The sequence below is a fragment of the Algoriphagus aestuariicola genome (assembly GCF_017254835.1).
In the GTDB taxonomy this organism is placed as follows: domain Bacteria; phylum Bacteroidota; class Bacteroidia; order Cytophagales; family Cyclobacteriaceae; genus Algoriphagus; species Algoriphagus aestuariicola.
Window position 1 is genome coordinate 115,344 of sequence record NZ_JAFKCW010000004.1, and the last position, 57,671, is coordinate 173,014.

48 protein-coding genes (1 of these 48 only partly in view) are annotated in these 57,671 nt (G+C 47.5%); 29 read left to right on the forward strand and 19 right to left on the reverse strand.

Features of this window, described 5'->3' with window-relative positions:
* Positions 1-113: the final stretch of a hypothetical protein gene (locus J0A67_RS16760; protein WP_206570545.1), read on the forward strand. It extends 412 nt beyond the left edge of the window; 113 of the gene's 525 nt are visible here — the last part of the coding sequence; its start codon lies off the left edge, out of view; the stop codon is at positions 111-113.
* 39 nt (positions 114-152) lie between these two features.
* Here the strand turns inward: J0A67_RS16760 and J0A67_RS16765 are convergent, their stop codons facing one another.
* Positions 153-2,036: a DUF4139 domain-containing protein gene (locus J0A67_RS16765; RefSeq protein WP_206570546.1), complete on the reverse strand. Its 1,884-nt coding sequence runs from the start codon at positions 2,034-2,036 to the stop codon at positions 153-155.
* 138 nt (positions 2,037-2,174) lie between these two features.
* On the opposite strand from J0A67_RS16765, the gene J0A67_RS16770 reads away from it, so the two are divergent.
* Positions 2,175-2,957 carry an undecaprenyl-diphosphate phosphatase gene (locus J0A67_RS16770; RefSeq protein WP_206570547.1) on the forward strand — a complete coding sequence of 261 codons (783 nt, stop codon included), beginning with the start codon at positions 2,175-2,177 and terminating at the stop codon, positions 2,955-2,957.
* A 79-nt stretch (positions 2,958-3,036) separates the two neighbouring features.
* Here the strand turns inward: J0A67_RS16770 and J0A67_RS16775 are convergent, their stop codons facing one another.
* The 3 genes from J0A67_RS16775 to mfd form a co-directional block, all read right to left on the reverse strand.
* The gene (locus tag J0A67_RS16775) at positions 3,037-5,454 is read right to left on the reverse strand and encodes a prolyl oligopeptidase family serine peptidase (RefSeq protein WP_206570548.1); all 2,418 of its coding nucleotides are present in this window, start codon (positions 5,452-5,454) and stop codon (positions 3,037-3,039) included.
* A gap of 137 nt (positions 5,455-5,591) precedes the next feature.
* Positions 5,592-6,815, reverse strand: coding sequence for a gliding motility lipoprotein GldJ (gldJ, locus tag J0A67_RS16780; protein ID WP_206570549.1), 1,224 nt, complete (start codon positions 6,813-6,815; stop codon positions 5,592-5,594).
* Between the two features lie 177 nt (positions 6,816-6,992).
* A complete protein-coding gene (mfd, locus tag J0A67_RS16785; RefSeq protein ID WP_206570550.1) occupies positions 6,993-10,343 on the reverse strand; it encodes a transcription-repair coupling factor in 3,351 nt (1,116 codons plus the stop codon).
* 122 nt (positions 10,344-10,465) lie between these two features.
* Here mfd and J0A67_RS16790 point away from each other — a divergent pair, with 122 nt between their 5' ends.
* Both J0A67_RS16790 and J0A67_RS16795 read left to right on the forward strand, forming a co-directional pair.
* Entirely contained in the window at positions 10,466-11,080 is a 615-nt protein-coding gene (locus J0A67_RS16790; RefSeq protein ID WP_206570551.1) for a cytochrome c oxidase subunit 3, read from the forward strand.
* Positions 11,080-11,529 carry an SRPBCC family protein gene (locus J0A67_RS16795; RefSeq protein ID WP_206570552.1) on the forward strand — a complete coding sequence of 150 codons (450 nt, stop codon included), beginning with the start codon at positions 11,080-11,082 and terminating at the stop codon, positions 11,527-11,529. The genes J0A67_RS16790 and J0A67_RS16795 overlap by 1 nt, the downstream gene beginning before the upstream one ends.
* On the opposite strand, the gene J0A67_RS16800 is transcribed toward J0A67_RS16795, so the two are convergent.
* Positions 11,507-11,986, reverse strand: coding sequence for a Fur family transcriptional regulator (locus J0A67_RS16800; RefSeq protein WP_206570553.1), 480 nt, complete (start codon positions 11,984-11,986; stop codon positions 11,507-11,509). The two genes, J0A67_RS16795 and J0A67_RS16800, sit on opposite strands and share 23 nt — an antisense overlap.
* Before the next feature lie 210 nt (positions 11,987-12,196).
* Here J0A67_RS16800 and J0A67_RS16805 point away from each other — a divergent pair, with 210 nt between their 5' ends.
* The 4 genes from J0A67_RS16805 to J0A67_RS16820 all read left to right on the forward strand — a co-directional run bounded on the left by J0A67_RS16805 (position 12,197) and on the right by J0A67_RS16820 (position 15,468).
* Positions 12,197-13,453, forward strand: a complete 1,257-nt coding sequence (locus J0A67_RS16805) for a retropepsin-like aspartic protease (protein WP_206570554.1) — start codon at positions 12,197-12,199, stop codon at positions 13,451-13,453.
* A 191-nt stretch (positions 13,454-13,644) separates the two neighbouring features.
* Positions 13,645-14,235, forward strand: coding sequence for a LemA family protein (locus tag J0A67_RS16810; RefSeq protein WP_206570555.1), 591 nt, complete (start codon positions 13,645-13,647; stop codon positions 14,233-14,235).
* A 2-nt stretch (positions 14,236-14,237) separates the two neighbouring features.
* Positions 14,238-14,672 carry a TPM domain-containing protein gene (locus J0A67_RS16815; RefSeq protein WP_206570556.1) on the forward strand — a complete coding sequence of 145 codons (435 nt, stop codon included), beginning with the start codon at positions 14,238-14,240 and terminating at the stop codon, positions 14,670-14,672.
* Entirely contained in the window at positions 14,653-15,468 is an 816-nt protein-coding gene (locus J0A67_RS16820) for a TPM domain-containing protein (protein ID WP_206570557.1), read from the forward strand. Before J0A67_RS16815 ends, J0A67_RS16820 begins: the two co-directional genes overlap by 20 nt.
* A 171-nt stretch (positions 15,469-15,639) precedes the next feature.
* Here the strand turns inward: J0A67_RS16820 and J0A67_RS16825 are convergent, their stop codons facing one another.
* The gene (locus tag J0A67_RS16825) at positions 15,640-16,062 is read right to left on the reverse strand and encodes a nucleoside-diphosphate kinase (protein ID WP_206570558.1); all 423 of its coding nucleotides are present in this window, start codon (positions 16,060-16,062) and stop codon (positions 15,640-15,642) included.
* A 187-nt stretch (positions 16,063-16,249) separates the two neighbouring features.
* Here J0A67_RS16825 and J0A67_RS16830 point away from each other — a divergent pair, with 187 nt between their 5' ends.
* The 6 genes from J0A67_RS16830 (at position 16,250) to deoC (ending at position 21,458) form a co-directional block, all read left to right on the forward strand.
* Complete coding sequence (locus J0A67_RS16830; RefSeq protein WP_206570559.1) at positions 16,250-17,287, forward strand: DHH family phosphoesterase; 1,038 nt, start codon at positions 16,250-16,252, stop codon at positions 17,285-17,287.
* A 45-nt stretch (positions 17,288-17,332) separates the two neighbouring features.
* The gene (locus J0A67_RS16835) at positions 17,333-18,259 is read left to right on the forward strand and encodes an FKBP-type peptidyl-prolyl cis-trans isomerase (protein ID WP_206570560.1); all 927 of its coding nucleotides are present in this window, start codon (positions 17,333-17,335) and stop codon (positions 18,257-18,259) included.
* A 34-nt stretch (positions 18,260-18,293) separates the two neighbouring features.
* Complete coding sequence (locus J0A67_RS16840) at positions 18,294-18,845, forward strand: FKBP-type peptidyl-prolyl cis-trans isomerase (RefSeq protein WP_206570561.1); 552 nt, start codon at positions 18,294-18,296, stop codon at positions 18,843-18,845.
* 1 nt (position 18,846) lies between these two features.
* A complete protein-coding gene (locus J0A67_RS16845; RefSeq protein ID WP_241265238.1) occupies positions 18,847-19,401 on the forward strand; it encodes an FKBP-type peptidyl-prolyl cis-trans isomerase in 555 nt (184 codons plus the stop codon).
* A gap of 168 nt (positions 19,402-19,569) precedes the next feature.
* Positions 19,570-20,790: an NAD(P)-dependent oxidoreductase gene (locus J0A67_RS16850; protein WP_206570562.1), complete on the forward strand. Its 1,221-nt coding sequence runs from the start codon at positions 19,570-19,572 to the stop codon at positions 20,788-20,790.
* On the forward strand, positions 20,787-21,458 hold the full coding sequence (deoC, locus tag J0A67_RS16855) for a deoxyribose-phosphate aldolase (RefSeq protein WP_206570563.1): 672 nt from the start codon (positions 20,787-20,789) through the stop codon (positions 21,456-21,458). Before J0A67_RS16850 ends, deoC begins: the two co-directional genes overlap by 4 nt.
* Here the strand turns inward: deoC and J0A67_RS16860 are convergent.
* Positions 21,440-22,549, reverse strand: a complete 1,110-nt coding sequence (locus tag J0A67_RS16860; protein ID WP_206570564.1) for a Na/Pi symporter — start codon at positions 22,547-22,549, stop codon at positions 21,440-21,442. The genes deoC and J0A67_RS16860 overlap by 19 nt on opposite strands.
* A 248-nt stretch (positions 22,550-22,797) precedes the next feature.
* Here J0A67_RS16860 and J0A67_RS16865 point away from each other — a divergent pair, with 248 nt between their 5' ends.
* The 4 genes from J0A67_RS16865 (at position 22,798) to J0A67_RS16880 (ending at position 27,753) form a co-directional block, all read left to right on the forward strand.
* Positions 22,798-23,934 carry a hypothetical protein gene (locus J0A67_RS16865; RefSeq protein ID WP_206570565.1) on the forward strand — a complete coding sequence of 379 codons (1,137 nt, stop codon included), beginning with the start codon at positions 22,798-22,800 and terminating at the stop codon, positions 23,932-23,934.
* A gap of 12 nt (positions 23,935-23,946) precedes the next feature.
* Complete coding sequence (locus J0A67_RS16870) at positions 23,947-24,390, forward strand: nucleoside deaminase (protein ID WP_206570566.1); 444 nt, start codon at positions 23,947-23,949, stop codon at positions 24,388-24,390.
* A 103-nt stretch (positions 24,391-24,493) separates the two neighbouring features.
* Positions 24,494-25,096: a superoxide dismutase gene (locus J0A67_RS16875; RefSeq protein WP_206570567.1), complete on the forward strand. Its 603-nt coding sequence runs from the start codon at positions 24,494-24,496 to the stop codon at positions 25,094-25,096.
* 218 nt (positions 25,097-25,314) lie between these two features.
* Positions 25,315-27,753, forward strand: a complete 2,439-nt coding sequence (locus J0A67_RS16880) for an outer membrane beta-barrel protein (RefSeq protein WP_206570568.1) — start codon at positions 25,315-25,317, stop codon at positions 27,751-27,753.
* Positions 27,754-27,902: 149 nt separating this feature from the next.
* On the opposite strand, the gene J0A67_RS16885 is transcribed toward J0A67_RS16880, so the two are convergent.
* Positions 27,903-28,367: a MaoC family dehydratase gene (locus J0A67_RS16885; RefSeq protein ID WP_206570569.1), complete on the reverse strand. Its 465-nt coding sequence runs from the start codon at positions 28,365-28,367 to the stop codon at positions 27,903-27,905.
* 201 nt (positions 28,368-28,568) lie between these two features.
* Here J0A67_RS16885 and J0A67_RS16890 point away from each other — a divergent pair, with 201 nt between their 5' ends.
* Genes J0A67_RS16890 through mtgA form a run of 5 tightly spaced genes read left to right on the forward strand, consistent with a single transcriptional unit; the run spans position 28,569 to position 35,852 of the window.
* Positions 28,569-30,443, forward strand: a complete 1,875-nt coding sequence (locus J0A67_RS16890; RefSeq protein WP_206570570.1) for a DUF3857 domain-containing protein — start codon at positions 28,569-28,571, stop codon at positions 30,441-30,443.
* Positions 30,436-32,379, forward strand: coding sequence for a DUF3858 domain-containing protein (locus J0A67_RS16895; RefSeq protein WP_206570571.1), 1,944 nt, complete (start codon positions 30,436-30,438; stop codon positions 32,377-32,379). The genes J0A67_RS16890 and J0A67_RS16895 overlap by 8 nt, the downstream gene beginning before the upstream one ends.
* Positions 32,379-34,334: a DUF3858 domain-containing protein gene (locus J0A67_RS16900; protein ID WP_206570572.1), complete on the forward strand. Its 1,956-nt coding sequence runs from the start codon at positions 32,379-32,381 to the stop codon at positions 34,332-34,334. The genes J0A67_RS16895 and J0A67_RS16900 overlap by 1 nt, the downstream gene beginning before the upstream one ends.
* Before the next feature lie 21 nt (positions 34,335-34,355).
* Complete coding sequence (locus tag J0A67_RS16905) at positions 34,356-35,150, forward strand: class I SAM-dependent methyltransferase (RefSeq protein ID WP_206570573.1); 795 nt, start codon at positions 34,356-34,358, stop codon at positions 35,148-35,150.
* A 6-nt stretch (positions 35,151-35,156) separates the two neighbouring features.
* Positions 35,157-35,852, forward strand: coding sequence for a monofunctional biosynthetic peptidoglycan transglycosylase (mtgA, locus tag J0A67_RS16910; protein WP_206570574.1), 696 nt, complete (start codon positions 35,157-35,159; stop codon positions 35,850-35,852).
* 419 nt (positions 35,853-36,271) lie between these two features.
* Here mtgA and J0A67_RS16915 read toward each other — a convergent pair whose 3' ends face one another.
* Entirely contained in the window at positions 36,272-38,050 is a 1,779-nt protein-coding gene (locus tag J0A67_RS16915) for a chloride channel protein (protein WP_206570575.1), read from the reverse strand.
* A 39-nt stretch (positions 38,051-38,089) separates the two neighbouring features.
* Positions 38,090-39,022, reverse strand: a complete 933-nt coding sequence (locus J0A67_RS16920; protein ID WP_206570576.1) for a M28 family peptidase — start codon at positions 39,020-39,022, stop codon at positions 38,090-38,092.
* A gap of 69 nt (positions 39,023-39,091) precedes the next feature.
* Between J0A67_RS16920 and J0A67_RS16925 the strand changes: the two genes are divergently transcribed.
* Positions 39,092-40,102 carry an NTPase gene (locus J0A67_RS16925; protein ID WP_206570577.1) on the forward strand — a complete coding sequence of 337 codons (1,011 nt, stop codon included), beginning with the start codon at positions 39,092-39,094 and terminating at the stop codon, positions 40,100-40,102.
* Positions 40,103-40,267: 165 nt separating this feature from the next.
* Here the strand turns inward: J0A67_RS16925 and yjjX are convergent, their stop codons facing one another.
* Together yjjX and J0A67_RS16935 are read right to left on the reverse strand one after the other, a co-directional pair.
* Positions 40,268-40,834, reverse strand: a complete 567-nt coding sequence (gene yjjX / locus J0A67_RS16930) for an inosine/xanthosine triphosphatase (protein WP_206570578.1) — start codon at positions 40,832-40,834, stop codon at positions 40,268-40,270.
* A gap of 17 nt (positions 40,835-40,851) precedes the next feature.
* On the reverse strand, positions 40,852-41,559 hold the full coding sequence (locus J0A67_RS16935; RefSeq protein ID WP_206570579.1) for a YebC/PmpR family DNA-binding transcriptional regulator: 708 nt from the start codon (positions 41,557-41,559) through the stop codon (positions 40,852-40,854).
* A 147-nt stretch (positions 41,560-41,706) separates the two neighbouring features.
* Here J0A67_RS16935 and J0A67_RS16940 point away from each other — a divergent pair, with 147 nt between their 5' ends.
* Positions 41,707-43,044 carry an NAD(P)/FAD-dependent oxidoreductase gene (locus J0A67_RS16940; RefSeq protein WP_206570580.1) on the forward strand — a complete coding sequence of 446 codons (1,338 nt, stop codon included), beginning with the start codon at positions 41,707-41,709 and terminating at the stop codon, positions 43,042-43,044.
* A gap of 89 nt (positions 43,045-43,133) precedes the next feature.
* Positions 43,134-43,535 carry a DUF4890 domain-containing protein gene (locus J0A67_RS16945; RefSeq protein ID WP_206570581.1) on the forward strand — a complete coding sequence of 134 codons (402 nt, stop codon included), beginning with the start codon at positions 43,134-43,136 and terminating at the stop codon, positions 43,533-43,535.
* 108 nt (positions 43,536-43,643) lie between these two features.
* Here J0A67_RS16945 and J0A67_RS16950 read toward each other — a convergent pair whose 3' ends face one another.
* The 5 genes from J0A67_RS16950 to mutY all read right to left on the reverse strand — a co-directional run bounded on the left by J0A67_RS16950 (position 43,644) and on the right by mutY (position 52,985).
* Positions 43,644-45,116 carry a glutamate synthase subunit beta gene (locus J0A67_RS16950; protein ID WP_206570582.1) on the reverse strand — a complete coding sequence of 491 codons (1,473 nt, stop codon included), beginning with the start codon at positions 45,114-45,116 and terminating at the stop codon, positions 43,644-43,646.
* 1 nt (position 45,117) lies between these two features.
* Complete coding sequence (gene gltB / locus J0A67_RS16955) at positions 45,118-49,608, reverse strand: glutamate synthase large subunit (RefSeq protein WP_206570583.1); 4,491 nt, start codon at positions 49,606-49,608, stop codon at positions 45,118-45,120.
* Positions 49,609-50,001: 393 nt separating this feature from the next.
* Positions 50,002-51,351: a gliding motility-associated protein GldE gene (gene gldE / locus J0A67_RS16960; protein WP_206570584.1), complete on the reverse strand. Its 1,350-nt coding sequence runs from the start codon at positions 51,349-51,351 to the stop codon at positions 50,002-50,004.
* Positions 51,352-51,424: 73 nt separating this feature from the next.
* Entirely contained in the window at positions 51,425-51,889 is a 465-nt protein-coding gene (locus tag J0A67_RS16965; RefSeq protein WP_206570585.1) for a single-stranded DNA-binding protein, read from the reverse strand.
* 40 nt (positions 51,890-51,929) lie between these two features.
* Complete coding sequence (gene mutY / locus J0A67_RS16970) at positions 51,930-52,985, reverse strand: A/G-specific adenine glycosylase (RefSeq protein ID WP_206570586.1); 1,056 nt, start codon at positions 52,983-52,985, stop codon at positions 51,930-51,932.
* A 145-nt stretch (positions 52,986-53,130) separates the two neighbouring features.
* Here mutY and J0A67_RS16975 point away from each other — a divergent pair, with 145 nt between their 5' ends.
* From J0A67_RS16975 to J0A67_RS16985, 3 genes are all read left to right on the forward strand, one after another.
* Complete coding sequence (locus J0A67_RS16975) at positions 53,131-53,439, forward strand: HU family DNA-binding protein (RefSeq protein ID WP_206570587.1); 309 nt, start codon at positions 53,131-53,133, stop codon at positions 53,437-53,439.
* 17 nt (positions 53,440-53,456) lie between these two features.
* Positions 53,457-54,278: a tetratricopeptide repeat protein gene (locus J0A67_RS16980; protein WP_206570588.1), complete on the forward strand. Its 822-nt coding sequence runs from the start codon at positions 53,457-53,459 to the stop codon at positions 54,276-54,278.
* A gap of 186 nt (positions 54,279-54,464) precedes the next feature.
* Complete coding sequence (locus J0A67_RS16985; RefSeq protein WP_206570589.1) at positions 54,465-56,036, forward strand: Rne/Rng family ribonuclease; 1,572 nt, start codon at positions 54,465-54,467, stop codon at positions 56,034-56,036.
* Between the two features lie 12 nt (positions 56,037-56,048).
* Here J0A67_RS16985 and J0A67_RS16990 read toward each other — a convergent pair whose 3' ends face one another.
* Both J0A67_RS16990 and J0A67_RS16995 read right to left on the reverse strand, forming a co-directional pair.
* Positions 56,049-57,146 carry a DUF4221 family protein gene (locus tag J0A67_RS16990; protein WP_206570590.1) on the reverse strand — a complete coding sequence of 366 codons (1,098 nt, stop codon included), beginning with the start codon at positions 57,144-57,146 and terminating at the stop codon, positions 56,049-56,051.
* A 53-nt stretch (positions 57,147-57,199) separates the two neighbouring features.
* Complete coding sequence (locus J0A67_RS16995; RefSeq protein ID WP_206570591.1) at positions 57,200-57,655, reverse strand: hypothetical protein; 456 nt, start codon at positions 57,653-57,655, stop codon at positions 57,200-57,202.
* Positions 57,656-57,671 lie beyond the last annotated feature (16 nt).

A 57,671-nucleotide genomic window follows, 5' to 3' on the forward strand; every position in this document is an offset into this window, starting at 1 on the left:
TGCGCTATACGATCTGGATCAATGAGCAAGGCCAATGGCAGGAAATAGGTGAGTACAATGTCGGAAGTGCCTGGTACCAGTTTTTTGAGATGACTTTGGATAGAATTCCGTAAAAAGCGAACAGCGGCCGAATCGGGCCGCTGTTTCGCATCTTAGTCTAGAATAACCCGTTCGTTTTTTGGATACTTGACCTCGTATTGAAGTGACAGTTTTTTCTGTTCTCCCGGACCAAGGGTGATTTCCCAAGCTACTTTTCCGGTTTGCGAATCATATGATCCCGCTGAAAGATCGATGGGACTGACGGTAATCGCTGAATTCACTGAGACGGGAACCTGATCTTCCACTTTCAGCGTGACGGCTTGGGATTTGTTGTTTCGAAGCGTGATTTCGTAACCTCGCGTTTCAGTCACATTGGAACCAATGGTTCGCTTCTTAGAGTACTGGTCGATCTTTTCTCGCTGGACAACAATGGATTGATCACGACCCATAGAGACCAAAAGGGTGTCCTCCAAGGCCGAGCCATTCAAGATAGATCTACCAACAAAACCATCTTCAAAATACAAGTTGCTCTCGCCTTCCAGCAAACTGTACTGGCTCCAGTCGGCGATCTCTGCAATGAGGAAGGCATCGCTGTCCAGCTTGGGGATGACCGAATAGCGGTAATTCGCAGGAACTTCGTAAGCTTTCAAGTCCACCAAGGTCTTTTCCCCATTGGATTTTATGCTATAGGGCTCGGAGACTTCAATCTCGACGGTAGTTTGGTTTTCGATGACTTCGGTCAGTAAAGGCGCAGCCATCGTAGAATTGGAACCTCTGATTCTTACTCCAGCTACTGAACCACTTATTGACTTTTTTTCACTTGTCCCATAGCCCGTCACCACAACTTCTTCCATGGACTGCGTATCTGCTACCAAACCTACATTGATGGTGTTTTGGTTTTCGATTTTCACCTTTTCGGAAAGATAGCCGATATAGGAGATGGAAATCTCCTGAGCGTTGTTTGGCAAGGTAAGAGTGTAGTTACCATCTGTATCGGTAACTGTCCCAATAGTACTTCCTTTGACCAAGACGGTTGCTCCCGGCAGAGGTTCTCTGCTTTCTAAATCGAAGATTTTTCCACTAACACTTCCCACGGTTGGGCGATTTGAGTAAGGATTGAAAGAGGTCAATCGGGCATAGTTCAGCTCCCATTTTTCCAGATTTGGAGCCTGTCCGCTCTGGTTGGGATTGGCGTTGGAAAAGCGGAGTTTGACGTTGTTCCAGTCTATGCCGGTATTTTGGTAGACTTCGGCCTTGTAGTTGAGCGAAAGCGGGGAGCTGACGTTTTTCACCCGCACGTCGTATTTTGGATACCAGCCCGCATTGGCCACAAGGTAATTGATCTCGAAGCTGGCCGTACCGGCGGCCGGGGCCTTGACCCGAATCCGGATCTCAGCCGTTGATTTGTTTTCGCTTTCCAGCATGGCTCGGATCTGGTTTTGCAGGCGAGTGACCTCCTCGTTTTCCTTTTGCAGGCTGGAGTGGATCTCGACTCGTTCGTTGGAGATTTTGGTCAGTTCGGTTTCGTAAAAATCCATGGCCGCGCGCAGTTCGGCGACGTTGGTGCCTGCTTGCGTCCCGCCGAGATTTTTGTTGGCGTCGAGCAGGCTGGCTTTTTCCGCCAGGATCTCCAGGCGAGTGTTTTCCCGGCTTTGGTTCGCTTGTATTTCCTTGATCTTGTCCTCTAGCACCTTGACCTTTTCGTTGACTTGTTTCTCGCTCAGGTAGTCCAGTCGCTTGTTGACCGCCTGAATGGTGAAGTTTCCACTTCCCTTGGCTTGGATGCTTTTCTCGTCTAGGTAGGGAGATAGTCCCTTGATGAGGATAATCGACTCACCGGCGGTGATGTTTCCCTGGGCTTTTTCGAAAACTTGGGCATCAGAAAGGAAGAGCGTCACTTCCTGGATATTACTGGTGAAGGTGGTTTCCTTGAGCTCCTGGGCGAGGACGAGGCCTGAAAAAAACAGACAGACGAGGGCAATGATAGCGGTTTTCATTTCATAAGGATTTAGGTGAATAAAGGCAAAATGGGCAGAAAGTCAAAACGGCATGTTAAAATCTCTTTCTCATTGACGGACGGGGGCTTGCCTTCCGCTACGGAATGTTAGTTTTGCAGCGGTTAAAAAATATTATACATGAGCCTTTTTCAGAGTATCATTATTGCGATTATAGAAGGATTAACTGAGTTTTTGCCTATTTCGTCCACCGGCCACATGATTTTGGCTTCCGCTGCGATGGGAATCCATGAGGACGAGTTTGTCAAGACCTTCGAGGTTTTTATTCAATTGGGAGCTATTTTGGCGATTGCGTTGATGTATATCAAGCGATTTTTTCGCGGGCTCAACATCTATTTCAAGCTTTTTGCGGCATTTCTCCCGACTGCGGTGGTGGGTCTTTTGGCTTATGATTACATCAAGGCCTATCTCTTCAATCCAGTCGTAGTTTCCGTTTCGCTGATATTGGGTGGGATCATATTGATTTTCATCGACAAAAAAGTCATCAATCAGGAGACTACGCTCGCCGACGTGGAGGATATCTCCTACAGGAATGCCTTCTTCATCGGACTTTGCCAGTGTCTCTCCATGGTGCCAGGCACTTCCCGCGCCGCGGCCACGATCATCGGCGGCGTGTTCAATGGCTTGGACAAGAAGCAGGCCACAGAGTTTTCCTTTTTGTTGGCTGTTCCGACCATGATGGCTGCTGGAGGGTATGATCTGATCAAGTCGGATTTGGCTTTTGATCAGGCTCAATTAATCATGTTGGGAGTCGGATTTGTGGTGGCTTTTATTTCCGCGTGGATCGCGGTGAAGCTTTTCCTGAAGTATGTCTCCAACAATGGATTCACAGCTTTTGGCTGGTATAGAATCGTGCTGGGAATCCTGTTTTTGATCTTTATGTGGGGAGCCGATTTGGCTTGATGTCATTCAGGCTCTCAAAGCTTGAAAAAAAATGCCTTCCATGGTTGTGGAAGGCATTTTTTCATTTCAAACTCGCGATTTACTTTCGATTCTTCACATACTTTTCCAGCCAAGTATCCATTTCCCAAAGGGTGTGGAGTACGGATTCTTTTGCTGCATAGCCATGGCTTTCGCTAGGAAGGAAAACAAGTCGCGTCGTCGCACCATGGCCTTTCAGCGCATTGTAGTAGCGCTCGGATTGGATTGGAAATGTTCCGGAATTGTTGTCTGCCTCGCCATGGATCAGCAGGATAGGTGTTTTCACCTGGTCTGCAAAAGAAAAAGGAGACATATTGAAATAGACTTCGGGGGCTTCCCAGTAGGTTCTCTGTTCGTACTGGAACCCAAATGGAGTAAGCGTACGGTTATAAGCCCCGCTTCTCGCTATTCCCGCAGCAAAGAGATTGGTGTGGGAGAGGAGATTCGCCGTCATAAAAGCGCCGTAGGAGTGTCCTCCGACTCCTATCCGGTTGCGGTCACCAATTCCCATCTCCACGATGTGGTCAATGGCGGCTTCTGCATTGGCGACGAGCTGTTCGATAAAGAAGTCATTGGGCTCTTTGTCGCCTTCGCCTACGATAGGCATTTCGGTTTGGTCCATGATTGCATAGCCCCTCGTCACCCAATAAATCGGCGATCCCCAGCTGATGCGGGTAAAGGTATATTTTGAGCCTCTTACTTGCGCTGCATCCGCTGCCGACTTGTATTCTCTTGGATAGGCCCACATCAGAACAGGAAGCCTGCCGTCTTTTGCGGGATCGTAGCCCTCTGGGGTGTAGACCACGGCGGAGAGGTTGAGTCCGTCCTTTCTCTTATAGGTCACCAGCTGCTTATTGATTCCCTCGATGGATTCGTACGGGTGGGCAAAATTGGTCAGCTGCATGGGTGCTATCCGCTTTTTGGTATTGACCAGCCAGTAATTTGGCTGGATGTCAGTACTTTCCTTAAGCGTGACAAATTCCGTGGCATCTGAGTTGAGAACTTTGGCAACACGCTCATAAAAGGGAGCCTGTGACCTCCAAAGAATTTTCTGCTCTTTGGTTTTGGTATTGAAAGTAGAGAGAAAGGGCATGCTTCCTTCGGCACTTCCTCCTTCAGATCGCATGAAGATCAAATTCCCCTTGCGAAGCAGCACATTTCTTCCAAACTGATTTTCCGTCATGACCGGATCTCCCGGGTCATTGTATAGGTCATCAGAGGATCTTTCTATGATCGTTATTGGAGCTTGAGCAGGGCTTGAGGGATCGATTACCGAGCGCTTTTCGATACGACTTGCAAACCATCTTTCATTGAGAATCGCAAATAAATCATCTGACCAGTCTATTCCGGCGAAGCGCAAGGAAGTAGAAGCGAGCTTGGTCTTTTCTCCCGTAAAAGGCGCTGCCAGCGTAAAAACAACGTCGCGTTCTTCCACTTCGGTACGAGGGTTTCCTCCATCCATGGCTTCCACCCAATAGAGGGTAGCCGGCTGATCCGCTCTCCAATTGACGTTTCTTGGGCCTGTCACCGTAGCGTCAAATCCTGTAGGTCTCACTTCATCCAATGGGATTTCGGCGAGCGTTTTTATCTTTTCGCCAGCGGTAGTCCAGATTTCGACATGGTAGGGGAAGCGGATGCCTGGTACTAGATAGGAAAAAGGCTTCTGTATAGTCTCGATTAGTAGATAGCCGCCATCTGGGCTCAAGTCCATGGATTTGATCATTCCTGGCTTTCCCACGGGAGTCGTGCTCCCGTCCAGAGAAAATCTCATCAGTTGGGAATCCATAAAGAAAGCAAACAAGGCCTCGTCGTAAGGATTACTCAAAAGATCCTGATAAGTACGGCTTGGTGCGGCATTTCCGGAGGTCTCCTGAATGACTGGACCGGTCGGTGCGACTGGAGATTTGGGCATGGTGCCCCGATCTGGGTTGGCTGTTTTTACCAAAAGGCTATTGTCTGGCATCCACAGAACCGAGTTTCCAAACACTTGGTTTACGACTGCCTCACTCAGTTTCTTGGCTTCGAAAGTCGTCAGGTCGGCAACCCAAAGACTGATGCCCTTGTCTTCAGTGTGGGTGAAGGCTAGGTATTTTTCATCCGGAGAAAAAGAGAATCCGTTCAGCTTCGGCTGAGGGGGTAGACCTGTGATTTGGATTTCCTCCCCAGAGCGAGTCTTCTTGATTTTAACGTTGTGATAGCTTCCAGCCCGGCTTTGTCCAGAGATGGCTGGGTTGATTCTAATCCCGGCGATGCGTAATTCGGGTTGGGAAAGGTCTTCGATGGATGGTGCTCCTGCTCTTTCCAACACGAGCATAAGGCTACCATCCTTGCTGAAGGTGACGCTTGGTGTGGGCTCGGCATTAAAAAGATCTGCAATGGATTGAGGTGGGCTTTGGTAGCCGGTTTGTGCCAATGACACTTTTCCAACGCAAAGAAGCAGGCCTAGGAAGGCAATTCTAAACTTGGTTTTCAGGTTCATATTCTTGGAATTGATATGAGGCAATTTAGCCATTGGACACACAATTCCCCCCAAATTCTCAATGAGCGGTCTAAGCGATAGATCAACAAAAAAGCCCGGCAGTGTTGCCGGGCTTGATTATAGGGAGGCGTTTCGCCTTATTTTCCTTTTTCTCCTATCGAGATCATCGCGCATCTAAAGCCGATGTTGTTCGTAGCAGAGTCTTGGTGCATAAATCTTCTGGTACCTGGAGCAAGCCAATAGGCTACGTCTTTCCAAGATCCGCCTTTGTAGACGCGTATCTCGTCGGTAAACATAGAAGTTTCATAGTTTTCCTCTTCGTCATAAACACCGTCTTTTCTCAATGGGTTGAGATCGTCGGCATCCTGGAAGGTAAGCGGACGATAAATGTCATATACCCACTCGTTCATATTTCCAGCCATGTGATAAAGGCCGAAGTCATTTGGAGCCATGTCATAGACGTTGGTTGGCAGAATATCGCCATCATTTCTCTGATTGCCAGAGATACCGGCGTAGTCACCACGACCTCTTTTGAAGTTGGCCAAGAAATCTCCCTGCTTTCCTTTGCGCTTCACGTTGTAAGGATTTCTAACGCCGCGTCCATCCCATGGATAAATCCGTCCATACTCCTGGTTTTCATCCAAATATTGGGTACCGATCATAGCCTTCGCCGCGTATTCCCATTCTGCTTCGTTTGGCAGTCTGAAATCGGCCATTGCCACACCACGCTCAATCAGTTGATTTTTGGTAAACGAAGAGTCGATACCTCGCTCTTCTCTGACCAATTCCTGGACAAACTCAGTTCTCCACTTCGCGTAGACATTAGCTTGGGTCCATGATACCCCGGCTACAGGGTAGAAATTGAAGCCAGGAAATCTGAAATAGTAAGACTGGTAAAGGTCATTGAACGACATGGCGCCAGACCAGACATTTTCGGAAGGCTCAAGTTTCAAGAGTGAGTCAGCGCTCACCTTCTTCTTCATGTCAAAAAGGAATTCCCGGTAGTCATTGTTGGTGATCTCCGTTTCATCCATGTAGAAATTTGCAATAGAAACTGTTCTCTCCAAGTTGTCGCGGAAGGCCATTACGTCTTCCTCTTGAGATCCCAAAACCGTTCTGCCGCCTTGGATAAACTTGAGGTTTGGCCCAGGAATCTGCTCTGCTTTCTTGGAAACAAAGAACTTGGTCGAGTCATTCTCCTCAAAGGAAAACTCCGCACCGGTGGTGGCGCTTTTTTTCCCAGGATCGTTAGCTGTTCGGCGACCGTAGCCAGGCGTTTTGTTACAGGAGGACAAAACAGAGGCGGAGGCCAGCAAAATTGCCATCGCCCACATTCCCCAAGATTTGTTATTCAGACTCATATTGTAATGTTTTGGTCTATTTCAGAATGCTAATATAGAAGCATTGGAATCGACTTCCAATGAAATTCAATTTTCCGGAATTTACAAAACACCCCCAAATCGGGCGTATCGCGTAAATTCAGCAAAACCGCATATCGAAAACGCAATTTTAATGCCAGTTAAATTTCCTTGAATTTTCTACAAATTCATTTCCGACAGCACCTTTTGTGCCTTATATACGGTCGGTACACCCTCAATTGTAAGAATCAAACGATTCTTGTGTTCTTTTATTTTACATTCTTTGGGATGTACTTGTGCATATTTCATGATTTGCCCAAAGACCGCCGAGGAATAGAAGTCGTCGCGGGTGGAGGGCAAAAGATAGCACTTCATTTGTCTTCCCTTCAAGACAAGCTTCTCTATTCCAAGCTTTTCTGCAAGCCAACGTAAACGAACGGTCTCCATCAAGTCATTGACAGCCTTTGGCAATGGACCAAATCTATCCAAGAGCATCTTGGAAAATTTCTCCAATTCCTCCTCGTTTTTGATCCCGTCTAGCTTGGAATAAAGCCCTAGACGTTCACTGATATTGCTGACATATTCTTCCGGAATCAGCAGCTCCAAGTCGGTTTCGATCGTACAATCTTGCACCAGTACCTTTACCTTTTCGGCTAGGTCTGTCTCAAAGAGCGCCGCGAATTCGTTTTCCTTCAGTTCCTGCACCGCTTCGTCCAGGATCTTGTGGTACATCTCAAAACCCAGATCCGTGATAAATCCGCTCTGTTCGGCTCCGAGCAAATTGCCCGCACCGCGAATGTCCAAATCTTTCATGGCCACCTTAAAGCCATCCCCCAAGTCGGAAAATTCTTCGAGGGTTTGAAGCCGTTTTCTCGCTTCGGCCGTCAAGCCCGACATGGGGCTGGTCAGGAGATAGCAAAATGCCTTCTTATTGCTCCTGCCGACCCTTCCCCGCATCTGATGTAGGTCGCTCAAGCCGAACATGTGCGCTCGATTGATCAGGATGGTGTTGGCGTTTGGAATGTCCAGACCCGACTCGATGATGTTTGTTGAGACCAGCACGTCATATTCGTGGTTGATGAAATCCACCATGATTTTTTCGAGCTTTTTCCCATCCATCTGGCCATGAGCCCCGATGACTCGCGCATCAGGCACGAGTTTCATGATCAGATTGGCGATACTGTCGATTTCTCCCACTCTGTTGTGGACAAAAAATGCCTGTCCTCCACGACGAAGTTCGTAGGATATCGCGTCTCGAATCACTTCTTCCTGAAAAGTTTGGACCTCAGTGGTAACGGGCTGTCTGTTAGGTGGTGGGGTAGCGATGACGGAAAGGTCTCGTGCACCCATCAAGGAAAAATGGAGGGTTCTTGGAATCGGTGTGGCGGTGAGCGTCAACACATCTACGTTGACCCGGAGGTTCTTGAGCTGGTCTTTCACCTTGACACCAAACTTCTGTTCCTCGTCGATGATCAGAAGTCCCAAGTCCTTGAAAACAATATCCTTGTTGACGATTTTATGCGTCCCGACCAAAATGTCGATCTCCCCAGTTTTGACCTGGGCTACGATCTCCTTGATTTCTTTGGCCGAACGGAAACGGTTGATATACTCGACCTTTACCGGAAAGTTTTCAAGCCGCTCGCTGAAAGTCTGATAGTGCTGCATGGCCAAGATGGTAGTCGGAACCAACACAGCGACTTGTTTTCGGTCATTGACCGCCTTGAACGCAGCCCGGATCGCAACTTCAGTTTTCCCAAATCCCACATCTCCGCACACCAGCCGGTCCATAGGATAGGATTTTTCCATATCGCTTTTGACATCGCCGGTAGCCAAAGCCTGGTCTGGCGTATCTTCATAAATGAAGGAGGACTCCAACTCGACTTGAAGTACCGAGTCTCTCGTAAAGGCGAATCCGGGAGCAGTTCTCCGCTTTGCGTAAAGGTTGATCAGATCCTTCGCGATGTCCTTGACCTGCTTTTTGACTCGGGACTTTTTGTTATCCCATTCCGGAGAGCCGAGTTTGGACATGGAGGGAAGCTGCCCCTCCTGTCCGGAATATTTGGAGATTTTGTGCAGAGAGTGGATGTTGACATAGAGGAGGTCGTCGTCCCGGAATACCAGCCGGATGGCTTCCTGCATTTTGCCGTTGATGTCCACTTTTTCCAAGCCAGCAAAGCGCCCGACGCCGTAGTCCACATGTACGATATAGTCACCCGGGTGGAGAGCTTTGAGCTCCTTGATGGTCAGGGCTTTCGATTTACTGGCCTTTGTCCGGCTTTTGTATCGGTGATACCGCTCAAAAAGCTGATGGTCGGTATAGCAAACCAATTTTGCCTGCCTGTCTACAAAACCTTCCCGTAATCCCAAATGCATGCTCTGTACGTGCAAAGTAGGATCCAGTTCTTGGAAAATCCCCAAAAGCCGGTCGATCTGCTTTTCGTTTTCGGCGGTGATTAGGTTGGTGAACCCCTGCTTTTCGTTGTCGGAGAGATTGGTGACCAGGAGGTCAAAGTTCTTGTTGAACGAAGGCTGGGGTTGGCTCTCCCAAGCTATTTTGTTATCCGTCTTCAGGTAAAACTGCCTTCCAAACTCGATGGTGGAGAAACCCGCGACTACATCCGAAAAGTCCTTTCCACTGTCGAAGAGATCCGCCGGTTTTAGGAGGAGTTTTTCGGTGTGGCTTTGGGAGACGATTTGGAAAAATGCCTGCTCTGCCTTGTGGAAGGACTCAGTCATCACGTCCAGAGTCAGCTGGTAGTCTTTGAGCCAAATCATGGCCCCCTCGGGCAGAAAGCCCAAAAAAGACTGGCGCACCTCTTGGAGCAGCTTGGTTTGGACGTTTGGTATCAGAGAAATGAGCTCCACATTGGCGATTGAGAGCTGGGTCTCGGGGTCAAATGTTCGGATGCTTTCAATCTCTTTTCCGAAAAGCTCCAGTCGGTAGGGATGCTCATTGCTGAAGGAAAAAACGTCCAAGATACCGCCCCGGATCGCAAATTGCCCAGGCTCGTAGACAAAGTCGGTTCTCTCGAAATCGTAGCTCGTGAGCACTTCGGTGACAAACTCCATATCGACCGACTCACCGACTCGCGCGGTGAAGGTGTTGTCGACCAGGGAACGTTTGTTGATCACTTTTTCATAAAGTGCCTCGGGATAGGTGATGACTATCCTAGATGTTCCTTTCGTTTCCAAAATCTGGTTGAGGATTTCGGCCCGGGTCAAGACGTTGGCGTTGTCCACCTCGTCATATTGGTAAGCACGCTTGAAGCTGCCCGGAAAGACTAGGTAGTCTTCGATTCCAAGGAGATTTTGCAGGTCAGAGTTCAGGTAGGCTGCCTCTTCCTTGTCTTGGGCGATGATCAGATGAAACCCGCCTTTTTTTTCAAAATAGGAAGCGAAAAGCACCATGTCCAAACTCCCGGAAAGACCCCGGAGTTGTAGTCGGAATTTTTCCTTGGAAGCTAGCTTTAGGGCGAGCGTCTGAAAAATCGGGTCGGACTGATAAATGGTAAGAAGGGACTGACGATCCAAAAGCGGAATGGTTATTAGTAAAGAAGAAGCGCCAAATTTAGTTTTTTTTGACCTTTGTCAGGATCAATTTTGAGTAATTGGTGTTTTTCTGAACCATGCCTCGGCCAAAGTGTTTTTGAAATATGCATCAAACGAAGGAACCCAAAACTTGGCTTCAGCGCCTAGAGAGCCTGCATCCCTATGAAATGTTGCTTTTTTTGGGGATGCTGAGCAGCGGCCTGATTTTTCTGTTTTTGGTGGTGGCGTTTCTCTATACTGGCATTGGTCAGCTGGCTGGCATGGGTCAACGAATGCCAGTGGCATTTCTGATTTCCACGTTTATGCTGATCATTTCTGGCTATACTGCTTCCCAGATGCGGCTCCACTTTCGAAATGAAAATATTTCCAGACTAGAGGGAGCGCTTCGGAACACCTTTATGCTCGGGGTGATATTTGCGGTGTTGCAATTTGCGGGCTGGAAGGAGCTAAACGATATGGGAATCAGTCTTACAGGGCTTCCCAGTGGCAGCTTTCTGTTTGTTCTTTCGGGAATCCATTTGTTCCATTTGATGGGGGCGCTGGTTTTTGCGCTGATTATGTTGCTCCAGCTCCGCAAAGCACAGGACGACGGGGTGCAGAAGCTAATTCTGATCACCAATCCTTTTGAGAAAATGCGCATCCGCCTTTTTACCGTCTATTGGCACTTTATGGATGTAGTCTGGCTTGTGTTGTTTCTGCTTTTCGTCCTCAGCTTCTGATGAAACTAGTGATTGAGACTCCCGTTGAGTTGGGATACTTGGACGTGAAGGCAGGTTTTGACCAGACGCTTTTCAAGAAACTCAGCCCTCCCTTCCCTCCGGTGAAGGTGCTGCGCTTCGACGGGTCGGAAAAAGGCGATTTGGTTACATTGGAACTGGATTTTTTCTTTTTTAAGCAAAAGTGGACCAGCGAGATCGTCGAGTCTAGTACTACGGATCTTGAATTTCGCTTTGTTGATCTGGGGAAAGAGTTGCCTTTTTTTCTGAAAAAATGGAAACACAGGCATCGGGTGATTTCCACGGGAATCGGCTCTGTTATCCGCGACGAAATCGACTTTGAGGGCCCTTTTGGCTTGATGAGTTTTATGCTCTACCCGATCTTGTGGATGCAGTTTGCCTATAGAAAGCCTGTTTATCGTAGGATTTTCAAAAAATCTGCTGACCTATGAGGCTTTCGCAGTTTTCGATCTGACAATCTCCGTAGAGTACCAAGGAATGGCTGGTAATCGCTGACTGGAAATTTTTTCCCATGGCTTCCTTGATCTCATTGATCTTTGGATCCGAGAATTCACGGATTTTGCGGCACTGGTTGCAGACGTGGTGATCGTGGTGCTTGTAGGTGAGTGCTTGTTCGTAGAGCGCCACTTTGTCCTTAAACTGGTGCTTTACTGCCAATCCACTCTCCACTAGCAGGTCAAGTGTGTTGTAGATAGTGGCCCGACTGATGGTGTAGCCCTTGTTCCGCATTTTCAGAAACAGCCCCTCAACGTCGATGTGCTCATCTTCCGGCAAGATATAAAGCTCGTCGATGACGGAAAACCGCTCAGGGGTCTTCCTGCTTCCTTGCTTGACAAGGAAATTCTCAAAAATCTTTTTCGCTTTTTCTATCAGGGCCGAGTCTGCCATGTGATTCACATGATTAAGAAATAAAGATGATGTATTCCGCTTTTTTTGGCAAACGGCGAACGATCCTCGGGGTTAATTTGGGTTTAATCTAAATTATATCTCAGTTTACCGACCTTGTGTCATAACCATTTGATACAGATTTTGGGTTAAAGGAAGGAAATGCTTAAATAAATCTGTTTAACTTTTAAAAAAGAGATCGACCCAGTTCAGATGTTTGGTAAAAAGGTTCTGCTCCTTTTATTTCTGTGTTTTCTCGCAGTTGCCTGTTGTTGGGCACAAGTGCCTGGCTTTTTTATGGAAGAGGATGTGAGGAAAGTAAGGCTGCCTTTCTACTCCTCCAACAGCCTTATTATTTTGCCAGTCTCGATCAATGGTTCGGAAGCGATCAATTTCCTCGTGGATACCGGAGTCCGGTCCAACATTCTGTTTAGCAAAACACTTGGAGACGCACTGGGCTTGGAGTATACCCGCAGGCTAAGTATCGCCGGCGCAGACGGGTCCACGGTGATCATGGCCCAGGTTTCGCCCGTCAATACCCTGGATATGGGGCCGATCACGGGAAAATTGCAGAGTTTGCTGGTGCTGGAAGAGGACTTTTTCGAGCTGGAATCGGTGATCGGAGTGCCAGTCTATGGCATTATTGGCTACGAATTTTTCAAGTTCAATCCGGTGAAGATCAATTATGATGGGGGCTATCTGGAGTTCTACCGGGAAGGAGCTTTGAAGTGGAAGCCGCCTTTGTACCGGAAGTTTGACCTCATGATCGATGACAACAAGGCCTATATCAACGCGAAAATCGACCAGAAAAACGGACCTAAGCTCGATGCCAAACTGTTGATTGACACTGGGGCAAACCACGGCCTCCTCCTCAACCAAGAGACGACAGACGAAATCAAGATGCCAATGGTGTTCATAGAATCCCAGTTGGGCCAGTCCTTAGGTGGGGTATTGTACGGGTTTATCGGGAGGGTCAATTCGCTGAATCTTAACGGGATGATCATGAAGGAGGTGCTTACTTCTTATCCCGACAAGAATACTTTTAGTGATCTGATCGTCGCTACTGGTAGGCATGGCAGCTTGGGGTCGGAAGTTTTGGGAAGGACTCGGCTCATTTTGGACTACCCCCGGAAACGGGCGATGATCCGGAAGGGGGACAATTTCTATGCGCCCTTTGAATTTGACATGAGCGGATTGATTCTCAAGAAAGTCCCAATAGACGAAAATAGGTTTTACGTCAGTGAAGTCCGGGAAGGGTCGCCAGCCTATCGAACAGGTATTCTACCCTTTGACGAGATTCTTTCGATCAATAGGGTTCCTACGTTTCTATGGGAGCTCTCCGAGATTTTTAAGCTACTCCGCTCCGAAGAGGGAAGGGAAATCGAATTGGAAATGAGGCGCTATATCGGTGACGACCTTACCAAATTCTCGGACTATAAAGTGAGCATCTATTTGAAAAAGCAGATTTGATTGTTGCTAGAAATCGGCCAGCCATCCTTCGCTGCATTCGAGGGCTGTACAATCAGGAGGTAGTTTGGGTTGACGATTCCTTTTTCATAATTGGGCCAGCAAGTGAATATTTGGATAACTTTGATCTGGGATTCGAACAGAACCTGTGGAAATCCGTGTAACAACTCGTTTTTAAACACAACCAACACACTATGAAAAAATTTCTCATTCCTGTTGCCATCGTGGCTGTATTGGGTATCTACCTTTATACCAAAGCCGTGGGCAGCTACAACCAGTTTGTCCAAATGGAAGAACAGGTAAACGGACAATGGGCAGAAGTGGAGACCCAATATCAACGTCGCGCGGATTTGATTCCAAACCTGGTCAATACCGTCAAAGGTTATGCGGAATTTGAGCAGGAAACACTTACCGGCGTGGTAGAGGCTCGTGCCAAAGCTACCTCCATGACCATCGACCCGACCAATCTGACTCCCGAAAACCTCCAGCAGTTTCAGCAGGCGCAGGACCAGCTCTCCGGAGCTTTGAGCCGATTGCTCGTGACCGTAGAAAAATATCCAGACTTGAAGGCCAACCAGAATTTTCTCGAACTTCAGGCCCAGCTCGAAGGCACTGAAAACCGAATCGCGGTGGCCCGAAGAAACTTCAATGAGTCCGTGGTATCCTACAACTCCAATATTCGAACCTTTCCCAACAATATCTTTGCGGGATGGTACGGCTTCGAAGCCAAAGGCACCTTCCAGGCTTCCGAAGGAGCTGAGAATGCCCCAACCGTACAGTTTTAACCATGGCTGAGAAATTATTTTCTCCGGAACAAAAGGCCCAAATCACCGCTGCCATCCAGACGGCTGAGACTCGAACTTCAGGAGAGATTCAGGTCCATATCGAAAACCACTGCAGAGGCGACGTACTCGATCGAGCTGCGGAGGTTTTCGAAACCCTGAAGATGTACCAGACCAAGGACCGCAACGGTGTCTTGGTCTATCTGGCGGTCTTGGACCACAAGTTTGCCATCCTCGGCGATAAGGGAATCAATTCTGTTGTCCCCAAGGATTTTTGGGAAAGCACCAAAGAGCTGATGCTCTCCCACTTCCGCAATGGACAATTCACCCAAGGCCTCATCGAAGGCATTCACCTTGCCGGCGAGCAGCTGTCGGCACATTTTCCCTATGACAATACTGGGGATACAAACGAACTTTCGGATGAGATATCTTTCGGCTAAAAAGCCCCTTTTCCTGCTTTGGTTTGTTCTTTTGATCGGGCAAGTCCACGCGCAGGATTTTCCCCCGGTTCCCAACCCTCCCCGCTTGGTGACTGACTTTACCGGGACGCTTTCGGCGGACGAAGTGGCCAAGCTGGAGCAGAAGTTGGTGGCTTATAATGACAGTACTTCGACCCAAATCGCCATCGTGATGATGCGGTCCACAGGTGAATATGAGATTGCAGACTATTCCCAACGCCTAGCCCAGGCCTGGGGAATAGGAGGTGCTGCGAATGACAACGGCATCTTGATCCTTGCCGCAATGGAAGATCGGAATGTGTTCATCGCGACAGGATACGGGATGGAGGGCGCGGTGCCTGACGCACTCGCCAAGCGTATCGTCACCAATTTAATTATCCCAAACTTCAAGATGGAGGCCTATTATCAAGGCTTGGATCAGGCTACGGACATGATCTTTAAGCTGGCCTCGGGAGAGTACAAGGCAGAGGATGTGGAATCAGACGGTAACCACGGAGGAGCCATCTTCTTTATCCTGCTCTTTATCGTCTTGTTTGTGATTATTCCTTTGATCAAAAACAGGAAGGACAACGACAACCACATGGGTGGCCGGGGTGGAGGAATCGACCTCTGGACGACCATCATGCTCGCCAATATGCTAAAAGGTGGCGGTGGAAAATTCGGGGACTTCTCCTCTGGACGCGGCTCCTTTGGCGGGGGAGGCTTCGGTGGAGGCGGGGGATTTGGCGGTTTCGGCGGCGGTGGTTTCGGCGGCGGTGGAGCTGGCGGAAGCTGGTAAAATCCTTCAAAACAGGACTTTCTGTCATCCTATAGGTTTGACAAAAGGCAAAAAATCAGAACATTATCCCAAAAAAAATGCGCCTGTTGCGGGCGCATTTTCTGTTTTTGGGAAGGAAGAAACTTGTTCAATTTCCCCGCGATTCTATCGTCAGTCGACCGTTGACTAAAATCAGATCACACGCTCAAACTGGGAGAAATAGAAATTGCCTTCGATGGCGGCGTTTTCGTCAGAGTCAGAGCCGTGTACCGCATTGGCCTCGATGGACTTTGCGAAAATCTTTCTGATCGTGCCTTCCGCTGCATTGGCAGGGTTGGTAGCTCCGATCAAGGCGCGGAAATCTTCCACTGCGTTGTCTTTTTCCAGAATGGCGGCAATGATTGGCCCTGAAGACATGTATTTGCAAAGGTCAGCGTAGAAAGGTCTTTCCTTGTGCACTTCATAGAACTTGCCGGCCATCTCCTGAGTGAGTTGGGTAGCTTTCATGGCCACAATCTTGAAGCCTGCTTCTTCGATCATTTTAAGGATAGCTCCTGAGTTTCCGGCTTCGAAAGCGTCAGGCTTGATCATGGTGAATGTTCTGTTACTTGCCATGGGATGTTGTTTTGTCTTGGTTTATTTCGGCGGCAAAAATAGCGTTTTTACCTTCAAATAATCGCGAACCATCACGATTTCTAGTCTACGTCGCTTAGAATCAGCGTAATGGGTGCTTTGGGATTTCTCAAAAAATTCGTGACCTTTGCAGGCTACTAGAGCCAAAAGAGCCGCTGAATTGATATTAATGGAAGCTTTAGCCTCGTTTAAAAAAGAACTGTCCTCACCCAAGAAAATATTCATCACTACCCATGTGAAGCCTGACGCAGATGCTTTGGGTTCCTCTTTGGGTCTGGCCAACTATCTCCTCAAGAAAGGACATGAAGTGACCGTGGTGACTCCTTCGGACTATCCCTCGTTTCTCGCCTGGATGAAGGGCAATGACTCCGTCCTGGATTTTAGCAAGTCCGAGGATAGGGCCTTGGCTACCCTGCGTTTGGAGGAGGCCGACGTGATCTTTTGTTTGGATTTCTCGGTCCTCGGCAGAGTCAATGAGTTGGGAGAGCTGATCCGAAAATCCAATGCCTATGTGGTCAACATAGACCACCATCAGGATCCGGAGGATTTTGCGGATTTTCGGTACTGGAGTACTAAAGCCGCCGCCACCTGTGAGTTGGTATATGAATTGATCGTAAACGAACTTCGGGACAAGGATGCCATAGACAAGGACATCGCCGAATGCCTCTATGCGGGCATCATGACCGATACAGGTGGATTTCGCCATCCGAATACCACCAAAAACGTCCACCTCGTCGTGGCCGAGCTGATCGACAAGGGTGCTGACAGCTCCCAGATTTCCAACTGGATTTATGATTCCAACTCTGTCAACAGGCTGAAATTTATCGGATTTGCCATTACCAGGAGACTGGTCGTGCGCGAAGACCTCCACATGGCCTACTTTGTCATCAGCAAAAAAGATCTTAAAAAATATCAAAGCCAAACAGGCGACACCGAAGGTTTGGTCAATTATGCTTTATCTTTAGATGGGATCAAACTTGCCGCCTTGTTTTCGGAGCGGGAAGATGGCATCAAGATATCCTTCCGATCCAGCAGCGATGTGGCGGTCAACAAATTTGCCGCGGCCTACTTCAACGGGGGAGGGCACAAGAACGCCGCAGGAGGGAAATCTACCCTAGGCCTGAAAGACACCGTTGATCTCTTCGAATCTCTAGTAGAAAAATGTCAGGATGAGCTGTTTCATTCCGAGTCCATGACCGCCAACTAGGCGTTTTCCAAACAAGCCCACTCAAAAAAAATCACTTAATACTTTATGAAAAACAACAAAAGCCTGTTGGCAATCCTCGTTCTGATGTTTGGAGCGAGCACCATTTCTTCCTGTCAGAAAACCAAGACCACTGAAAAGGATGCCATCGAGTACACGTATATTGAGGAAGGTTCGGAAAAAGCCCCCAATGGACAGTTTGTGCTTTACAACCTGGAGATTTCCACTGCTGCGGACTCAGTCATTTATACTACAGTCGACCAGCCTTTCCCTGGGTACCTCATGGCCAATGATTCCATCACGCCTCAGAATGGCATGGACGAAATCTTCCTCTCTCTGAAAAAAGGAGATTCCATCAACTTCCAATCCACCGCCAAGATCATCTTCAACGGCAACCTCCCTCCATTTCTGAAGGAGGACGATATCGTGAAGGTAAAACTCGGGGCCTTCGACGTGAAGTCCGACTCTGCAATGCAGGCCTATTATCAGGAAGTGATGATGGCGGAGCAGGCCAAGAGTGCCGAAAGAGCCAAAACACTTTTGGTAGAAGAAGCAAAAACTATCGAGTCCTATGTAGCGGAAAAAGGCTTGACAGCGTCTAAGACTGAAAACGGTCTTTACTACGTCATCGAGAAAGAAGGAACCGGCGAAGCCACCACTCCTGGTACTACCATGTACGTCAACTATGCAGGTTACCTTCTGGACGGGACGCTGTTTGATACTTCTTGGCCTGAAATCGCCAAAGCAAACAACATCTTCAGCGAAGACAGACCGTATGAGCCACTTCCTGTCAATGTTGGAATGGGTCAAGTGATCCCAGGCTGGGACGAAGGACTGATGCTGTTGAAGAAGGGTTCGAAGGCGAAGTTTATCATTCCTTCTCCTTTGGCTTACGGAGAGAGTGGTGCGGGAGCGCTGATTCCCGGCAACTCCATCCTCGTCTTCGACGTGGAAGTGACAGACGTGCAGAAGTAAGAATACCAGCGTAGCTTAAACTAAACCAAAACATATGAAAAACCGACTGATCGCATTTGCAGCCCTGATTTTTGGTGCAGCTTCTGTCATCTCCTGTATCGATCCAGACCAATCCCAGGAAATCATCCTAAATGAAGACAAAGAAGAGATCCTGAGCTACATCGAAGAAAACCCATTGCCATCGGCAAAGGAATATAGTGAGCCGGTCGAAGGGTTTTATATGTTTTGGGAAGTGGTCAATGATGGCGGAAATACAGTCGTACTGGGTGATACCGTGACTGTGGACTATGTTGGAAAACTGTTGAACAATGACGTGTTTGATACCTCTATCGAACAGGTTGCCAAAGATGCTGACATCTACAGCAGTTCCAGATCTTACATTCCATTGGAGTTCCGTCCTGGGTACAACTTTGCCATTGTCGGCTTTGAATTTGCCATTTCGCTAATGAAGGAAGGTGAAAAAGCAACGGTGATTTTCCCATCCCGTCTGGGCTACGGTTCGCAATCAAATGGAACTATCCCACCTAATTCACCATTGATTTTTGAAATTGATCTAAAAAAAGTGGACAAGGCGCCGCAGAATTAAGATGATTAAAAAACTATTTCCGGTTCTGGTTTTGCTGGGTGCGTTGTCGATGATGGCCTGCGAACCAAGCAATCCTTTCAACACGGGCCCTGTCTACGACGAGGCTGGCAATCTAAAAGCCGATAGCCTCAAGATCGTGGCTTACCTGGACACCGCTCAGATCGACAGCATCGCGCGTATCTATGACCCAAGCGGCGTCGTGATTATTTTGCAGGAAGAAGGTGTTGGATCACGGCCTACCACGGGTACGATGGTCTACACCGACTACACCGGATCACTGATCACCGATGGCAGCGTGTTTGACACATCCATAGAGAGCATCGCCAGGGAAAATGACCTGTATGTGGAAGGGCGATCCTATCTGCCTCTCAGATTCGGATTGAATGTAGGCAATGTCATTACAGGATGGCATATTGCTTTCAAGAGACTAAGGCCGGGATCGAAGGCGGTGTTGCTCATCCCTTCGCCCTGGGCCTATCGAGATCAGGTGAACAATGCTAGGATACCTGCCAACTCCGTCCTTCGGTTTGACGTGGACTTTCTCGGAATAGATTGATACAAAAAGGGGCTTCGGCCCCTTTTTTAGTGGCCATTCGCATGGAACAGGCCGCTCCTGCCAAAATATTTTTATCTTGGAATCAACAAGGCATCCTTTGATCAGCCTGACGGCTTTGGTCAGGATGCCACCGCTGAATGAGCCAAACCTCCGTCCAAAAAGATCACTATGAAGATCGGAATCATCCGTGAAGGCAAAATCCCGACTGATAGAAGGGTTCCTTTTTCCCCAAAACAATTGAAGGCTTTGCACGAAAGCCACCCTGGGAATTTGGGCTTTGTGGTAGAATCCAGTAAACACCGATGTTTTTCAGACCAGGAATATCGGGACGCGGACATTGAGGTGACCGACGATATCTCCGAGGCCGATATTTTGTTTGGCATCAAGGAAGTGCCCATTTCAGAGCTGATACCGGAAAAAACCTATTTCTTTTTTTCCCATACCCTGAAACAACAGGCCCGAAACAGAAAGCTCTTGCAGGCAATCTTGGACAAGAACATCCGCCTCATTGACTATGAAGCGCTGAAGGATTCTCAGGGTAAGCGGGTTGTAGCCTTTGGGCGTTGGGCTGGGATTGTCGGGGCATACAATGCCTTCTGGACTTACGGCAATAAGACAGGGCTCTATGAGATCAAGCGAGCATGGGAATGCAGCGGATTGGCGGAGCTGAAGGTTGAGCTGGGTAAAGTACAGCTTCCGCCAATCAAGATCGTGGTGACAGGCTCGGGGCGTGTAGGCAGCGGAGTAAAGGAAATCCTGGATGTTTTGGGGCTGCTTGAGGTCGAGGCCCATCAGTTTCTGCACCTCTATTTTGAGGAGCCGGTCTATACCGTTTTGGGATCATCGGACTACAACAGGCGAAAGGCAGACGGAGGCTTTGACAAAGAAGAGTTTTATACCAATCCAGAGAAATACGAAAGCCATTTTTTGAAGTTTGCCGAGGCAGGCGAGATGCTGATAGCGGCTGCTTTTTGGAGTCCAGGAGCTCCCCGACTTTTTCAAATTGAAGACATCAAATCACCGGATTTTGGACTGACCGTAATCGCTGACATCACTTGTGACATAGGCGGCTCCATTCCTACCACTTTAAGGCCTTCGACAATTGCAGATCCCGTGTACGACGTGGATCGTGAAAGCGGCAGCGAGATCCCCGCTTTTGGCAGCCAAACAAGTATTTCAGTCATGGCGATAGACAACCTACCCTGCGAACTGGCCAGAGAGTCATCGGAGGAGTTTGGAAAGCAGCTCATACAATGGGTAGTCCCTGCCTTGTCGGAAGACAATTCCCAAATCTTGGAAGGGGCGACCATTGCCCGTGATGGGGACTTGACCTTGGAGTACATGTACCTGACGGATTTCGTCAATGCAAGAGACCAAACTGACGCATGAATAACTTAAACCGTTATTTGGAGTCCACCCTTCTCAAGCCGACCATGACCGACAAAGACGTGGATCTTCTGGTCGCTGATGCCATGGAGGAGCAATTTGTGGGGGTTTGTGTTCCCTCTTTTTGGGTGAAAAAGGTTAAGCGGGAACTGAAGGATCAGGACATCCAAGTAGCGACTGTCATAGGCTTTCCCTTCGGGTTTGAAGATACGGCGGCCAAGGTGGCGGAAACCCGAGAGGCAATAAAGCAAGGAGCGGACGAGTTGGACTTGGTTTGGTCACAAACGGCTTTTCATTCGGGCATGGGCTGGCCCAAGATTGAGATTGCCCAGATCGCAAAGATCTGCCATGCCGAGGAGCGATCGCTCAAGGTGATCATCGAAACTGCCTATCTAAACCCGCAAAAGATCCGAGAAGCCTGCCTGATCTGTCAGGATGCCGGTGCTGATTTTGTAAAGACCTCCACGGGCTACGCGCCAACTGGAGCAAAAGTGGAAGACATACTCCTCATGCGCGAAATTTTGCCCTCCACTGTAGGGATCAAGGCCAGCGGTGGAATAAAGACCTTGGACTTTGCCAAGGAACTCATATCTGCGGGAGCGGACCGGATCGGGACCAGCTCTGCCAAGGCGATCATGGACGCTGTCCGAGCTCAGTCCCGGCTAAAATAAATAAGAAGGAAAGGGATGATGAAGAAAGTGAGCAGAATGTAGGCAAAGCCGAAGATTCTGTGTTTCACAGAAGTCCGCCCCATAAAATCCGCCAATTTCACCGGAATCTGACGGATCTCCGGAAACGGCAAGAAAATCAAGGCTCCCAAGGAATTGAAGAGGACATGCACGAAAGCCAGTGCGATGGCAGCTTCTGTCTTGTACATAGCGGCAATGACCGCGGTGATTGTCGTTCCGATATTGGCTCCTACGATGAAGGGAAAAGACTTCGCTAGACTGACTTTCCGGTTGGCTACCAGGGGTACCACGAGGCAGGTGGTTACGGTGCTGGATTGGATGGCGGCGGTAAAGAATACCCCGTAGAGGAAGGATAGTCCGGTATTTTTGAAGATTGCTTTGCTGATGTCCTGAAAGGCGTCCAATACGAAAGTTTTGTAGACGGATGTAGTCAGGATCTTAATGGAGAAAAATACGAGGAAGACCGCAAGGATTGTTGAAAGGAACGGGATGTTGATATGTGTCACGATCCATTCTGTGAGGTTCCTAGTGAAGATTCGGTTGTATTCAAACGCATCTAGTGTATTGTCATCGGACGCGAAAAGCTGGGCTATTTTTTCAGATCCTTTGGATAGAAAGTGGAAGTGAAGCTCCAAGGGAAATAGAATGATGACATTCAATATATTGAACACGTCGTGTGAGATTCCCGAGGAAAGCGCTCTTCGAAACTCTTTTCTTTTGGTGATAAAAGTGAAAGAAACCAGCGTGGAGGTGAGAGTGGTCCCAATGTTGGCGCCCAGTACCATGGGAACGGCTTGCTGCAGGGTCATATTGCCCGAGGCGACGATCGCGACAATGCTCGCCGTGACTGTTGAGCTACTTTGGATGAGTGCGGTGACCAAAAGTCCTACAAAAAGGCTGATGAAGGGATTTCGGGTAGCCTGTATGATCTCCCTTGCCACATCGTTGTTGAGCCGGCCCATGGCTACCGTCAGCAAGTCAATGGCAAAAATGAAGAGCAGCAGGGAAAGAAGCACGATCAGGTAGCTTCTGACTTTGCTTGCTGAGGTCTTTTCTTTCGCGATCTCTTCCATTCAGTGACTTACTGGCCAATCCGGGATCTATGCCCGACCTTTTCCCAAATTCGAATTTCCGGCCTGATTTTTACGCAGGGTGAAACTCAGAATTTTAATTAGAATATCTGCTAAAAGTTGGAATTTTTTCAGGATTTCCAAGCCGGAAAAAGCTTTTGGGAAAAGGTTTTCTGCTTAGTTAACAATTTGTTAACATTGGTTGCTATAATCTTATTTATTTTTGCAGCCGATCTCCCACAAGCCTAGATATGGCCAAGAAAAAACCGATTGACCAAAACATCAACCAGGAAAAGCTTTCAAAGAAAACCTATTCCATATTTGATTTTACCAAGAGTGAGCGGCCTTTCCTGATTACAGTTTGCGTCTTGATCTCGATTGCTGGCCTGATTACCCCCTACACCTACGCGGCGATGTGGTTTGGTTTTGCCCTTGCGGCCTACTCTGCGATTGCCAACGACAGTATACAGACCATCGGTACCTTTATCGCTTCAAACAACAAACGCCCTTGGTATCTGCTTTGGCTTTTTATGGGCCTGATCTGGCTAGGTACAGTTGCTTATAGCTGGTTTGCCTATTCAGGAGATGTGACCTATCAGCGTCTCAGTGTGCCAGGTTTGGAGAAAGCCCCAGATAGCTTTGTGTTTCTTCAACTGGCTGCCCCTATCGTTCTCTTGGTCATGACCCGTCTCCGCATGCCGGTGTCCACGACTTTCCTCTTGCTCAATGTTTTTACCTACAAAGCGGGAACCATCGTGGATGTTATGTTCAAGAGTTTTGTGGGATACATCTTGGCATTTGTCTTGGCAATCATCGTTTGGTTTTTGCTGGAACGTTTTGTTAGAAACTACCTCAAGGGCCAGGCGAAATCCTATTGGATTTACCTCCAATGGATAACCTCCGGTGTGCTTTGGTCTGTCTGGATCATGCAGGATGCTGCCAATATAGCCGTCTTCCTACCTAGAGAGCTGAATCCAATTGAATTTTCGATTTACGCCGGCTTTGTGTTCGTGGGTCTTGGTTTCCTTTTCTACATGAAGGGCGACAAGATTCAGGAAATTGTCAACGAGAAATCCAATGTGACTGACGTCCGGGCAGCCACCATTGTAGACTTGGTCTATGCGGTGATCCTCTTCTACTTTAAGATGTACAACAACGTGCCAATGAGCACCACTTGGGTGTTTATCGGTTTGTTGGCCGGACGTGAACTTGCAATAGCACTTGGAAAACACGGTAAGGCCAAAAAGAGAAACGCTTGGCTGGTCAGGGCATTCCGATTGGCGAGAAAAGACGTGCTCAAAGCTTTGGCCGGTCTGGTGGTTTCCCTTATCCTTGCGGTGATTATCAACAAGGGAGTGAGGGATGAGATCATTGCCTTTTTCCAGTAACACGAACTAGCGTTGGAATTATACACCCACGAGTATTTCATGAATGAGGCTTTGAAGCAGGCCAAATTCGCCTTTGAAGAAGGAGAGATACCCGTGGGTGCTGTCGTAGTATCCAAGAATCGTATCATCGCCCGGGCCTACAATCAAACGGAAAGACTCAATGACGTCACTGCCCACGCTGAAATGCTGGCCATCACGGCTGCGGCAAATTACCTAGGCGCCAAATATTTGATTGATTGCCGCCTCTATGTAACCTTGGAACCCTGTGCAATGTGCGCGGGAGCACTTTTTTGGTCCCAGATTGGGGAAGTCCATTTTGCGGCTTCCGACCCAAAAAGAGGCTTTCGCCAAAACAATCCTAACATGCTCCACCCCAAGACGCAGGTATTCGTCGGATCGATGGCTGAGGAGGCCGAGACTTTGGTTCGCGATTTTTTCAAAAAACTGAGAGATTAAGGCATTTTTTGATCTAACAGAACCTTTTTTTTTAAAGACTGGTTGACAAATTGTAGTTTACGGACTCATTTGAAACTAATGTTTAACTCAAAATTTCTATAAAATGGCTTTTACACTTCCTGCTTTGCCTTATGCTTTTGACGCGCTGGAGCCGCACATTGATGCGCGCACCATGGAGATCCACCACGGAAAACACCACAATGCGTACGTTACCAATCTGAACAACGCCATTGCCGGCACCGACCTAGAAGGCAAATCCCTTGAAGAACTGCTGAAAGTAGCCGGATCGAATGCTGCGGTGAGAAATAACGGTGGAGGCCATTGGAACCATAGCTTTTTCTGGAACATCCTGTCTCCAAGCGGTGGAGGGGCTCCTACCGGTGACTTGGCTGCGGCGATAGATGCAAAATTCGGTTCATTTGATGCTTTCAAGGAAGCATTCAACAAAGCCGGTGCAACCAGATTTGGATCAGGTTGGGCTTGGTTGGTCGTGACTGCGGACGGCTTGAGCGTCACTTCATCCCCAAATCAGGACAATCCCCTCATGGATGTAGCTGAAGTGAAGGGTACCCCCATCCTTGGCCTTGACGTGTGGGAGCACGCTTACTACCTGCATTACCAAAACAGAAGACCTGACTACATCTCCGCATTCTGGAATCTGGTCAACTGGGATGAGGTGAGCAAGCTCTATACCGCTGCCAAGTAAGATTATATCTAATCAGAAATTCGATCCCCGGAGGAACATCTTTCGGGGATTTTTTTGTCCTAAACCGTATAAAATACTGTACGGTATTGAGACAGTAGATTTTTGTGTGAGGTACCAAAAGTAGTTTTTTGGGGAATTTAGGCCGTTTTTGGCCCTTGGCATTTCATTTTCTTAGCGTATGGCATAATGAACGAAAACAAGCCAACTCTATTTACCCAATGAAAACTGCCAACTTTCCCTTTTTAGCTTTACTTGTCTACTTTTTGGGGATAAGTAATCTTGCCGCCAATCCAAAGGAAGTATCCAAGCTTAGCGGAAAGATCTCCGACCAATCAGGAGAAGCGGTTCCCTATGCCAACGTCGCGCTAGTCCAAATGGACGGCTCTCTGGTGGATGGTGCCGTCTCCGACGAAAACGGAAACTTCCTCATCGAATCCACAAAAACTGCCAAGGTAAAACTTGTAGTATCCTCGATAGGATACCAGTCTTTTTCCTCGGAGCCTTTTGATCTCGCTCCTGGTTTGATCAAGGACTTTGGAACACTCGCCATCGTCGATGAAGCGACCGGCCTTGACGAGGTCACTGTCAAAGCTTCGCGGCCGGAGATCATCATCGAGCCTGACAAGACCATCGTCAATGTGGAAGGTACTGTGATGGCCGAGGGCTCCAACGCGCTGGATGTGGTGGGTAGATCCCCGGGCATCTACGTGGATCAGGACGGAAACATCAACCTTAACGGTCGCACAGGTGCGACGGTGATGATCAACGACCGCCCTACCTATATGAGTGCGACTGATTTGGCAAACTTCCTCCGCTCCATGCCAGCTGAAAACATCAAGAGCATTGAGGTGATCAACAACCCCTCGTCTCGTTTTGACGCAGAGGGCTCAGCCGGCGTGATCAACATACAGCTGAAGAAAAACACGGTAGACGGTGTCTTTGGCAACGTGCAGGTAGGAGGACAGTACAACGGACAGTTTGCTCCAAATGCCGGGGTGACACTCAATGTGAAGAACAAAAAGCTCTCCACCAATGGGACATTCAACTATAATGAATATGCTGTCTACAACGATCTGGAAATCAATCGGAACTTTACGGTGGAAGAGGGGATCTCCAATTTTAACCAAGACTCCCGAATCGCCTCGCGATACAAGACTCCCTCGTTTAACGGTTCTGCAAACTATGAATTGACACCGACCCAAAATTTGGGGTTGAACGTGCAGGCATCTTCCTCCACCGATACCAACAACAACACTTCTGGTACAGTGGTGACCAATCCAGGACAGGACTACAATAATTTCATCGAGTCCACCAACGAATCCGAAGGCAAACGCAATCGCCTATTTACAAACTTACATTACGACGCCAAGCTGGATACGGTCGGAAGCAAAATCTCGGCGGATGTGGACTTCACGATCATGGACAACTCCAGCTCTTCCCTGCTTGATAATAGCTATTGGTCAGGGAACGATGACCCAAATCTTGCCTACACAGACAAGATCTTGACACTGAACGACATGTACTACACAATTTTCACTGCCAAAGTAGACTATACCAAAGCATTGAAAGGTGGCAATACGCTGGAGGCTGGATTGAAAGGAAGCTGGGTAGAGTCGGACAATAACCTCGACATGAGCCGTGCAGAGAATGAAGGGCCTTTTGAGCCGGATCCGAATTCCAACCGCTTCATCTACAATGAAAATGTCTTGGCTGCTTACGGTGCGTTCAAAGGGTCCTTCAGTCCCAAAGTGAGCTATCAGGCAGGTTTGAGAGGGGAGTTTTCGGATATCGTGGGCAATTCCGTGACGCTCAATCAAGTGAACAAACAGCGCTACTTCAACCTTTTCCCGAGCTTCTTTGTCCAGCACAAGGTAAGTGATAAATACCAGATCGTGTACAATGCCAACCGACGTATAACCCGACCTAATTACCGATTGCTCAATCCCTTTGTGTACTACATCGACCCGCTGACTTCTGAGCAGGGCAACCCCAACCTAAGGCCACAGTATTCGACCAATTTCGAGATGAATCACGTGGTCAACGGCTCTTATCAGTTTACCTTGGGCTACAGTGTGACTGAGGATACCTTCATGCAGGTCTTTGTACAGGATCAGGAAGAACGTACTACAACCACTTATACCGACAATTTTGATCAGACCCGCAATGCCAACTTCCGTGCAATGGTGCCCGTGGAGATCAAAAAATGGTGGAACACTTCCAACATGCTCCAAGTTAATTACAACCAGTTTCAAACCCAAATCGGCGAAGACTTGCTGGATGTGGAGCAGGTATCCTACATGGTGAGATCCCAGCAAAACTTCACTTTGCCAAAAGGGTTCAAAGTGGAAGTGATGGGTATTTATCTTGGGCCACAGATTTGGGGTCAAGGCCTGATCAGAGGCTTCGGATGGGTGGATGCAGGTGTGACCAAATCGGTGATGAAAGACAAGCTTTCCATCTCGGTCAACGGCACCGATATCTTCCGTACCCAGCTCATTCGCGCCAGCATAGACTTCGCAGACATTGACACCAGCTTCCGCCAGTATAGAAGCAACCAGGGGATCAGGTTTACCTTGAAATATAATTTTGCGAAAGGTGAGAGTTTCCGAGTCAAATCGAGTACCGGCAGCTCCGAAGAACGTAATAGATTGGACTAACTGGAAAGCCTCTCCGGGATTCGGAGGGGTTTTTTCCTAAATCGGCCCTGCTGGGCGGATATCAAAAGACCTGTAAGGTTTTGAATACCTGACAGGTCTTTTATTTTTTCTGAGTTGCTAGGACTGCAGGAGCCTTGATGGACTTTCGTTCAATGGAAATGATACAAAAACACCAATATGCCGGTGAAGGCTGGCTTTTTCTGGTCTTTGATCTCCAGCTTGACTTCCACTTCCGCTTTGACAGTCCCGCGGAGATTGGCTACATTTTTCAGTTTGGCTACCAAGCGAACCTCACTTTCCACAGTCACAGCCTGAGCAAATCGAAGATTTTCTATCCCATAATTGATCATCATCTTGAGATTTTGCACCTGAACGATCTGGTCCCAAAGGTGGGGGACGATGCTGAGCGTCAGGTAGCCGTGGGCGATGGTATTGCCAAAAGCTCCCTCTGACTTGGCCCGATCCGGGTCGGTGTGGATCCACTGATGGTCATAGGTAGCATCAGCAAATAAGTTGATTTGGGATTGGTTGATTTTAAAATAATCTGAGGTGCCAAGCTCTTGGCCATTATATTTTTCAAAGTCCTCAAAGCTCTGGATTACCGTTGGGTTCATGATAGAAGGAATGAAACAAAAAGCCAAAGTAGCAGAGATTATCTTGTAAATCCAAAAAAGGAAACTAGCCATGAAATGCGTCTATGACTTCATGAGATCCTCATAAATGCCAGTGAAAAATACCCTTAAAAATTAAAGCAACAGAAATTAGTTTTATTAGGTCTAACATTTAAATTGCTCGAAATTTACCACCCATTCTTTATGTTTAAATTGCTTTTAGGGATCTTTTTGATCTCTAATTTGGCGCTTGCGCAGGAAAGTGACACAGTGCTGAAGGCAGAAGAGGTGCCTATCCATTCTATTCTATCAGAAGCCCAAATACTGACTTTGCATGAGGATTTTACTTATTCCCATCATGTAGATCGCAAAATTGTCGTGGTTTCCCCGGAGGGACTTGACCACGCCTTTACCAGACTTTTCTATGACAAGCTCAACTCTGTGGAAGAGTTTGAGCTGGAGGTGAGGGACCTGACTTCCGGCAAAACCATAAAGAAGGCTCGGCTGAAGGATATGGGAGACGCCGCTTATTATTCTACCTCGACGATATTTGACGACAACCGTTACAAATATTTTGAGGTTGCTGCCGCCAAGTTTCCGATCGAGGTATCGATCAAATCACAGGTTTCTTCAAAGTCCAATTTTTTTCTGCCGAGGTGGACTCCCGTCCCGAATTTCAACCAAAAAGTAACGGAAGCTTCCCTTACTGTTAAGTATCCGACTCGGCTTGGATTAAAATACAAAGAGCTTAACCTGAAAGGAAACAAAAAAGAGGAAGAGCTGGCGGGGGTGACCTCCATTACCTGGTCTGAACGCGATCTTGCCGCGCAACCTAGGGACTTTGATTCGGACGAAGACCCGCGTTTATTGCTTGCTCCTGTCAAATTCGCTCTCGACCAATATTCGGGAGAAATGGGGAGCTGGTCTGGCTTGGCGGCGTGGCAGTTTGAATTGAACCAAGGAAGGGATGTCCTCCCGGAAGATTTCAAGGAAAAAGTGCTTCAGCTGGTAGTGGGCGTAGACGATCCCTATGAAAAAGTAAAGATCCTCTACGAGTACCTGCAAAAAAACTTCAGGTATGTAAGTATACAGCTCGGTATAGGAGGATGGCAGACGATGACCGCGGCCGATGTGGTGAAATATTCCTATGGTGACTGCAAGGGACTTACCAACTTGATGAAGGCAATGCTGGATGCTGCGGATATCCCATCTAATTACACTCTTGTTTTTGCCGGATCAGATGCGGAAGACATAGAGGTCGATTTGCCTTCCAATCAGTTTAACCATGTGATTTTGCAGGTTCCGACATCCTCTCACCCGATCTGGTTAGAGTGTACCTCTAACTTGCTGCCTGCCGGATATTTAGGGGATTTTACCAAAAACCGACACGTGCTTGTGACGAGCAAGGGCGGCGGCAACCTAACCAAAACCCCTTCCTATGACACGGAGGAATGGAATGAGATCAGATCCCAATCCAAGGTAATCTTAGATGATCGGGGAAATGCCAAGATCAACACCGAACAGCAGTTTTTCGGGAATTTCGCCGCATACATTCTCTATGTTAAGGGTAATCTCGACGAGCGGCAGCAGCGGGACTTCCTTAACAGGAATTCTTCTGTCTCCGGGCTGATCGTTCAAGACTATAGGATCGAAGTGGCAAATCAGGACTCACTTCCCGTCACGGAGCTTGCATTTGATGGACTTCTTCAAAAGTTTTCCCAGATGACTGCAAAACGGGCAATACTTCGTCCATTTCTCGGAAAGTTGGGTCCTTCGCATTTGACGAACAAATCCCTAAAAAAAGTGGATGAGTATGAGATTGAACTGCCAGCCGCGTGGAAAGTGGATGGAGACCTTCCCCGAGTCTCGTTAGAAGAAGAGAATTTAAAAGGCCTTCTGGAAATGGCTATCGAAGGGAAAACGCTTCGCGTCAGACGCGAGCTCAGCTTGAAAATTCCCACCGAATTGGATAAAGAGGAGGAAGCCGAACTACTCCGGAAAATCAATACGGCCTTTGACCGAACTGTCTTTTTTGTAAATACCACCACCACCCAATCAACAAGTCCAGCAAATGAATAAGAAACTTCTCATTGCCATTGCAGTATTATTACCGCTTTTTTCTCCTGGCCAGTCGCTCAAGATGGGCGAGATAAGCCAAGAGGAATTTGATCTGAAAGAAGTCTCATACGAACCGGGAGCCAGCGCAGCCTGTTTGGTCGCATTCGGGGATTCCCGAATTTTCAATGGCACGCTGGAGACCCAATATTTTTATCGAGTCAAGATTTTAACGGAGGCAGGCAAAGAACATGCAGATATTCGAATCAGATACTACTCCGGAACCGGCAACGTGGAGAATCTCTCCGGGATAAAAGCTCAGATCACGAATCTTGAGGGAGGGAAGCCTGTCGTGACAAAGTTGGATAAGGATGATTTCTTCGACGTTGACCTCGGGGATGGGTTGAAGGAGCTTAGGATTTCTTTTCCAAATGCCCAGGTGGGCTCCATACTGGAATACTCCTATAAGAAAGGAGACAAGAACATAGAATTTCTAGATGGCTGGACCTTCCAGCGATCCGCGCCGGTATTGTTTTCGAAATATCAAATCAAGATACCTGAACATTTGGAATACAAGACGATCGGTCAGGGAGCAAATTTATTTTCGAAGTCAGAACGAACTAGCGAGTATGGCACTTTCAGCTGGACACTCCGTGATCTCTATTCTCTCAAAGAGGAACCCTATATGAAAAACTATAGAGATTATATGGATCGGGTGGAATTTCAACTTTCCAGGTATATGTCCGGATCTGGCTCCGGATATTCGGGAGGGCCAGAGTGGACCGATTTTCTCAACAGCTGGGAAAAACTGGGAGATGAATTGATCGCATATTATACCACGAAGGGATTCTATCGCGGCAATCCTATCGAGCGTGAGATTCTGTCGGTGGATATGAGCGGCGGAACGGAGCAGGAGAAAGCCAAGGCGGCATACTATTATGTACGAGACAATTTTGTCAACGAGGGTTCGGATTGGATCTACACAGATCAGACGCTACCGCAATTGCTTAAGTCAAAGAAGGGAGCCCCGGGTGAGTTGATCCTCGCCTATATGGGCATCCTCAAGTCTTTGGGGATAGAGTGTAATCCCGTGTTGATTGGGAGCAAGGGATATGGAAGAAGTGAAATTGTCCCTTTTCCGTTTTTGAACCAGTTTGACGAGATTTTGCTTCTCGCCACCTTGGATGGGCAACAGCAGTTCTTGGATCTCAGTGACCCGCTGGCACCTTTTGGATATGTTGATCTGGACAAGCACGTCAGCGCTGGGCTCTTGTTGCAAAAAAACGCCAGTAAGCTGATCGAAATCGACATCAAGCACGCCTCAAACAAGCTGGTTTTTTCCTCTATTGCACTTGATCCGGAGACTGGGGAACTGGTGATGGACAATGCAATTAGAAATACACATTACGAGGGGCTGGCCTATGCTCACCGAATAAAGAGCCTGAAAGACGAAAACAAGCCCATGGAAGATCTTTTTAAGCAAACTTACGAAGCATTTGAAATTCGGAATGTCAGCGTCAACGATCAGCTCGAGGATAAAAACACGGTCAGCATTCAATTTCAATCCGTGATGAAAGACGCTGCCGCTCAGGACATGTTGGTATTTAACCCACTACAAATATCCGAATTCGCCAAGAACCCCTTCACCCAAGATTTCCGAGTCTTTCCAGTCGATTTTGAATACACGTTCAGAGAGACCTATACCGCCAATGTGGCCATTCCGGCGGGATATGTGTTAGATGACTACCCGACCAATGAAATGATTACGATTCCGGGCTCGCCTATTGGATTTACCTACCAGACAGAGAATCTCGGGGAGTTAGTCAAGATTACGGCAAAGTTTGAAGTGAGAAGTCCCCTGATTCAACCGGAAAGCTATGGAGATCTGAAGTTTTTCATGGAAAGCGTAGCATCCAAGCTCGCCTCCCCAGTGATATTGAAGAAGACTGGGACTCTGTGATGAAATACCTCTTTCTGATCGCCTCTATCCTTTTCCTTTTTTCCTCAGAGACTATTGTTTTCGCTCAGAAAAAATTGGATTGGAGCTTATTTCCAATGGATGTCAAATGGGGTGTGTTTTCAGAGAGAGATTTGGCTATTAAGTCTGTTTCTTTTGAGCCAGAAGCCAAGGTTGTGTGCCTATTTGAGGAAGGCAAAGCGGGTGTCGTTTGGGACAACGATACCTTTCAAGTGCTGGGGATGTACGCGGCCCAATACTATCGATACAAAGTCCTCGATGACAATGTCGCAGGCTTTGGGGATATTGTCATTCCCTACTATCAAGCTGGTGAATTGCATATAGAGGAAATCAAAGGAATTGAGGCACAGGTTAGTTATTTGGAAGGGGGAGAGAGGAAGACCTATCGACTGGGCCAAGAGGATATCAAGCAGATAGATTTCGGGAATGGTTTCGGGGAATACAGGCTCATATTTCCCAAAGTGTTTAGGGGGTCGATTTTGGAATACAGATACCTTAAGACTGACCGAGTTTATTATAGCCTTGAAGGTTGGGTTTTTCAGGGAGAGCATCCAAAGCTTAGATCAAAATTTACATTTGACGTCCCCAATTTTCTCCAATATCAGCTGATTGTGCCTTCGGGTCGTGTAAAATCGTCGATGAATCAGTCTGAAGAAAGGGATCGGTTCAGCTGGACTTTGACGGATGTGAAAGCCTTCCATGTCGAGCCCTACATTTCTTCCCCCATGGATTATTTGGAGCGGGTGGAGGGCTTTCTCGCAGTGGACGCTACACAAGAGCCTTCGACATTGTATTCCACATGGGAAAAGTTGGGCGATCAAGTCATGGAGTTGAAGGAGTATCGCAGCTTTCTGAAATCCGTTTCCTACAAGAGTTTCGGATTCAAGGAGGATGTGTTTTTTGGCGAGAGCAAGGATGTCATAGCAAGGAAACTCTATGACCATATTTCGACAAATTTCACCTTGGAACCGAGCTTGTACCCTCTTCCCTCGAAGACTCTGCCGGAGCTGCTTCGTACCAAAAAAGGGAACCATCTGGATATTCATCTGCTACTAATAGCCGCATTGCGCGAATATGAAATTGAGGCAGAGCCGGTTTTGGTCAATGAGCTACATCCCCTTAAAAGATCATTTTTGATTCCCAGTCCTAATATTGATCAGTTTTCCTCTTCTCTGGTTAGGCTCGAGTTGGACGGAGGGGCTATCTACCTAGACGCTACCGATGCGACACTGCCGTTTGGGTTGATCCCGCTCCAAAAGCTTGTTGAAAAAGGCTTTTTGTTAACAAAGTCCAATTCTGCGCTTATCGATTTAAAGCATCACTTTGATTCAAAAACAGATCTTGAAATTACGCTGGGCTTAGATTCGGTTGGCAATTTGGAGTATCGCGAAAAACTTTCCCTCACTCAACTACAAGTGCTGGCGGTATTGAATAGCCTAAACTCAGACCAGGAAGAAGAAGCTAGTGATGACATTCGCCCATATAATATCACCCACGAGGACCATTTTCGAGAGGAGGGTTTTGTCAGATCGTCATTCCATCTTCCTATCAATGGATCGGATGGGGAACTTATCTTGCTCGATCCTTTCACATTTTCGGGATTTGCAACGAATCCCTTTATTGAGGAATCCAGGACTTATCCCTTGGAATTTGGTTTCCCGATAACGGAGAAAATGAGATTTGAAGTAAAGTTGCCAGAGGGATACTTGCTTGATGAATTCCCTGAGTCAGTCAGCTTACAGTCAGAAACTGGGGATTTGATGTTCAATTTTCAGGTGAAAAAGGAAAACGAGGTATTGCATCTCGTCTCGGAATTGAGGATCGATGTGGGAGGCTCAGTATCACAAGGTAGATATAAAGAGGTTAGAAATTTTTTCCAAATTGTATCCGAAAAGCTCTCCGAGCCGATCGTGGTGGTCCGGAAGCCTTTTATTTGAATTTCCAATTTTGAAGACTCCATGGTTCAATACCTTCACGGTTACAATACTCAAGAACAGCAACGATTGATTGATCAGGCGGGATTTTTGGGGCCTTTGATTTATCCATCTGTTGATTTCTCTGACTGTAAAAATCTTCTGGAAGTTGGAAGTGGAGTCGGTGCGCAGACCGCCGTGCTCTTGGGGCTCTTTCCAGAGCTTCGGATCACCTCCGTCGATTTTTCCGAAGCTCAACTGGCAAAAGCCAGGGAAAATTTGTCCGGCTTTTCTGACCGGGTAACTTTCGTAAACCAGGATGTGCAGTATTTGGATTTAAGGGAAAAATTCGATGCCGCATTTTTTTGTTGGGCTTTGGAGCATATTTCGGATCCCCAAGCGGTCATGCATCGGGTAAAATCCCATCTTTTGCCGGGGGCAAAAATCCATATTACCGAGGTTTTTAACTCCACGTTTTATTACGAACCAGCTTCGCCAGCGCTAGCCCACTACTATCGCGTGTACAACCAGCAGCAACGAAATTTTGGAGGAAATCCTGACGTGGGAGCTCAGCTTGGCAATCTGCTTGCACATGCCGGGTTCAAACAAATTCAGCTTTCGCGTAGCGGGTTCCATCTCGATCAAAGCCAGCCAGACGAGCTTCGGGGATTTATTGAATTCTGGAAGATGCTTATGAAAAGCGGGGCACCAGGCCTATTGGACACAGGCGCAATTAGTCAAAATGAAATTGATGCTATGGAAAGTGATCTGGATGGCATCCTAGCTGATGAAAATGCAGTTTTTTTCTACCAATTTGTGCAGGCAAAAGCAATGGCATAAGAGAGCATGAAGATAATTCGCTGGATTTGGAGGGTACTGTGGAAGACAACTCTTTGGTTTTTGGGACTTTCAATTGGGCTGGTGATTGTTTACAGGTTTATTCCTGTCCCAATCACTCCGCTGATGGTCATCCGGGTTTTTGAGCAGGCTTTTGATTCCGAAAAAGATGTGAGGCTGACCAAGGATTGGGTTCCGATCTCAGAAATATCAAAAAATGCTCCCCAAGCAGTGATTGCAGCCGAAGACCAAAAATTTCTGGACCATAAGGGCTTTGATTTCGAGGCCATGGAAAAAGCCTGGGAAAACAACAAAAAGGGGAAGCGAATCAAGGGTGCCAGTACCATTACCCAACAGACCGTGAAAAATGTTTTTCTATGGCCAAGTCGAAGTTATATCAGAAAGGGGCTTGAGGCTTATTTCACGGTATTGGTTGAACTCATCTGGTCTAAAGAGCGGATCATTGAGGTATACCTCAACGTGATCGAGATGGGAGACGGGATCTATGGTATCGAAGCCGCCGCCCAGTCTTACTACAAAAAGCCAGCCGCCAAACTCAACCGAAGCCAAGCCGCGATGATTGCCGCCGTCCTTCCCAATCCAAGGCGCTGGACGCCCACCAAGCCTACGGGGTATATACAGAGCCGGCAGGCTTGGATTTTACGACAGATGAACAACCTTGCCCCGGTTGGCTTTGGAGTTTGAGATTGTACTATAATTGTTAAAATGTAAAAAATTCAATTTTTAGGGCATTTATCTTCAATCTTTTTATTATGAAAAAATTAGTAATATTTGTAACCATCCGAATATCCCGAACAATATTCTAAAACTGGTGATGGTCTCGGGTTAAATGTAGTTGATATCCTGTAGAGACAACGAATAAAAAATGTTCCTGAATAGTTTGATTTCAGCTCCAAACAATACAGTAATAATTTATCCACAAATTCAATTATTTATCCACACTTATCAACAAGACTATTGTAAAAGACTGAAAATCAGCAATATGGATAGATGGTGGAAAAGGTATTTTTGTGGATAAATTAGGCTAACCCTAAGAAAATCAGCGCTTAAAGCTTCCTGAATGGTGGATAAATCTCAATTCCAAATTTTATTCTTTTTGGGCATCAATCCTGCTTTTGGCCGATGAGTCTTTTTCGGTAGGTATTGAATATCCTCGACTTGGATACGAAGCCCAGATACCGCTCATTTTCCACTACGGGCAGGTTCCATGCTCCTGATTTTTCAAATTTTTCCATAGCAGATTGCATATTATCGGTAGCCAATAGGATTTCTGGTGGGCTGTGCATCAGCTGACGGATTAATACCTTGTCCTGTTTCTCTGTATCGAACATGATGCCCCGGAAGTCATCCAATGTGATGATGCCCCGGAGTGTCTGATTCTCGTCTACAACGGGGAAAATGTTTCTTTTCGAGATTTTTACCAACTCGATCAGATTTTTTAGCTGGGCATCTGGGTGGATTGGCAGTAGGTCCCGCTCGATCACTTGTGAGATATCAATTGTGTCCAGCAATTCCTGGTCTTTGGTTTCAGGGAGATGTTTTCCTTGGTCTTTGAGCTGAAGCTTGTAGAGGCTGTCTTTTTGAAAGTGCGTTGTTGTAGTGTAGGCGATTGCAGATACGAACATCAGGGGCACGAAAAGCTCGTATCCCCCAGTGATCTCCGCAATGAGGAAGATCGCAGAAAGAGGGGAGTGTTGTACGCCGGCCATGAGACCACACATGGCGACAAGTGTAAAATGCGCGACAGGCAGGGAGTTGTTCAGTCCCAGTAAATTATTGGAGTAGGCGAAAAGAAACCCCACAATTCCCCCTACATAAAGGGACGGCGCGAATACTCCTCCACTGCCACCCGACCCAATCGTGACGGCGGACGCCACAGGCTTCACCAGTATAATCAAAGCCAGAAAGACGATGATCGTTGCCGGATTTTCGATTGTGGAAAAGAAAATACTATTGTCGAGGATTTGGGAGTGGTTGCCTTCAATGAGAATGTTTAGAGTACTGTAGCCTTCACCGTATATCGGAGGAAAAAAGAAAACCATCACCCCAAGCAGTGCACCTCCGTACATGGTCCTCATCCATTGGTCGCCGATATCGTCCATGACTTTTTCCGTGGCCCGTACCATCTTGCTGAAGTAAAGCGACACGACCCCGCAGATCATCCCCAAGAGGAGGTAATACGGCATGTGGGCTGCAATAAAGGACTCTTTCAGTTGGAAATTGAAGAGAGACTCTTCTCCGATCAGAATCATCGACGTGACCGAACCCATCGCAGAGGCTATCAGCAAAGGAATGAAGCTCGCGGTACTGATTTCCAACAAAATGACTTCGATAGCAAAGATCACCGCACCGATGGGGGATCCAAATATGGCTGAGATTGCACCAGCCGCGCCGCAGCCAATCAATAAGGTCCGCTTTTTGGGATTCAAATGGACCAGATAGCCGACGTTTGAGCCAATAGCGGATCCTGTGACGACCATGGGAGCTTCCAAGCCCACCGAACCTCCGAACCCAACAGTGAGGGCAGAGGTAATCACTCGGCTGTAGATCTTGACCCGTGGGATTAAACTGGATTTTTTGGAAATATTAAACAGAACATCTGGAATGCCATGCCCTCCGACATCCTTTAGGACAAACCTGCCAATGAGATATGCAGCTGAGATACCGATCAGCGGATAGATGATGTACATGAAGTTTGCGTATTCCTTGTAGAATCCCTCCGTGAGGAATTCCTGGATCGCATGGACGGACGACTTGAGAATGACGGCTGCCAATCCCGAAAAAATCCCGATAAGTCCACTAAGGATCAGAATGAAGCCCTTGTTGCTGAGGTGCCGAAGCCTCCAGATCAAAAATTTCGTTATCAGGTCGGTTTTAGCCAAAACAATTTTCTGTTTTCATTGGGATAAATACATAACGCTTCACTTTTCGGACAGCTCGCTGTCCAAAGCCAAAATGCATTTGAGAATCAGGTTAACCGCACCTTTGTAAAATTCGGGCTGGATATTCTCGAATTCATCGGAGGGCTTGTGGTAGTCTTTGTGGTCTTCCACACCAAAATAGAGGTGCGGAACTTTCTTGGCGTAAAACGCTCCATGGTCGGATGAATTAGTCCAGTCGTCGCTGCCCGTTCCGGGAAGATCATGCCCAAATAGCAGGGTAGGACTGTACCCTTGAGCTGCTTTTTCCAGAATGGGTTTAAACTGAGGATTGTGGTAGGTGCCCGAGGCATAGAGCTCGTTTTTGTCACTTCTGGAGATCATATCCATGTTGACATTGAGCAAAATCTGTTCGAGGGGATAAGGGAAGTCTTCCACAAGCGCTTTTGCACCTCTAAGGCCCATTTCCTCTGCGTCCAAAGCCACGAACATCATGCTATGAAAGGGTCTGTTTTTAGAGAAATATTCAGCGAGGGTCAATAATGCCGCGGTTCCGGAGGCGTTATCGTCTGCGCCGTTGTAGATGGAGTCGCCTTCAGCGTTGGGTTTTCCTACACCGACATGATCATAGTGTGCAGTCAATACAATTACTTTCCTTGATCCACTTCCTGCGATAAATGCCACGAGGTTAGCTGCGTCCTCATACTTCTGTCTATTGCGGCCAGTGAATGAAAACCTCTGAATATAGTCGGGGTAAAGAGCTTCTACATTGTCGTAGTTGGTGAGCTGGTCGAGGATATATTTACGGGCTTCCATACTGCCCGCGCTGAGTGGTTTGCGTCCCGCCAGTTCATCCGAGGAAAGGAATTCGATATGTTTCAAAAGCGCATCTGAGTTGATGCTTTGAGAGAAAGAAAAAGTCGAAATAAGTAAACCGATGAATAAAAAGAGGACTTTGTTGAAATTGAAATGCATCTGGTGATCCGTTATCCGTTATGTATATTCGTAAAAATACTAGGCTTACCGTCACCACATCTTAATTTGATGAAATATATCAGTTGCATACTCCTTTTTTTTCTTCTTTCATTCGATCTTGTGCTGGCTCAGGGAGGACTCCCAGAGAGTTTTTTCGACGGAAAATCAATCGTGTTGATATCTGCGGACCCTGGTTCTAGACCGGTGCTTACTTGGCAACAACTGGCAGACAGTGTTCACACATACTTGGTGGAGGCTGGAGGAGATCCGATCGCCTATTTCGAACTGGAGCAGGTTGCGCTTTCTGAAGCTAGACAAGCGGATTTTGCCAAGGCTTTTTCTAATCGACAGGTGAAAAACGTGGTCCTGGTCACGAGAAAGAAGGAAAGTCTAAGTATTCATGTGGGAACTTTCAGCGGTGATGGAAAGGTAATTACATCGACTACGTTGTTTGGAGTCTCGGGAAGCGATTGGAAGAATGCCGGCTCACAGCTGGTAGATATCGGACAGGCTAGAAAATCGAACAATCTCCTCGTCATAGACGTGCCCGAATTCCCGCAGATCAGCAGCCAGGAGGTAGCCCAATCGGAACAAAAATTTCTCCCAAGAAACCCATTGAACTTGGAAGTGTTCAAGCTGGGGATTCCTTTGGAGGGTTCTTCGGCTGAGACCGGTGCCTTGAGTTACTTTAGGTACGACCTGCTGGGCAAGTCCCAAGAGGCGATTTTGGCGGAGCAAGCATCCCAAAAATCCCAGATTCAGGGAATCTTGGAAAATCATTATCCCCACCCAATCGAATGGCTGACAGAGGCCAAATCCAACGAGGAACTGGTTAGGGATAGGGTTCAGTTTTTATTGGTAAAAGTGGAAGGACGCCAGGCAGACTTGATGAAAAGCATGGGACTCGAGCCAATTGATGGAGAGGATGGCCTCAAAACAGTCGTGAAATATTATATCAAACTGATCGTCCGGGATGAACTTTATATCGGATCAGAGTGGGATGCCGATTCTGACTGGAGGGTCGCGTTAACAAATTTCTTGGACAATCTTAAAAAAGTAAACCTCCCGGAGGAGGTTTAAACTTGACTTAGGGTTGGGGTGATATAAGCAACTTTTACTTTAAGAAATTCGATGTTTAGACTTATAATTCCTAAAAAAGGCAAGAATATTCAGTAAATACAATAAATAGCAATTTTTTTTTAATGCTTGCCTGCTTCCTGTAATTTTTCAAAGATTGTATTTTCTTTAAAATAGATTTTCGTTCACGAAAGGTATTAAAGCCAGAATTATTGCTTGGCGATAATATTCGCTTCGATCTATCACTCCATGGGTAAGGATGCCGACTGATCCACCATGCTGTTTGGAGTTTTCCTTTTCAAAAACCAAATCATCCGCTTTTCCCAGTTCCATTCCACCCTTTACCATATCGGCTACTGCTTTTGGCAGATAAAATGTGCCGGTTTTTGATTGGCTTGACTTCCCATTAGTGGCCAGGATGTAAATCCATGCAAAAGCAAACATCCCGTATTCGTCCTCGTCGATTCCCCCTTCAATTCCTACCCAAAAGTTAGCCTCTGGGAAAACTTTAAGGGAATTGTGCGCGCGGTTTTTCGCTCCCAGGAGGGTCTCTTTATCGCCTTTTGGCTGCTCGGATACGTCCGAAGGGGCGTTGATCCCGTCAACGAGAAAGCTTTTGTTGAATGCGCGGGTGAACGCATCCTCTGTGCAGGAGATTTTTACCGGGTTTTTGCTTCCGACCAGAACGAGAGGTTTGTCAGATGGCTGAAAGTTTTGTCTTTTTTTGAAACTCATGCTTGGAGCCTTCCAGATCAGGCCATATTGGTAAATACCTGGTTCACATCGTCGTCTTCTTCCAGCCGGTCGATGAGCTTGTGGATGATTTCCTCTTGCTCTTCAGTCAGTTCGGTCAAGGTTGTTGGGAATCGTTGGAAATCTGCGGAAATCACTTCAATACCTCGATCTTCGAGTGCTTTTTGCATGGATCCAAAGTCTTCGAATTCCGTGTAGGCAAAGATTTCACCCTCGTTTTCGGCAATTTCGGTCAAGCCATGGTCAATCAGTTCAAGTTCCAGTTCGTCGAGATCATGCTCGGCCTGGGCAAACCGAAATACTGCCTTGCGGTCAAACATAAAGCTCACCGAACCCGAGGTGCCGAGGGCCCCTCCTGCCTTTGAGAAATAGGATCTCACGTTGGCGACGGTTCGGTTGGTGTTGTCAGTGGATGTTTCGACGATGATGGCAATACCGAAGGGTCCGTAGCCCTCGTACACGATTTCTTCGTAGTCTTTTTCATCCTTGTTGGAAGCCCGTTTGATCGCCGCCTCAATCCGGTCTTTTGGCATTTGGGCTCCTTTCGCGTTTTGAATGACCGTTCTCAGTTTTGCGTTGGAAGTAGGATCAGGTCCGCCGGCTTTTACAGCCATCACGATTTCTTTGCCCAAGCGGGTAAAAACCTTGGACATTTTGTCCCAGCGCTTAAACTTTCTTTCTTTTCGGAATTCAAATGCTCTTCCCATAGTTATACTGAATATTAGAGGTGGGCAAAAATAACAAATCTTTTCACTAAGCAGAACCTCCTTTCTTTTAATGAAACGAAGCGATAAAAAGCGGAAACCAATGCCTTTCACACCCGCCAAATGCGTATAAGATAAAACCTCGATGAAATGAACTACTCAAACCATCAACCTATTCCTAATCTTCCCAAGCTGGAGTTACCCAAAGTGGTAATCGTGGGGGGAGGTTTTGGGGGACTGAAACTCGCAATGAGCCTCCGAAACAGTCTTTTTCAGGTTATTCTTTTGGATAAAAACAACTATCACCAGTTTCAGCCTCTCTTCTACCAGGTGGCCACTGCGGGTTTGGAGCCGAGCGCGATTTCTTTTCCGCTGAGAAAAATCTTCCATGGCGCATCCAATATGAGCTTCCGAATGGCGGAAGCTGAAGGCGTAGACACGAAGGCAAAAAGACTGTACACCGATATCGGATATATTGACTACGATTTTTTGGTTTTGGCGATGGGCGCGGACACCAATTACTTTGGAGCCAAAAACATTGAGTACTATTCTTCCCCGATGAAGACCGTCTCTGAGGCACTTTACATCCGAAACAAGATCATCTCCAACTATGAGCGGGCGATCACGCTCCCTACCATGGAAGAGAGAAAATCGCTCATGAATATGGTAATCGTGGGTGGAGGTCCGACAGGGGTGGAACTGGCCGGGGCGATGGCAGAGCTTAGAAACAACGTGTTTCCAAAAGACTACCCCGAGCTGAGCTTCAAAAACATGAAAGTCGTCCTGATCGAAGCTGGGCCAAAATTACTCGGAGCCATGTCGGAGCAAGCCCAAAATCATGCGCTACGCTATCTTCAAGAACTAGGTGTGGAGGTTTTCCTTTCGACAAAAGTGTTGGACTACGATGGCAAAGAGGTCTCTATCGAGGGAAAAGAACCGATCCAAACCCAAACGCTACTGTGGGCTGCCGGTATCAAGCCCAACCGAATAGAGGGTTTTGACTCGAGCCAATATGCAGGGAATGGTAGAATGCTTGTCGACGAGTATAACAGGTTGATAGGATCAGAAGGCGTTTTTGTGTTGGGTGACCAATGCCTTTTGCCGGAGGGTTCATTTCCCAAAGGTCATCCCCAAGTCGCGCAAGTAGCCATCCAACAGGCTAAAAACCTGTCCAAGAATCTTTTCAAAATCCGGGATGGCGAGAATATGACTGCTTTCCGGTACAAGGATCTTGGCTCGATGGCAACGGTTGGGAGGAAGTTGGCTGTGGTGGATCTGCCTTTCGTTAAGTTTCAGGGTTTGTTGGCTTGGCTGACTTGGCTCTTTGTCCACCTGATGGCAATCCTTGGTGTGAAAAACAAACTCTTCATATTTTTGGACTGGTCATGGAACTACCTCAGCTTTGACCCCAGTCTGAGACTCTTGATCAAACCCAAATATGTAAGGGCTTCTGAGAGGAAAGAGCTGATCGAAGAGAAAAGCTCCTGATATAGGTTCCTTAACATTCCATTTTAAGTGTGGTGTTAAACCCGGTTTGTTTCGCAAGGTCTAAACTCTGAAACAAAACCAATAACAACATGAAAAAATGGATCATCGGAGCAGCCCTGTTGGTGTTTACCAGCCTTCAGCTAGCAGCTCAGCAAGAAAGGAAGCCTCAGCCAAATCCCGAGGAACGTGCCAAGAAGATTACCGAAAGGATGGCGATGGAATTAGGCCTGTCTGAAGATCAAAAGAGCCAGATTCTCGCGCTGAATCTGGATCAAGCCAAAAAACGCCAAGCTGAAATGGAGCAAGAAGCTGCGGAGCGAACGGCGAGAATGGAAGAGATGAAGACCCATCGGGAGCAGATTGATGCTATCCTAACAGAGGAACAGCTTAGCAAATGGGAGGAAATAAAGATGGAACAGCGTGAAAAGCGCCGACCTGGAGGCGAAGTACATCGCCGGGGTGATCTTCCTCGACAGAAAAGAGAAAACTAAACCAAATGAAGAAAGCCACCCAAAAGGTGGCTTTCTGTATCGCAGGTGGGTCAACTAAACAGGGTACTATTGGACGTCAGGGCAAACCCAAAGGGGATAGCCTTGACATTATCCCGCGATATGCTCTTCAACCTGGAAGAAGGATTCGTCTTTCTGAGGCAGTGAAGATGAACCCATGAGGTATTCATCCACTTTGACAGCTGTCTCTCTGCCTTCGGAAATGGCCCAAACTACCAGCGATTGGCCTCTTCGCATATCCCCAGCCAAAAATACCTTAGGATTAGTGCTTTGATAATTTTTTGATTTTGGAAGACTGTTTTCCATGGTTTCTGCACCGAAAGCCTGCAACAGTCCATTTTGGGCAGGCCCCATATAACCGATCGCGATAAAAGCGAGGTCGCAAGGCACTGTACGCTCTGTACCGGCAATCTCTTCAAAGGTCATGCGGCCTCCTTTTTCTTTCCATTCGATATCCACAAGCGTCAGCCCGGTTACTTCCCCAGCTTCATTTCCGGTGAATTCCTTGGTCAGGATAGAAAACATACGCTCCGCGCCTTCCTCATGGGAACTAGAGGTTTTGAGCGTCATCGGCCATTCAGGCCATGGATTCAGGACATTTCTCTGCTTGGGGGGCTTTGGCAAAAGCTCCAACTGAGTGATCGATGCCGCTCCGTGACGGTTAGAGGTGCCAATACAGTCACTTCCGGTGTCTCCACCTCCAATGACGATCACATGCTTTCCTTTGGCGGAGATCGGGTTTTCAGAGATTTCGCTGCCGATCACCTGGTTTTGTTTGCCTAGGAATTCCATGGCAAAATGTACACCCTTGAGCTTGTCTCCTTTGATGTTCAAGGCTCTGGGTTGCTGAGCTCCAGTGGAAAGAACGACGGCGTCAAATGACTTCAGAACTTCTTCTGCAGTAGTAGTTTTACCGATTTCAGTATTGGTGGCAAAGATTACTCCCTCATCCTCCATCAGTTTTACCCTACGGTCGATGACCCATTTTTCCAGTTTGAAATCTGGGATTCCGTAGCGCAGCAATCCGCCCACTTTGGCGTCTTTTTCAAATAAGGTCACCTCGTGACCTGCTTGGTTTAGCTGGTCTGCTGCTGCAAGTCCAGCGGGACCGGAACCGACTACCGCGACTTTCTTGCCAGTCCGCTTAGCCGGAGGGTTGGCGTGGATAAGACCAAGCTCATAAGCCTTTTCTGCGATATTCTTCTCGATCAGTTCGATAGCCACGGGATCCTTGTTGATTCCCAGTACGCAGCTTGCCTCGCAGGGTGCGGGGCATATACGGCCCGTAAACTCGGGGAAGTTGTTGGTGCTGCGCAAAATGCTGATCGCCTGACCCCACTCCTGGTTGTATACTGCCTCGTTAAACTCGGGGATCACGTTGCCCAGTGGGCAGCCATTGTGGCAAAACGGTACCCCGCAGTCCATACAGCGCGCGGCTTGATTGTTTAGTTTTTCGCCGGAAAACGGCTCATATATCTCTCTGTAGTCGCTGATCCGTTCTTTGGGATCTCGGCTTACAGGGGTTTCTCTTTTAAATTGGATAAATCCTTCTTTCGCTCCCATCTTACACCAGTGATTTAGCTTGTTCTTGTGCTCTTTTTTGCAATACGGCTTTGTAGTCTCGAGGCATTACCTTGATAAACTGCTCTTTGGCTTTGTCCCATTCATCAAGGAATCGCTGTCCCAGCTGGCTGTTGGTCAGCTTGACGTGACGCTTGAGGAAAGCCTTCACCGTCGCAAAGTCCTCTTCTTCCAAAAGGTCGATGTCCACCATTTCGGTGTTGATCTCGGTAATGTAGTCCTTGAGGATGTAAGCAAAGCCGCCGCTCATCCCAGCAGCGAAGTTTCTACCGATTTCGCCAAGGTTGATCACCATGCCGCCAGTCATATACTCGCAACCATGATCGCCGATACCCTCGACGACAGTTTTCACGCCGGAGTTTCTCACGCAGAATCGCTCACCGCCTTTTCCGTTGATATAGGCCTCGCCTGAAGTTGCGCCATAAAAGGCCACGTTGCCGATGATGATGTTTTCCTCGTGGACAAAGCGGGCATTTCTGCTTGGATAGATTACTAATTTGCCCCCTGATAGTCCTTTTCCGAAGTAGTCATTGGCTTCGCCTTCCAGCTCGAAGTTGATGCCTCTTGCAAGGAATCCGCCAAAAGTCTGACCTGCCGAACCGTTGAACTTAAAGTGTATGGTGTCTTCCGGAAGCCCCACGCCTCCGTAGATCTTGGAGATCTCGTTGGAAAGCATAGCGCCGACGGATCGGTCGATACTTTTGATCTGGAAGCTGCCAGTTACAGGGATGGCCTGCTCAAGCGCTGGAGTGGCGGCTTTAATAAGCTGGCGATCCAGCACTTTTTTCAGTTCAAACTCTTGGTCGATTTGCTTGTGAACACCAACATGATCTGGCACTTCGACTTTGTGGAAGATTGGAGAAAGATCGATTTTGTCCCACTTCCAATGGTTGAGGTGTCCGGTAGACTGCAAGACTTGGCTTTGTCCTACCATCTCGTCTATGGTTCGGAAGCCCAAGGAAGCCATGATTTCACGCAGATCCTGCACGAGGAACTTGAAATAGTTTACCACGTGGTCTGGATCGCCGGTGAAGAGCTTTCTCAGCTCTGGATCCTGGGTAGCGATACCTACCGGACAGGTATTGAGGTGGCACTTACGCATCATGATACAACCTTCCACGACTAGCGCTCCGGTGGCGATTCCCCACTCTTCTGCTCCCAAAAGTGTCGCAATAGCTAGATCCCGGCCAGTTCTCAGCTGCCCGTCCGTCTGGAGGACCACACGACTACGGAGATTGTTTTTCACCAAGGTCTGGTGGGCTTCGGATAGACCAAGTTCCCAAGGCAGTCCGGCATGGCGGACTGAGCTCAGAGGGGACGCTCCTGTGCCACCATCTGCTCCGGCGATCAGGATGACGTCAGCGGAGGCTTTGGCCACACCTGCTGCCACTGTTCCTACACCTGCTTGGGATACCAGCTTCACGTTGATTCTAGCCTTTCGGTTGGCATTTTTCAGATCATAGATCAGCTGTGCCAAATCTTCGATAGAATAGATGTCATGGTGAGGTGGAGGAGAGATGAGGCCTACTCCTGGAGTGGAGTGTCTCACTCGTCCGATCCATTCGTCCACTTTATGGCCAGGTAGCTGTCCGCCTTCTCCAGGCTTGGCACCTTGGGCCATTTTGATCTGTAACTCGGATGCGTTGGTCAGATAGTGGCTGGTTACGCCAAATCGTCCCGATGCCACCTGCTTGATAGCTGAGCGTTCCCAGTCCCCATTTGATTTTTTCTCGTAGCGGATCTCGTCTTCCCCGCCCTCTCCGGAATTGCTTTTTGCTCCGATGCGGTTCATTGCAATCGCCAAGGTACTGTGGGCTTCGTGGGAGATGGAGCCAAATGACATCGCCCCGGTGGCAAAGCGCTTCAGGATATTTTCTGCGGGCTCGACTTGGTCGATCGGAACGCTGATTCTTTTCTTGAATTCAAAAAGGCCACGTAGCGTCAAAGCGTCTTTGGTCTGCTCGTTGATCTTAGCCGCAAACTTTTTGTAAAGTCCGTAGTCATCCAGTTTCGTAGACTTCTGGAGCAAATGGATGGTTTCGGGATTGAACATGTGTTTTTCACCCCTTCTCTTCCACTGATAGACACCGCCAGTCTCCAAAACAGAGGAATTGGCCTCATAAGCTGCGTGGTTTCGGGCAAGCACTTCCTCTGCAAGCTCGTCAAAAGACACCCCGCTGATACGGGAAATAGTGCCTTTGAAACAGCGGTCTATCACGTCTGGTCCCAGTCCGAGAGCCTCGAATATTTGTGCTCCCTGATAAGACTGGAGGGTGGAGATCCCCATCTTGGAGAGGACCTTTAGCAGACCCTTGCCGATGGCATCCTGGTAATTTGAAAAAAGCGTCTTTTGATCTTTTACCTTATGCAATTGGCCTTTTTCGAACATATCTACCAGAGATTCCAGCGCCAAATATGGGTTGATCGCAGAGACTCCATACCCAATGGCAGTAGCGAAATGATGTACTTCGCGGATATCTGCAGATTCCAATACCAAGCCAGCACGTGTTCTGATTTTCTTTTTCACCAGGTGCTGATGAACAGCGCCGATGGCAAGAAGGGAAGGAATTGGAGCCAATTCTTCCGTACTGTTTCGGTCGGAGAGAATCAGGACATTCTTGCCCTCGTGAATCGCGTCCTCCGCCTCTTGGCACAGTTTGTCCAAAGCCTCCAGCAGTCTGCCCGGCTTATGGTCGGCCACGAATAGCCCATATAGCTTGGTAGCTCTGTAGCCAAGATGCTCCATTCGGGTCACCTTTTCCAGGTCTTCGTTGAGCAGAACAGGTTGGGAAATATGAATCTGTTTGGTATGCTGCGGGCTTTCGTCCAGAATGTTGTGGCCTTCGCCGATTCGGGTAAATAGCGACATTACCAAGCGCTCCCGGATCGGGTCGATCGGCGGATTACTTACTTGGGCAAATAGCTGCTTGAAGTAGTTGGAGATGTGTTGGCTCTGCTTGGAGAGCACCGCCAAAGGTGTATCTGCGCCCATAGATCCTACGGCTTCATAGCCCGTATCTCCCATTGGGGCAAGGATGACTTTCAGTTCTTCGGAAGTGTAGCCGAAGACCGTCTGGCATTTCTTGATATTTTCTATGGAATAAGGATGAGTCAGTTCCTCAGGATCTGGCACAAAGCGAAGTTTAGTACGCTGCTCGTTTACCCACTTTTCGTAAGGTTGACGTCTGCAGATCTCGCCCTTTACTTCCTCGTCAAACAGAACCCGACCTTTCTCAAGATCTGCCCAAATCATCCTTCCTGGGCTGATTCTGCCTTTTTCGGTGATAGTTGCTTCGCGGATTGGAAGAGCGCCTGCCTCCGAGGAGAGGACAAGCCGGTTGTCCCTTGTGATAAAATAACGAAGGGGTCGGAGTCCATTTCTGTCGAGGGTCGCGCCTACTGATTTTCCGTCGGTAAAGAGCAATGCTGCCGGGCCGTCCCATGGTTCAACCAGGGATGCATGGAATTTATAGAAAGCCTTTCTTTCCCGATCCATGACTTGGTTGTCCTGCCAAGCTTCCGGTACCAGCATCATCATGGCATGCGGAAGGGATCTGCCGCTTAGTGTCAAGAGCTCCACCATTGCGTCGAGATTGGCGGAGTCGGAGTTTAGCTTATTGGTGATAGGCATCAGCTTAGCCAATTCTTCCTCGCTGAAGAACTTGGACTTCATCAATGCCTCCTTCGACTTCATCTTATTCAAGTTTCCTCTGATCGTATTGATCTCACCATTGTGGGAAAGGAAGCGGAAAGGCTGTGCAAGTCTCCAGTTGGGGAAAGTATTGGTGGAGAATCGGGAATGCACGATTGCAAAAGCCGACTCAATCCTCGGGTTTTGGAGATCCTTGTAAAAGGCCAACACCTGGTCCGTCCGCAGCTGTCCTTTATATATAAGTGTCAAGCTGCTCAGACTGGCGAAATAAAAGGAATGGTTTACCCCTGGTATCTTCGAGTTGATCTCCGAGGTGGCAAAGTTTCTCAAGACATATAGCTTCCGCTCCAGTTCGATTCCTGTGAGGCCATCTTTGTGGCTGACGAACAGTTGCTCGATATTCGGCATCACCTCCAAGGCTCCCGAGCCTGGAACGGTCTCATCCACCGGCACCTGACGATAGCCTATGAGATCGAAGCCCATTTCTTCAATCAACTGGTTGAGTAATTCTTTAGACCGCTGGTAGAGCTGTTTGTTTTTCGGGAAAAAGGTCATGCCCACGCCATAATAGCCAGGCTCGGGCAGATTGATTTCCGTACGTGCAGTGACGTCCCTGAGAAACTGGTGCGGAACTTGGATAGAAATACCGGCACCGTCCCCGGTCTTGGGATCAGATCCCCGTCCGCCGCGATGCTCCATATTGCTAAGCATGTATAAGGCATCGCTGATAGTCTCGTGAGTAGGTATGTTGCTCAGATCCACCACAGCACCTATACCGCAGGAGTCATGCTCAAACTCCGATCGATACAAACCTTCTTGCATTCTAATTTGATTTAATAGGTTCAAAATTTCCAAAAATTACAAAAAAAAAATCCTTTGTTAAAATTTAGGCAATAAAGTACCTGTAAAAATGAAGTATTAACGATAAAGTAGGGCTTTATTGGGTTTTTGGCAAAACTGAAATTCGGTCTATTTCACTTGGGTTTTTTATCCCAATTCCACAGAAAACTGATTTTTCAGCCCAAAAAAAACCCTACAGAGCTAAAAATTACATAAAAAAAGTGGAAATCGGATTTTTGAAAAAAAATGAAATTTTTTTTTCTCTTTTTTATTTCAGAAAAAAATGACCTATGACCCTCTTGGTGCCTTTATTTGAAAAAGACGAAATAATATTTTAACTATCTCGACAAATACAGAATATTAAGAATTCAGTATTTAGTCTGAAAAATGGCTGGCTCCGTCCTTTTCCCGGTCGAAAAACTGGACTTTCACCTTCTTAATCTTACGGGTATCGACAGCCAATACCGTAAACTCAAAATCGCCAAACTGGATTTTTGTTCCGTTTTTAGGCAGTTTCGAGTTTAGCTCTAGCAAAAGGCCACCTAGGGACTCACTCTCGCCTTTGACTTCCTCGAAGATTTGGGGATCCAGTTCCAGCTTTTTGCAAAAGTCATTGAGGGACACCTTTCCTTCAAAGATATAGGTGTCATTGTCCAATTCTTGGAAGAAGATATTGTCGGTGTCGTCAAATTCGTCATTGATCTCACCTATGATCTCCTCGATGAGGTCTTCCAGTGTGACCAGGCCCGATGTGCCGCCGTATTCGTCCACGACTATGGCAATGTGGACCCGCATTCTCTGGAAATCCTTTAATAGGGCGTCGGCCTTCTTGGTCTCTGGGACGTAGAAGCTCTTTCTGATCAGCTCTTTCCACTGGAAATCCTCGTCCTTGTCGATGTGAGGCAGCAGGTCTTTGATATATAGTACACCGAGGATGTTGTCGATAGTCTCTTCAAAAACCGGAATTCGGGAATATCCGCTTTTGTTGATCCTGTCCATTAGTTCGTGGAAGTCCATCTCCACGTCCACAGCTGTGATATCCATACGGCTACGCATCACCTGTTTCACAGAAAGGGTACCAAAATTCACAATACCCCGAAGGATTTCTTTTTCTTCCTCGGGCGTATCTTCCGTGGTCAGTTCGAGTGCTTGGTTCAGCTCGCCTACGGATGGAGAATAGCCTTTTTGTTCGACACGCTTCTCAATCAAGTTGCTGAAGGACATCAAAAACCAGGAGATAGGCTTGAGTAGTGATGAAAAAACGACGAGAATAGGTGCCAAGGAGAGCGCAAAAGGGATTTTTGCTTGGTTGGCATAGACTTTTGGCACGATCTCTCCAAAAAATACCAAAACCACAGTAACTCCGACCGACTGAACCAAGATCACCACAATAGCTGTGGCATTCATCCCAAAAATCGTCCAAGAAACAAAGGTAGTCAGCGTGACGATCCCGATGTTGATTAGATTGTTTAGGATCAAGATGGTGCTGAGAAGCTTCTTCGGGTCGGATAGGAGATTTGCGACCTGCCGGCCCCGCTTGGGATCGGATTCCTGTATGGATGCGATTTCTTCGTTGTTGAGCGAAAAAAAGGCTACTTCGGACCCAGAGGCGAGGGCAGACCCTATCAGTAGGAGGACCAAAACTAGTCCGTTGAAAAAGAAATAACTAAATGAAGGCTCGTTTATCTGTGCGATCAGGTAGTAACTCGGGTAGGGGTCGTCCATGTAGGCGAGAAGCTGGTTAGGGCAAAAATAATTAATTCCCCTGAAAATCAATTTCAGGGGAATCCGATATCACTCAAAATGGCAAATCATCGTCTGAGTCATCAAGTACCAAATCCTGGCTGGAGCCTGAGGTATTTGATGTTGCGGCTGGTTTTGGGCTGTAGGCTTGCTGCGAGTTGCTAGGTTGATTGCTGCCGGCACCATCAGGCTTACCTCCAAGCATGGTAAAGCTCAGCACCCGGATTTTGGTGCGGTATCGGTTTTGGCCTTGTTCGTCTTGCCAAGAGTCTGTCTTGATCTTGCCCTCTACGTATATCTGCGAGCCTTTTTTGAGGTATTGCTCCGCGATTTTGGCCTGCCCATCCCACATTTCCAAATCGTGCCACTCAGTTTGGTCGATCCGGTTGCCGTTTCTGTCTTTGTAGGATTCAGTGGTCGCCAGTCTTAGTTTGGCCACAGCTTTGTCTCCCTCGAGGTATTTTACCTCTGGGTCAGACCCGAGGTTTCCAACTAATATCACTTTGTTAACTCCTGCCATAATTGTGTTTGTTTGAGATGAAAAACGAAATTGAATTTACCTAAATCCCCTGATCGTTCAAAAAGTTCACGATTAATTTAGGTTTGGCTAGGTATTCGATTTCACTCTCGGCAACCAACATATACCCTTCATTTTCACACCACTGGCTGAGTTCGGCATGTTTTTCCAACGGGAGCTCTATTTCCGAAAAACTGGCAGTCAGTTTTTGGTGCGACAAAACATGTCGGTATTTTTTCGGAAAGGGGCTAGGTGCGACTGCCGAAACACCAGCAAAAGACGCTACCCCATGTTCAGAGACCGGGAAATCATGGAGCCCTTCCCATATATCACCGGCAGATCGCCTTTTCCATACCCAATCGTCACCGCACCGGATCACAAAATAGTGGAGGCTTCTTTCCTTTACTTTTACCTTGTTGATCTTCACGGGCAGCTGCTTGACCAAGCCATTTTTTAAGGCAAAACAGGAATTCGCCAGTGGGCAGGACTCGCAGTCGGGGTTTTTGGGGACACACTGTCTGGCGCCAAAGTCCATCATCGCCTGGTTGAATTCCCCAGGATTGTCTTGCGGAATGAGTCGATTCGCGAGCGCCTCAAACTCTTTTTTTGCCTTACTCGTGGCAATGTCCGTCTCAATGCCGAAGTATCTCGCCAAAACCCGAAACACATTCCCGTCCACCACTGCTTTGGCCTCTCCAAAAGCGAAGCTGGAAATTGCCGCAGCGGTATAGCTTCCGACACCTTTCAGCTTTAGAAGACTTTCATAGGTATTTGGAAAATGACCGTCCAGCTCCTGCCAAATGAATTGGGCGCAGGCGTGGAGATTGCGCACACGGCTGTAATATCCTAGGCCCTGCCAAAGGCGCAACACTTCAGATTCTGGCGCCAGAGCCAAATCTTTCACCGTAGGATAAGCTTCCACAAAAGCATAATAATACGGCAACCCTTGGGCAACACGCGTCTGCTGGAGGATGATTTCGGAGAGCCAGATTTTATAGGGGTCTGATGTCCCTCTCCAAGGCAATTCTCTCGGATTGGCCCGATACCAAGAAATTACATGAGTGGAAAAAGCTTGATATTCAGGGGCTTTAAGATTCATTTGTTCAAAATATTTCGGGTGCAAACATTGGTAATTTTTTTGATAATGTTTTTTAATTGAGTTGCTTATCGTACATTTGCAGTCCCAAAAACACTTGGTTAATAGGTTGTTAAGCTTATTTCGTAATTTCTAAATTAAAAACACTGTGACAAAAGCAGAAGTAATCACCAAGATTTCAGACAAAACCGGAATCCAGAAGGACGATGTTACACAAGCCATTGAGGCCTTCTTCAAAGTCGTAAAGGACTCTATGTCTGATGGAGAAAACATCTATGTGAGAGGGTTCGGTAGCTTCATCAACAAGAAAAGAGCGAAGAAAATTGCACGTAATATCTCCAAGAATACGGCAATCGTGATTGACGAACACTACATTCCGGCATTTAAGCCATCAAAGGTGTTTGTGGAGAAAATCAAAAACAGCAAGAAGATCAAGGAACTTGCTCCCCAGGACTAATCCTGTGGTAAATTGACATGAAAAAATCACAGCTCATTCTCATCATTGTAGGGATTTGCGCCGTCGCTGGGCTCTATGCCTTGCCAAAGGTCGTAGTGGACAATGAGGCAGGTACGACAATTGTCGGGGATTCCCAGGCATCGGAAGCGACTGACGTAGCCGGAATGCATGAGAATGAGCTTTCTTCCGAAAATCGCTCGGAGGCGGATGGGTTTAAGGCGACTTTGGCCTCTACCCAGGATCCTTCCCAAATAAGCGAGGCTGCCAAGTCTCTTGCGGCCATCTACCAAAAGGAGGGGATGTTTGACAGTGCTGCGTATACACTTGAAAAAGCGGTGGCAGTGAACTCTGCGGACTTGGGGTTGATTGAGGAAGCTGGTAAGGCCTTTTACGAAGCCTACTCTTTTGCTTTGGACAAAGCCAAAGTCGAGAGTCTGGCGGAGAAAACCAGGAACTACCTAAATCAGGTTTTGGAGAAAGATCCAAGCCGATTGGATTTGAAGACCAAAGTGGCGATGACTTACGTATCTTCGGCCAATCCCATGCAGGGAATCACGATGATGCGGGAGATTCTCGCGGAAGATCCCCAAAATGAGGACGGGCTTTTCAACATGGGAGTCCTTTCGATGCAGTCTGGTCAGTACAAGCGTGCAGCTGAGCGATTTGAGGAGCTGGTGAAATACCATCCGGATAATCTTCAGGGGCAGTTTTACCTGGCCGTGAGCTATTTCGAGTCCAATGAAAAGAATAAAGCGAAAGCACAGTTTGAGGAAGTGAAAAAGTTGACCCAAGATCCCATGGTCTTGGAAAGCGTACAGACCTACCTCGACAAGCTATAAATTATCATTACACACCTTAAATTCTAAAAACTATGCCTTGCGGTAAGAAAAGAAAAAGACATAAGATCGCTACGCACAAGCGTAAGAAGAGACTTAGAAAGAACAGACATAAGAAGAAGTAATCCACTTCTTCTTTTCCTGTTTCTATAACAAAAACGTTCATTTACATATTATCAAGACGAACTTTTGAGTACGGAATTGTTAATCGATTCTGCTCAAAACGGAAGTCGGATCGCCCTGCTGCAAGATAAGCAACTGCTCGAACTCCATTCCGAAGGGATGGACAACCAGTTTAAGGTAGGCGACATATATCTGGGCACGGTCCGCAAGATCGTCAATGGGCTCAACGCTGCGTTCATTGACGTCGGGTATGAGAAAGATGCCTTTCTCCACTACCAGGACCTTGGCCCGAATGTCAACTCCATGTTGAAGTTTACCAAGATGGTGCGCAACAACAACTACCAAAGCTATCTGATGAAAGGCTTCGAAAACGAACCTGAGATAGACAAGATCGGCAAAATCGAGAAAGTCCTATCCAAGACCAACCAAGTGCTGGTCCAGGTCGTCAAAGAACCCATTTCCACCAAAGGCCCCCGACTCTCCTGCGAGCTCTCTCTGCCCGGACGCTACCTGGTGCTCGTGCCCTTTTCCGATACGGTCAACGTATCCAAGAAGATACGCAGCAGCGACGAGCGCAAAAGGCTCCTCAGACTCATCAATTCGATCAAACCAGCCAATTTCGGAGTAATCATCCGAACAGTGGCCGAAGGACAGTCCGTGACGGAACTTGACAAAGACCTTCGAAACCTTCTCGATTCCTGGGAAGGAGGGATGAAAAAATTGCTGAAAGCCAAAAGCCGGGACAAAATCATCGGAGAGATGAGCATGGCCTCCTCACTAATCAGGGACCTGCTCAACGAATCATTCGACGCAATCACCGTAGAAGAAGAATCCACCTACGATCAGATCAGGTCCTACATCAGGTCAATAGCCCCTGAAAAAGAAAAAATTGTCAAGCTTTACAACGGTAAAGCCAAGCTCTTTGAAAGCTTTGGAATCGAAAAGCAAATCAAAAGCTTGTTTGGACAGACGGTGAGCCTCCCGCAGGGCGGCTATGTCATCATCGAACACACCGAAGCCCTGCACGTCATCGACGTAAACAGCGGTAACAAGTCCAACCAAGAAAGCGACCAAGAATCTACGGCTCTAAAAACCAACATGGTCGCTGCCAAGGAGATAGCCAGACAGCTCCGCCTCCGGGATATGGGAGGAATCATCGTCGTAGACTTCATCGATATGAAGAAGGCTGAAAACAAAAAAGCCATATACGAAGTGATGATGCAGGAGATGAAGTCTGACCGATCCAAGCACACGGTATTGCCGCTGAGCAAATTTGGGCTCATGCAAATCACCCGTCAGCGGGTACGGCCGGAGGTCAACATTGTGACCAAAGAAACCTGCCCCGCCTGCAACGGTACCGGCAAGATACAGGCCTCGATTCTGGTTGCCGATAAGCTGGAGCACGATCTCCATCACCTTGCCACCATACAGAATGTGGCAAAAATACAAATAGGGCTGCATCCCTACCTGCATGCTTACTTCACCCAAGGCCTGATTAGCCAGCGGGTCAAGTGGTTTTTCAAATATTACAAATGGATAAAACTGATCAGAGATTCTTCCCTGCCCGTGACGGAATACAGATTCCTCGATGAATCTGGTGAAGAAATCGAACTACAAGTAAAAAGCGAGACTGAGTAAGTCTCGCTTTTTTTATGGCTTGATTTTGGAAAAGTCCACGCGGGCATAAGCAACCTGATCCTCCCATAGTTGCACCACTATTGGGAAATAGATTCCATCCGGAGTTTGAAATGCATAGGGCGTAATGTCCCAATCGCTAAATGCGACTTCGGCTAATTTTTCTCCGGCCGAATTCAAAACCAGGAATACATGCTTTGATTTGATGTTTTGATCAAGATCTCCACTTTTGATTTTGGCATGTCTGAATATCAAGCCAGTATGATGGTCTTTTTGTAAGGCGGTGTATTCTCCGCTTTCATCATTCGGATGAAAAACCGTCCATTCCCCTTTCTGCGATGTGGATCCTCGCAAAAATTCGAGGTTTTCTTTGGGATCAGCCGGTATCCAGCTGGATTGACCTTCCCGCACTTTTAAAATTGAGTCCGAAGCCGAAAAGGAGATCCAGTGTGATTTGTCCGAGGCATCATACAAGTGAAAGTATTGCCCCAATTCAGGATCATCCAGGAAATTTCCGGCAGAGGAAGGAAATGAAAAACTTACATGACGGAAACTGCTGTCCTGAAGAGAAAAATCCACAACCCAGTCGGTGTACTCCAGTAATGACTGCTTGAGTACAAGGGGAACATCGGATATAAAAAGACCCCTTTCGGATTTGAAAATCGGATTAAACTCCCTGGTAGAATAATTGCTTGCCAACCTGGCAGGCGGTGGCTCAGGGAGCGCAATTCGTCTTTTTACAAACCCGTCGAAATCAGCTTCAATCAGTTTTTGATCTTGAGAAAGGAAATAGATAAAGTTCTGATCTATAAAATATCCTGCAATAAAACCTCCGATTCCATCCGGACCTTCCTTTTCAAATTTTATCGATTCAAGGATTTTTCCTTCTGGGTAGCTATAGGTCAAAAGCCGATGCCGATTGAATGTCATCAACACTTCTCCCGAGTCAGTTTGAAAATGGGTGAAATTGACCCCCAAATACTTGGTGAGTGTATCCTTTTGCAGAAAAAGTGTATCTGCAATCAAATCTGTAAGCTGGATTTCAATCGGCTTCTGGCTTTTGGTGCAAGCGGTCGCAATCAGGAGAAATACCAGATAGAATAATCGATTCATAGGGAGATTTTTAACTAAGAACCGAAAAAAATCAACTTAGTCAATCTCCGAAATCAAACAAATAGTCCCCAACCGTCATCTTGGCGATTGTTGGGATCGAAGCCTTTCACCCAGTCTACAAATAGGTTTTTAAATTCGCCTATTGCCTCCCTGAGGAGGGCGAGATGCTCTTCCGCGTGGGTTTCTTCCATGGCGAGCTGGTAGGTCATGGAGTTGAGATGCCGGGCGTGCACCTTCATGATGGTCGCATTTTCCATCTTGAGGATATAGTCATCGACGGCCTCCGCACCGGCGAATTTGGAACACATGACCGTCGCATCCTCCATCATCATCCCCCCATAGAGTTCCTTTCGGGCCTCGTCCAAGCTTCCGACCAGCGCATGGGTGAGGGAGATTATTTCGGTAGCCTTTTTCATGAGTGGGTGGGAGTAAATTTGATCCCGTTGTGCCTTTGGATCAAATTCACTCTCCTCGTCCCAGTCTTCGTTTTCATCGAAATCATCCCACATTGAAAAGTGAAGTTTA

Excerpts from the sequence above, each read along its gene's own strand:
- J0A67_RS16830 (WP_206570559.1), top strand. The coding sequence starts at position 16,250 with ATGGAAGCTTTAGCCTCGTTTAAAAAAGAACTGTCCTCACCCAAGAAA.
- J0A67_RS16905 (WP_206570573.1), top strand. The coding sequence starts at position 34,356 with ATGGTTCAATACCTTCACGGTTACAATACTCAAGAACAGCAACGATTG.
- J0A67_RS16865 (WP_206570565.1), top strand. The coding sequence starts at position 22,798 with ATGGCCAAGAAAAAACCGATTGACCAAAACATCAACCAGGAAAAGCTT.
- gldE (WP_206570584.1), bottom strand. The coding sequence starts at position 51,351 with ATGGACGACCCCTACCCGAGTTACTACCTGATCGCACAGATAAACGAG.
- J0A67_RS16850 (WP_206570562.1), top strand. The coding sequence starts at position 19,570 with ATGAAGATCGGAATCATCCGTGAAGGCAAAATCCCGACTGATAGAAGG.
- yjjX (WP_206570578.1), bottom strand. The coding sequence starts at position 40,834 with ATGAGTTTCAAAAAAAGACAAAACTTTCAGCCATCTGACAAACCTCTC.
- J0A67_RS16890 (WP_206570570.1), top strand. The coding sequence starts at position 28,569 with ATGTTTAAATTGCTTTTAGGGATCTTTTTGATCTCTAATTTGGCGCTT.
- J0A67_RS16900 (WP_206570572.1), top strand. The coding sequence starts at position 32,379 with ATGAAATACCTCTTTCTGATCGCCTCTATCCTTTTCCTTTTTTCCTCA.
- J0A67_RS16885 (WP_206570569.1), bottom strand. The coding sequence starts at position 28,367 with ATGAACCCAACGGTAATCCAGAGCTTTGAGGACTTTGAAAAATATAAT.
- J0A67_RS16815 (WP_206570556.1), top strand. The coding sequence starts at position 14,238 with ATGGCTGAGAAATTATTTTCTCCGGAACAAAAGGCCCAAATCACCGCT.
- mtgA (WP_206570574.1), top strand. The coding sequence starts at position 35,157 with ATGAAGATAATTCGCTGGATTTGGAGGGTACTGTGGAAGACAACTCTT.
- J0A67_RS16940 (WP_206570580.1), top strand. The coding sequence starts at position 41,707 with ATGAACTACTCAAACCATCAACCTATTCCTAATCTTCCCAAGCTGGAG.
- J0A67_RS16845 (WP_241265238.1), top strand. The coding sequence starts at position 18,847 with ATGATTAAAAAACTATTTCCGGTTCTGGTTTTGCTGGGTGCGTTGTCG.
- J0A67_RS16990 (WP_206570590.1), bottom strand. The coding sequence starts at position 57,146 with ATGAATCGATTATTCTATCTGGTATTTCTCCTGATTGCGACCGCTTGC.
- J0A67_RS16980 (WP_206570588.1), top strand. The coding sequence starts at position 53,457 with ATGAAAAAATCACAGCTCATTCTCATCATTGTAGGGATTTGCGCCGTC.
- J0A67_RS16840 (WP_206570561.1), top strand. The coding sequence starts at position 18,294 with ATGAAAAACCGACTGATCGCATTTGCAGCCCTGATTTTTGGTGCAGCT.
- J0A67_RS16925 (WP_206570577.1), top strand. The coding sequence starts at position 39,092 with ATGAAATATATCAGTTGCATACTCCTTTTTTTTCTTCTTTCATTCGAT.
- J0A67_RS16995 (WP_206570591.1), bottom strand. The coding sequence starts at position 57,655 with ATGTGGGATGATTTCGATGAAAACGAAGACTGGGACGAGGAGAGTGAA.
- J0A67_RS16825 (WP_206570558.1), bottom strand. The coding sequence starts at position 16,062 with ATGGCAAGTAACAGAACATTCACCATGATCAAGCCTGACGCTTTCGAA.
- J0A67_RS16805 (WP_206570554.1), top strand. The coding sequence starts at position 12,197 with ATGTTTGGTAAAAAGGTTCTGCTCCTTTTATTTCTGTGTTTTCTCGCA.
- J0A67_RS16965 (WP_206570585.1), bottom strand. The coding sequence starts at position 51,889 with ATGGCAGGAGTTAACAAAGTGATATTAGTTGGAAACCTCGGGTCTGAC.
- J0A67_RS16945 (WP_206570581.1), top strand. The coding sequence starts at position 43,134 with ATGAAAAAATGGATCATCGGAGCAGCCCTGTTGGTGTTTACCAGCCTT.
- gltB (WP_206570583.1), bottom strand. The coding sequence starts at position 49,608 with ATGCAAGAAGGTTTGTATCGATCGGAGTTTGAGCATGACTCCTGCGGT.
- J0A67_RS16800 (WP_206570553.1), bottom strand. The coding sequence starts at position 11,986 with ATGGCAGACTCGGCCCTGATAGAAAAAGCGAAAAAGATTTTTGAGAAT.
- J0A67_RS16935 (WP_206570579.1), bottom strand. The coding sequence starts at position 41,559 with ATGGGAAGAGCATTTGAATTCCGAAAAGAAAGAAAGTTTAAGCGCTGG.
- J0A67_RS16920 (WP_206570576.1), bottom strand. The coding sequence starts at position 39,022 with ATGCATTTCAATTTCAACAAAGTCCTCTTTTTATTCATCGGTTTACTT.
- J0A67_RS16895 (WP_206570571.1), top strand. The coding sequence starts at position 30,436 with ATGAATAAGAAACTTCTCATTGCCATTGCAGTATTATTACCGCTTTTT.
- J0A67_RS16770 (WP_206570547.1), top strand. The coding sequence starts at position 2,175 with ATGAGCCTTTTTCAGAGTATCATTATTGCGATTATAGAAGGATTAACT.
- J0A67_RS16775 (WP_206570548.1), bottom strand. The coding sequence starts at position 5,454 with ATGAACCTGAAAACCAAGTTTAGAATTGCCTTCCTAGGCCTGCTTCTT.
- J0A67_RS16875 (WP_206570567.1), top strand. The coding sequence starts at position 24,494 with ATGGCTTTTACACTTCCTGCTTTGCCTTATGCTTTTGACGCGCTGGAG.
- deoC (WP_206570563.1), top strand. The coding sequence starts at position 20,787 with ATGAATAACTTAAACCGTTATTTGGAGTCCACCCTTCTCAAGCCGACC.
- J0A67_RS16880 (WP_206570568.1), top strand. The coding sequence starts at position 25,315 with ATGAAAACTGCCAACTTTCCCTTTTTAGCTTTACTTGTCTACTTTTTG.
- J0A67_RS16810 (WP_206570555.1), top strand. The coding sequence starts at position 13,645 with ATGAAAAAATTTCTCATTCCTGTTGCCATCGTGGCTGTATTGGGTATC.
- gldJ (WP_206570549.1), bottom strand. The coding sequence starts at position 6,815 with ATGAGTCTGAATAACAAATCTTGGGGAATGTGGGCGATGGCAATTTTG.
- J0A67_RS16790 (WP_206570551.1), top strand. The coding sequence starts at position 10,466 with ATGCATCAAACGAAGGAACCCAAAACTTGGCTTCAGCGCCTAGAGAGC.
- J0A67_RS16950 (WP_206570582.1), bottom strand. The coding sequence starts at position 45,116 with ATGGGAGCGAAAGAAGGATTTATCCAATTTAAAAGAGAAACCCCTGTA.
- J0A67_RS16765 (WP_206570546.1), bottom strand. The coding sequence starts at position 2,036 with ATGAAAACCGCTATCATTGCCCTCGTCTGTCTGTTTTTTTCAGGCCTC.
- mutY (WP_206570586.1), bottom strand. The coding sequence starts at position 52,985 with ATGAATCTTAAAGCCCCTGAATATCAAGCTTTTTCCACTCATGTAATT.
- J0A67_RS16835 (WP_206570560.1), top strand. The coding sequence starts at position 17,333 with ATGAAAAACAACAAAAGCCTGTTGGCAATCCTCGTTCTGATGTTTGGA.
- J0A67_RS16795 (WP_206570552.1), top strand. The coding sequence starts at position 11,080 with ATGAAACTAGTGATTGAGACTCCCGTTGAGTTGGGATACTTGGACGTG.
- J0A67_RS16820 (WP_206570557.1), top strand. The coding sequence starts at position 14,653 with ATGAGATATCTTTCGGCTAAAAAGCCCCTTTTCCTGCTTTGGTTTGTT.
- J0A67_RS16860 (WP_206570564.1), bottom strand. The coding sequence starts at position 22,549 with ATGGAAGAGATCGCGAAAGAAAAGACCTCAGCAAGCAAAGTCAGAAGC.